Source organism: Bacillus sp. FSL W8-0223, from assembly GCF_038006805.1.
Classification (GTDB): domain Bacteria; phylum Bacillota; class Bacilli; order Bacillales; family DSM-4216; genus Bacillus_O; species Bacillus_O smithii.
Genome location: NZ_JBBOVX010000001.1, coordinates 1,293,130 through 1,350,800 on the forward strand (window position 1 = coordinate 1,293,130; position 57,671 = coordinate 1,350,800).

The following is a 57,671-nucleotide window of genomic DNA, read 5'->3' on the forward strand; positions in this document are numbered from 1 at the left end:
ACTTGCAAAAAGAGAGAAAGCGCTAAGTTAACCCTTTAAATCCAATGTGATTTGCATAACAGAATGAAATAGTCCGAATTCTTTACAGAAATCCAAAAGAAATAAGATTTCTTTCTTTAAGATATAATAGAAATGACACACTTTCTTTATTGTCACTATCCGGTTTTCCATGATATTCTTTCATGGGGGAATTGCATTGAGTTTTCATGTGGTATAGACCAGTATTGACGAATGAAGAAAGATTCGTTAATGTATTGATGACGAAAAAGTAAAGGAGACGATGATAAATGGTGCAAAAACAATTTACCGTTATTGATGAAACAGGAATCCATGCTCGTCCAGCAACTAAATTAGTACAAACTGCAAGCAAATTTTCTAGCGATGTTCAGCTTGAATATAATGGCAAAAAAGTGAACTTGAAATCCATCATGGGTGTTATGGCGCTAGGAATCGGAAAAGGCGCCCAAATAACGATTTCCGCTGAAGGAAGCGATGAAGCGGATGCGTTGAAAACGATTGAAGAAACTATGAAAAAAGAAGGTTTGGCAGAATAATGTCGACGATTTTAAAAGGAATCGCAGCATCAAACGGGATTGCAATTGCGAAAGCATACCGTTTAGTGGAACCCGACTTAAAAGTAGAAAGAAAAGACATTCAGAATTCTGAACAAGAAATCAACCGCTTTGAAGAAGCAATCCGTCAATCTCAAAGCGAGCTTGAAACGATTCGGGATCATGCCAAAAAAGAGTTGGGCGAAGAAAAAGCAGCCATTTTTGAAGCTCATCTTCTTGTATTAAGCGATCCTGAGATGACAGGTTCTATTAAAGATAAAATCAAAAATGAAAAAGTCAATGCTGAATATGCTTTAAAAGAAACAGCTGATATGTTTGTTTCCATGTTTGAAAACATGGATAACGAATATATGAAAGAACGGGCAGCTGACATTAGAGATGTAACGAAGCGTGTTCTCGCTCATTTATTAGGAGTGGAACTTCCGAATCCTAGCTTGATTGCGGAAGAAGTAATCATAGTAGCAGAAGATTTAACTCCTTCTGATACTGCTCAATTGAACCGACAATTTGTTAAAGGTTTTACGACCGACGTAGGGGGAAGAACTTCTCACTCCGCTATCATGTCGCGTTCAATGGAAATTCCTGCTGTTGTGGGGACAAAGGAAGCGACAAAAGAAATTCAAAATGGCGATTTAGTGATCGTTGACGGCATCAATGGAGAGGTTCATGTCAATCCTGTTCCTGAAGTCATTGAATCTTATAAAGACAAAGCGGAACAATTTGCTAAGGAAAAAGCAGAATGGGCCAAATTGAAGAATGAAAAAACATACTCCAGCGATGGCCATCAAGTCGAACTGGTCGCCAATATCGGAATGCCGAAAGATATAGAAGGCGTTATCAATAATGGAGGAGAAGGAGTTGGCTTGTTCCGTACTGAATTTCTGTATATGGGACGAGATCAACTGCCGTCCGAAGACGAACAATTCGAAGCTTATAAAACGGTATTGGAAGGCTTAAACGGAAAGCCAGTCGTTGTCCGCACACTTGATATTGGCGGAGATAAAGAACTTCCATATTTAAATCTTCCAAAAGAAATGAACCCGTTCCTAGGTTTCCGGGCTATTCGCTTATGCTTGGAAGATCAAGATCTGTTCCGCACACAGCTTCGGGCATTGCTGCGCGCCAGCGTTTACGGTAATCTGAAAATTATGTTCCCTATGATTGCAACCATTAATGAGTTTCGTGAAGCAAAAGCTATTTTAGAAGAAGAAAAAGAAAAATTGATTCAGGATGGAACGAAAGTTTCGGATTCAATTGAAGTCGGCATTATGGTGGAAATTCCGTCCACGGCTGTAATGGCAGATCAATTTGCAAAAGAAGTGGACTTTTTCAGCATAGGAACGAACGATTTAATTCAATATACGCTGGCAGCAGACCGTATGAATGAACGCATATCCTATTTGTATCAACCATACAATCCGGCGATTTTACGGCTTGTGAAAATGGTCATCGATGCCGCTCATAAAGAAGGTAAATGGGCAGGAATGTGTGGAGAAATGGCAGGAGATGAGACGGCCATTCCGCTCTTGCTCGGTCTTGGTCTTGATGAATTCTCCATGAGTGCCACATCCATTCTAAAAGCTCGATCTCTTATTAAAAAGTTAAATCGATCCGAAATGGAACAATTGGCTTCTGAAGCATTGAATAAAAGAACTACTGCTGAAGTAGTAGAACTTGTTGAAAAAGCAGTGTCTTCTCAATATAGCCATTAAGATGTATAAATTCTTAATCAGGGGTAAAAATGTTAAATGCCACACGAATACTCAACTTAGATCTTTATTCTCATTTCCCCCTTTATGGAGGCTGGAGTTTTAAAAAGTTCCAGCCTCTTTTTTGGTGGTTGGAGGGAATAAACGTTTGGTGTTGTTCTGCCAATTTCATGGCATTTCGGATCGACTTTGTGATTAGACGGTAATGAAGCGAAAAAAATGCAAGAAAATTTTGCATGTTTTATAATAAAAGTACTTTGGTTAAAGGAGGGATTCTGCTTGAAGTTAGGTTTAGAAGGAAAAAAGGCAATCGTTGCCGCTTCTAGTCAAGGGTTGGGAAAAGCTATTGCGGAGGAACTCGCGGCTAACGGAGCCAATGTCATGATTTCCAGCAGAAGCGAACAAAAGCTGAAAGATCTAAAACAAAAATGGGACAAGACATTGCCCGGCCGGATAGAATGGACAACTTGCGATGTGACAAAACTTGCTGATATTCAACATCTGGTCGAACGAACGGTAGACGTTTATGGCGGAGTCGATATTTTGGTCAACAATGCAGGAGGACCGCCGTCCGGAACGTTTGAAGAAATAACGGATGAAATGTGGCAAAAAGCGTTTGAATTGAATCTGCTTTCCTATATACGAATGATTCGAGCCGCTTTGCCTTATTTAAAACAAAACGGCGGAAAGATCATCAATATTGCTTCTTCTTCTATTAAAGAGCCAATTCCAGGTTTAATCTTATCGAATACATTCCGAACAGGGATAGTAGGGCTTTCTAAAACACTGGCTACGGAACTTGCTCCGTACAATATTTTAGTGAACACAGTGGCTCCAGGGCGCATCGCGACTGATAGAATTATCGAGCTGGATAAAATTGGCGCTGAAAAACAAGGGATCTCCATAGAAGAAATGTCAGAAATCATGAAAAGTAAGATTCCTCTCGGAAGATACGGAAAACCGGAGGAATTTGCGAATGTGGTCGCGTTTTTAGCTTCGGAAGCCAATACATATATGACAGGCAGCACTTTCTTAGTCGACGGCGGCATGGTCCGTTCCATTTAATGCTTTCAAAGACCATTCGACGAATCGAAAAAACATCAAATATATGATATTGAAAACAACAGGCACATGTTTTGTAAAAACATGTTTAAAAAAGAAAATGGGGGGGAATTCTAATGATGAAAGAGGAATTTTAAAGATTCTCACTCACAACCCCCTTTTCTTTTAAAGACCTGTTGAAACAGGTCTTCTTTTTTTCGGTATATAAAGATCGTTCATTTTATTATGGAAAGGTTCAGATCGTTTTACAATAAACGGAGGAGGTGAACAACTGATTGCGAAATCCAATTATATAAACGGGTATTCGAATAGTCGAGGGAATCTTCTGTATTTTTAAACGATTACATCGTTATTGTATATCCTGAAAGACTCGCAGGTTTATCGATGTAAAGGCCCTGGGGAGATGTGAAATCTCTTCTGATGGGAGTTCGCCCGTTTATACGGATTTTGGCAATCAGGAGGAGGATGACGAAACCGGTTGTCGGGTTTATTGGAACAGGAGTAATGGGGAAAAGTATGGCCGGACATATTTTAGCGGACGGTTATCCGCTGGTGGTGTATAATCGGACAAAAGAAAAAGCGAATGAGCTATTAAAGAATGGAGCAAAATGGGCGAACAGTCCGAAAGAATTAGTGAAACAGGCGGACATCGTTTTTACGATAGTCGGTATGCCAAGTGATGTGGAAGAAGTTTATTTATCTGAAAACGGACTGATTGAAAACGGCCGAAGTGGACAGATTTTTATCGATATGACCACTTCCAAGCCGTCATTGGCTGTACACATTTATCAAACAGCCCAATCGAAAGGAATCTATACATTAGATGCCCCTGTTTCAGGAGGAGATATCGGCGCTAGAAACGGGACGCTTGCCATCATGGTCGGAGGAGATAAAGAAATTTTTGATCGGGTTCAAGATCTTTTAAACGTTTTAGGAAATAATATTGTTTACCAAGGGAAAGCCGGCTCCGGACAACATACAAAAATGTGCAATCAGATTGCTATTGCTACTAATATGATCGGTGTGTGCGAATCGCTTATTTATGCGAAAAAAGCGGGATTGGATCCGGAAATGGTGCTAAAAAGCATTTCCACAGGAGCAGCCGGGAGCTGGTCGTTGTCTCATTTAGCTCCACGTATTTTAAAAGAAGACTTTGAACCGGGTTTTTACATTAAACACTTTATAAAAGATATGAAGATTGCTCTTGAAGAAGCCGAAAAAATGAATCTTTCACTTCCGGGACTTTCGCTGGCTAAACAAATGTATGAGGAACTGTCGGCAAAAGGAGAAGAATCAAGTGGGACGCAAGCCCTTATCAAATATTGGGCTGAATAAAAAAAAGAAGCAAAAACTGGTCCACAAAAGGACCAGTTTTTTACCGTTTTTGAATGCCAACATTTTTACGATATTATCGAAGCAAGCAGAATGATTACAGGATATGTTTGCTTTTTAGAAAATTCTCCAGTCTGTTCAGCCCTTCCTCAAGCTCTTTCATCGAGGCAGCATACGACAGCCTAAAGTATCCTTCTCCATAGTGGGAAAAGGCACTCCCGGGAACCAAGGCCACTTTTTGTTCCCGCGCTAATTGAAGGCAAAAATCAAAAGAATCCAGTTTTATCGCATCAGGTATTTTTACAAAGAAATAAAATGCCCCGTCCGGGCGGACCACTTCCAAGCCGAAACTTTCGAGACGCTCATATACATAAGCGCGGCGCTTTTTGTATTCTTCCCTCATAGCCGCGGAGTCTTCTTCTCCATTTGTATAAGCTTCCAATGCAGCCATTTGAGAAATAGAAGAAGCGCAAGACACGTTATATTGATGAACTTTTAGTAAATGTTGGGCGATGTTTTCCGGCGCCATTAAAAAGCCAATCCGCCATCCAGTCATGGAATGCGATTTCGACAAGCCGTTGATGACTATTGTCTGTTCTCTTAAAAAACGGCCGATGGAGACATGAGGACGATCATAAAGAAGTTCGCTGTAGATTTCGTCAGCAATCACGAAAATAGGTTTATCTTTAAGAAATAGAGCGATTTCTTTTAACTCGTCTTCTGTTAAACTTACTCCTGTTGGATTGGACGGATAAGGCAAAATAACGCATTTCGTGTTGGCGGTGACATATTTTTCAAGAACGTCTTTTGTTAATTTAAATTGGTTGTCCCTAGTATCGGCAAAAACAGGGACCCCTTGGCACATCCGAATGATCGGTTCATAGCCGGGATAGACCGGACCTGGAAGGATGACTTCATCTCCAGGGCATAAAATGGTTCTTAAGGCAACGTCAATCGCTTCGCTCGCTCCTATCGTGACAATGATTTCGCTTTCCGGCGAATAGGTTAAATCATATTTTTTATGTACATAATGGCTAATGGCTTGGCGAAGCGGCAAATATCCTGCGTTATGTGTATAAACGGTAAAATTTTCTTGAATGGCATTCATTCCCGCTTTTTTTATATGATCCGGTGTAGGAAAATCCGGTTGGCCAATGGTTAAGGAGATCATCCCTTCTATTCCGCTCACCATATTAAAAAACTTTCTAATTCCAGAGATTTGAATATTTTTGACGTTTTCGTTCAGATATTGTTCCAATGTTTTTCACTAACCTTTCTTTCCTTTTGTTATCATTATAATGTCTATAGAGTCTCTTAAAAAGGAAAGAATCAAAAAACTTCATCATTTAAAGGCGGTTGAATGAGAGATTATGATCAGAACATGCGCTGTTGATAAAGATAACCAAATCGTATATGATGTTCCGCTTCGTGATCTTAACAATGAACATACGGTTTGGTATTGGGTGGATTTTTCGGAGCCAACCGATCAGGAAAATTCCCTTTTACGTGATTTTTTTCATTTCCATCCATTGGCTGTGGAGGACTGTTTAGACGAATTGATTGAAAGGCCCAAAGTGGATTTCTACAAAAATTATTTATTTTTTCTTTTGCATTCCATTCAGCAAACAACTTTGGCTACAGACGAAGTAGAGGTGTTTATGAACAGTCATATGCTTGTCACCTATCATAAACAGCCGAACAGAGCCATTAATAACTCATGGGTGCGTCTAAAAAAAGAAGAAGGTTTGAAAAAGGGGCCGATTTTTGTGGTCCACAGCATTATTGACCAGATCGTAGACGATTATTTTCAGCCTGTCTTCCATATTGAAGATACCCTCAATCAAATCGAAGAAAACAGCGATAGAGAGGCTGTTAATGAGTTGCTGGATAAAATATTTGAAATACGCCATGACATGTCCAAGCTCCGGCGCTCCATTTTGCCGATGAGAGATCTTCTTTACAGGCTTTTAAATTCAGAAAATGTCTCATTTATTGAAGATCAGCGATTTTATTTTCACGATATATATGACCATTTGTTGAAGTTATCAGAAATGCTGGAATCCTACCGGGAGTTTTCTGCCGATATCCGTGATAACTATATGTCTTTTAATTCCAATAAGACCAATAACATTATGATGACGCTGACGATTATTACGACGATTTTTATGCCGTTAACCTTTATCGTAGGAATATATGGAATGAATTTTGATTATATGCCGGAACTTCATATTAAATACGCTTATTATATGGTGTTAATAGGGATGGCATGTATAGCCTTCTTTATGTTTTTGATTTTTGTCAAAATTGGATGGCTGAAAATCGGGAATAAAAAAAATCGACGGAATCGTCATAGTTCAAAATAGATAGTCTTTTTTGCCTATCATTTTCATGGTATAGTTAAGGTAATTGGGAGGGGTTGCCACTATGGACAAAAATACGACAGTTCTGTTAGAAAGTGGGACAAATGAACTGGAAATTGTAGAGTTTGAAGTGAACGGAAACAAATACGGCATTAATGTGATAAAAGTGAGAGAAATTATATTGCCGGTTCCCGTCACGTTTATACCTCATTCACATCCTCATGTTGAAGGAATTATCGAATTGCGCGGGGAAATACTGCCGGTAATCGACATGATGAGTGTGCTGGGGTTTGAAAACTCTCAGCCGAAAGAGAATGATAAATTCATCGTGACGGAATTTAACTGCCAAAAAGCTGTTTTCCGTGTCAACAACGTTTCTAAAATCCACCGGATTTCATGGCAAAGCATTGAAAAGCCTTCCGAAATTTATCAAGGGAAAAGCAGTGAAATCATCGGCGTCATTAAAATGAACGGAGAAATGCTTTTGCTTTTGGATTTTGAAAAAATAATGGTCGATATTAACCCGACTTCCGGTATTCAAGTCGAACAAGTGAAAAAACTTGGTAAACGGGAGAGATCGAACAAGAAAATAATCGTGGCGGAAGATTCGCCGCTGTTGAGAAAATTATTGGAAGAGACGTTGGGAGAAGCGGGATATGTAAATATTGATTTCTTTGAAAATGGACAAGAGGCTCTTTCCTACTTGGAATCTCTCATAGAAGAAGAATCTGATATTGCAGAAAAAGTACAATTGGTGATTACCGATATCGAGATGCCGCAAATGGACGGACATCATTTGACCAAGCGGATAAAAGATAATCCAAGTCTGAAAAAGCTGCCTGTCATTATTTTTTCCTCATTGATCACCAATGAATTACGGCACAAAGGAGAAATGGTGGGAGCTGATGAACAAGTCAGCAAACCAGAAATCAATGAATTGATCAAAAAAATTGACGAGTATATTTTATAGCGATAAGGCACCGAGTGAGGTGCTTTTTTGTTATTCCGGACATAAAAATGTGTAACGGAACGCCGATTCACTTTTACGGTGAAACTTTAGAGAGTGCTTTTCAATAAAAAGGAATCGTCTCAATCGAATGAATTTGAACGGTATGGCAAAAGGGGTGAGAATATCGGTCCATAAAGTGCCGTGATTGGAATGAAAGGGTGGATGGGAGGCTCACAAACAATGCAGTAATTTATGTGAACAATTTGATGGCGTAAAACTCCAGCCGACAATCGTACGTTAAGCGGCTGGAGCGTACGAACCCGCAAAACGGGTCAAAGGTCCAACCTCTTTAGTTGATGTGGCCATTAGGAAAAAAATGACTCTCCTAGAGGTTTAAAAACGGGTTTTCGATATTTTTTTCGTCCGCTTGACGGACGTGTTTCATTTTCTTCAAAACCAGTATAATTCTGAAGCAATTTTTTCGCTTGGAACAGGCTCATATGACATTTTGGATTATGAGTATGCTGGTCAAGATGACCTAAATGCGGCAAAAGTTGAAAGTCATCTTTAGAGGCAGGTATATGAAATGAGTATTCTCCACATGTTACGAGCACATCAGACTGCTGCTGACTGTATTTTGGATTTTGAGAAAAGTGCAGCCCCACTTTTTTTGCTTTTCCTTCTTGAATCATTTTCAGCAACGCTTTCTTTTTCAGTGAATATAAGTATTTTGGATTGGTGGCTGTTTTAGCATGGCGATTCACCGTAAATATTGCTTTTGAGAGGTTCGTAGTTGTAGGAGGAAGCGAGGGCAATTCATTTTGGCTGTTCAACATGATAACTCCTTTCGAAGCATTTTTACCATATTATATCCTTTTTTAGGCTTGATGGAAAGGGGAAGGAAAAAGATAAAGAAAGTTTTTTCATAAAAATGGAATAAAAACTCTCTTATGGGAGTTCAACTTTATATTTTTTAATTTTTCTGAAACGGCTAAACCGATAAAACTAAAAGGGGATATCCATTTTTTCTCTGTATATTCTAAATATTATAAACTCTTTTTTGTTCGATGGGAAGATTGGTTTTTAACTCATCATACATGCTCCAATCTCTGTTCTTTATCAACATAAGGACCAGGCATTGCCGCTTGCCGCGAAAGAAGATCGTTTTTAGATTGTCTAAAATTTTCCGTTGTGATACGATTATCTCAAAAATGTTAACTTTTTATAAAATTAGTTAACAAAAGAGGTGAGATGTTTTTTCATGTACTTATGGGAGAAACAAATGAAAGAGGAACTGCGGCATATAGAGGATAAAAAGCAAAAACGCCATTTGTATTCTATTGATTTTTTGAAGAACTCATACGTTTTGAAAGATGGTCGCAGGCTTCTTAATTTTTCATCGAACAATTATCTTGGATTGGCTGGCGATGATCGGCTCATTCAAGCAAGCGTGCGCGCTGCCCAGCAATACGGTGCCGGATCGACAGCTTCTCGATTAATGGTTGGCAACTATTCACTTTATGAAAAAGTCGAATCGGAATTAGCGAAGTGGAAAGGGACAAAAGCCGCACTTATTTTCAACAGCGGGTATACAGCCAATGTTGGCATTATTTCTGCACTCGTCGGTCGCCATGATATCGTCTTCAGCGATAAATGGAATCACGCCAGCATCATCGATGGAACGATTCTTAGCCGAGCGGAAATGAAACGGTATCAACATCAAGATCTGGATCATTTAGAATCTCTTTTAAAAAAAGCGCCCATTCATAAGAAAAAACTGATCGTTACTGATTCTGTTTTCAGTATGGATGGGGATATTGCTCCATTAAAAGGGCTCGTTGAATTAAAAGAAAAATACGGGGCTATTTTGATGGTCGATGAAGCTCATAGCAGTGGTATTTACGGAGAAAGAGGAGAAGGGCTCCTTCATTTATTAGGTATTGAACAGCAAGTAGATGTTCAAATGGGGACTTTCAGCAAAGCTCTGGGGTCTTTTGGAGCTTACGTAACAGGAAAACAATGGATCATCGACTATTTCATCAATAAAGTGAGAAGCTTTATTTTTACCACCGCATTGCCGCCTGCTGCATTGGGATCGATCCTTGCAGCGATTTCCATTGTCCAACAAGAGACGATACGCCGGAAAAAGTTGCAAGAGAATAGTTATTATTTTCGAAAAAAACTATATGAAATAGGTTTTGATATCGGTACAAGCGAGACACAAATCGTTCCGATCATGATCGGTTCCAATGAGTTAACGGTTCTCTTTAGTAAGAAATTGGAAGAGAAAGGTGTTGCTGCTGTCGCCATTCGGCCTCCTACGGTTCCGGAGGGGACAGCACGAATCCGTTTCTCCCTTATGTCGACATTCACAAAAGAGGAACTAGATTGGACGCTTGAGCAAGTGGCCGCCGTTGGAAAAGAATTGGGGGTGATTTCGTGAAACATCAGCATTCTCTAGTCTTCCTTCCGGGATGGGGAATGAAAGGAACGATTTGGGGTCCTCTTGAAGAAAGGCTAAAATCGACTTTTGCCATCTATAAAGTGGAATGGGATGGGATTGATAAAGCAGCTGATTTTAAACGAAAAGCGCTTCAGTTCATAGAAGAAAAAGGTCTTTCTTCTTTTGTTCCCGTGGGCTGGTCGCTTGGAGCGTTGATCGCTCTTGAACTTGCTTTTTCTGTTCCCGAAAAAATCGAGCGCATAGTTCTCATCAGCGGTACGAGTCGGTTTATTCAAGGAGATCGTTATCACGCTGGATGGAATAGACGGATAGTGGAACGAATGAAAAGGCAATTGATTCGTAATCGCGCACAAACGATTTCTACTTTTATAAACTCGTTGCTTTATGAAGACGAAAAAGGGAAGGAGATCGATTTCATCGATCACTCAGAGTGTAGACAAAAGGCATCCGAATGTGCGCTTTCGGATGCCTTTTGTCACTTTTATGCTTTCAAATGTTTGGAATAGACCCCTCCAGGGGTCTATTTTATGTTATTGCTGGACTTTTCCATGTCCAGCAAGCCATCTTTTTCAAATTCATTGCAGCAAAAGTTAGCATCGCCTGCATGGACAATTTTTTTAGACCTCTTAAGGTTGTCCAACGCATACCATGCTTTTCCTTTGCATCAGCAAAAACACGTTCAATGGTTTCTTTCCGTCTTGCATAAATGCTCTTATTCTCTTGTGTATGCCGAAGATGATCAGCTTCCTCTAAATAAAATTCCCATACATGTCGCTGAATTAGTTTTTTATGCTCCTTACTTTGGGTGCACTTCGAAAGGAATGGACAATCTTTACACTGGACTGGATCAGAAAAATATTGACGATAGCCTTCCTTCGTCGTAGTTGCATATTTTAACACTTGTCCTTGCGGACAAAGATAACAATCGTAGTATTCATCGTAAACATACTCATGTTTTTTGAAATAACCATCCTTTGTACGAGGGCGAGTATAAGGTAAAGCAGGGGTCATATCATTTTCAAATATGTATTGGGCAACGGCGGGAGTTTTATATCCAGCGTCAGCAGCAACTACAACCGGTTTTCCATGTTTTTCTATGACTTTTTCAAGAAGTGGCTCCAATACGGAACTGTCATGAATATTCCCTGGCGTTACAATAGCCCCCAAAACAAAGCCATTTCGATCCGCAGCAGCATGGAATGAGTAAGCAAACTGTTTTGTTCGCTCGTCTTTTACGTAGTAACCACTTTCCGGATCAGTGGTACTTTCTTTTATTTCTTTATATTCTTCTTTCCCAAATTTATCTGGAGGAAATGGCTTTTTTCCATGTGCTTCTCGATCAGCATTTATCTCATCTTGTAGACGTGCTTGATAGGCTTTCGTTTCTTTTCGAACCACTTTCTTCACAAATTTATGCTTATTCGCACTCGCTTTGACATGAGTAGAATCAATAAAGACATGCTCACTGCTTATCAGCTTCTTATCTGCAGCTTCTTTCAAAATGCGATAGAATATCTGTTCAAATAAGTCTGTATCCTTAAAGCGTCGCTCGTAGTTTTTCCCAAACGTTGAAAAGTGAGGTACCTTATCATAAAAACCAAATCCAAGAAACCAACGGTAAGCCAGATTCGTTTCGATTTCCTCTATAGTTTTTCGCATGGAACGAATACCGAAGGTATATTGGATGAAAGCCATTTTAATCAATACAACTGGATCAATACTTGGTCGACCTCTTTCCGATGAATACATGTCTTGAACAAGCGAATAGATAAATGAAAAATCAATAGCAGCGTCGATTTTACGAACCAAATGATCTGCAGGTACAAGTTGGTCTAAAGCTATCATTTCTATTTGATCACGATTCATCTGTGTATTTTTTGTTAGCACTTCATCCACCTCAATTCATTACGGTATCTTAATTATACAAAAAAAGACTGTCGGCAAATCCGGTTTTTTCGGATTTGTCGACAGTCTGGGAGATCGATTTCATCGATCACTTTCATTGTGATAAACCAAATAGTTTAGAAGCAGGCCTTGACTATTTAATTTCAGCAGATGTTCGTTTTGCTGTGAGAGATATCTCGGCTCCATTATTACTCATTCATGGGGAAAAAGATGCAATATGCCCGCTATCCGCTGCAGAAGACATTGTGGAACAGACAAGTGGCAAGGCGCTTCTCTATAAATTGCCGAAAACCGGACATGCTCCTTTTTTAACGAAAACGGACGAATGTGCACAGTTGATTCAATTATTTGCAGGGGGAGAACAATGATCGATAAACCGTTGCTGAAAAAACGATTTAGTGACCATGCCAAAACGTATGATCAATTTGCAAGCGTGCAGAAAAAAATGGGGACTCAGTTATTGAAGCGGATGGATGGGAAAGAAAGTGAATTCGCTCCGATCCATATTCTGGAGATTGGCTGTGGTACAGGATATTTGACGAAGAAACTGTCGCAACAATTTCCCGAAGCAACGATAACCGCAATTGACTTTGCACCGGGAATGATCGAAATCGCGAAACAGCGGATCAATGATGAACGGGTACATTTTCTCTGCGGTGATATTGAGGAAATGGGGCTAAAAGAACGGTATGATCTTATCATCTCCAATGCAACCTTTCAATGGCTGAATGATATGGAGAATACTCTGATTCGTCTTAGCCATTCGTTAAAGAATAATGGAAGGATTCTTTTTTCAACATTTGGAGCCGAAACATTCCATGAACTTCACACTTCTTTTTCTCGAGCGTTGCAAAAATGGCAAATCTATACGAATGCCAGACTCGGGCAGCCGTTTTACTCATTAAAGGATTTATTAGAATTATGCGATCGTACGATTCGATTGGTTCATCCACATTCGAACATCGTCGGAATAGAGACCATTGAAAAAGAACGATTCCTCTCTGTGAGAGACTTTTTCACTTCTTTGAAAAAAATAGGGGCTACGAATAGCAATCAAGGGCCATTTTTCCAACGACCTTCGATATTAAAAGAAATGATAAAAATCTATGAGCGTGATTTTCAAGAAAATGGCTTTATAACAGCTACTTATCATTGCTTATTCATAGAAGCTGTGTTGAAACGATGATTTGATAGAGGGGAAAGAGGTTTAAAATCACATAATCAGATCCTTTATCTCTGTCATTTTGTTCTGTTTTCATTCTATCTGATGGCTTTTTCGGAAACGAACACCTCCTGCCGCTTATACGGACAGGAGGTGACCCTTACTTTGTTATACTTTGATAAATTTCGGCGATATATTATTTCCGATAATTTCACCGTAATGAAAGAATTCATTTTCATTATTTTGTTGTTCCAAAGGCAACAATGGAAATAACAATTCAGCCACCCGATACGCTTCTTCCAAATGGGGGTATCCGGATAATATAAAACGATTAAATCCTGCTTGTTGATATTCCAACATTCTTTTTGCAACTGTTTCGGGATCCCCTACTAAGGCTGTGCCGGCGCCTCCTCTTACTAATCCGATCCCCGCCCAAAGATTAGGGCTTATTTCTAATGATTGTCTGCTTTTGTTTGCCCCGCGATGCAAAACACTCATTCGTTTCTGTCCGACCGAGTCATACCGGGAAAGGACTTGATCTGCTGTTTGAACGGCTTTTTCATCGACATAGTGTATCAGTTTGTCTGCCGCTTCCCATGCTTCTTTATCCGTTTCCCGCACAATTACATGCAATCGGATGCCAAACTCAACTGTTCTGCCTTGTTCTTCTGCCAACTTCTTGACTTCTTCGATTTTCTTGGCCGCTTGCTCTGGTGGTTCCCCCCACGTTAAATACACATCGGCGTGTTTAGCCGCCACTTTTTTTCCGGCATCAGACGATCCACCAAAAAAGACAGGCGGATATGGTTTTTGTACGGGTGGAAAAAGAAGTTCGCCACTATCAATCTTTAGATGTTGTCCGTCAAACGTGACCGTTTCGCCTTTTAATAATTTTTCCCAGATCGTTAAAAATTCATCTGTCGCTTCGTATCTTTGATCATGACTTATGAACAGCCCGTCTCCCGCTAATTCTACCGGATCGCCTCCGGCCACGACGTTTATCAATAATCGACCTTTGGAAATTCGATCAAGCGTAGCCGTCATTCTGGCCGCGAGTGTTGGGGACATTAATCCCGGCCTTACGGCAACAAGAAATTTCAATCGTTCGGTTTCGACGGCCAGCGATGAAGCCAACAACCAAGGATCTTCGCATGATTTACCCGTCGGAATCAGCACTCCTTTATATCCCAGCTGGTCGGCAGCTTGAGCAATTTGTTTGAAATAATGATAAGTTCCTGCACGTCCGCCTTTTGTCGTTCCCAAATACCTTCCATCGCCGTGAGAAGGAATAAACCAGAATATTTCCATGTTTTTCACTCCTTTAAATGAACGATTATGGATGATTCATCTTAAATAAACCCATTTCAACTTATACTTCACCTTTGTAAGTGTCTTGCCATTTTAGAAAATGCTTTTCCATCAGCCTGACCAATGAATCTGTTAATTTTCCGACAATGGCAAAAATGATGATGCCGACAAATACGATATCCGTGTTGCTAAATTGTCTGGCGTCCATCATCATATAGCCAAGGCCCGACGTAGAACCCATCAGTTCCGCTACGACTAGAGAGAGCCAAGCGGCTCCTAGCGATAAACGGATTCCCAACAATATATTGGGAAGAGCGGAAGGCACGATCAGCAGCTTGATTTGCTTCCATTTGCTGAATTCAAGTATGCGCGCTACTTCAAAAAGCTTTGCGTCCACTTTACGAATGCCTAAAAAGGTATTGACGTATAGCGGAAAAAATGCGCCTAATCCGATTAATAAAATTTTCGATTCCTCTCCCAAGCCAAACCACAGAATGAATAGCGGGGTAATCGCCAAATGTGGAATAGTCCGCACCATTTGTAAAGTTGGATCTAATAAACTTTCGGATTTTGCCGATAGTCCTACCAGAGTTCCCAAAGCCAATCCCAATCCGCCGCCAATGACAAATCCACATGCGGCTCGAATAATGCTCACTTTCATATTGGTGAACAAAACCCCGGAGACGGCCAAATTTTTAGCCGCCAAAATAATTTCCCACGGTGTCGGCAATACGGTTTTCGTCACCCATCCGAGAGAACCTATTAATTGCCAAATGATAATGATGATAACAGGGAGTATAAATCCGGAAAGTAATCTATACCTTCTTTTTTTTTCGGAAGATTGCGAAATAGATTTCCATTTCTTCTCAGATTGACGTGGCGTGGAGACCGGTATTTCAGCTGTCATTCCTGCTTTGCTCATTTTTTATTCACCTACTTTTTGTTTGATAGTGCTTGATTGATATATTGATTATCTACTACTTTGCTTGTATCGATTTTTTTCTGGATGATATGTTTCTTGTATTGAAAATCAGCCGTTTCTTGCTGAGCATGAATAATCTTGCGAGAGATCGGCAGGTTGGTGGATGGATTGTTTTTCAATGCGCTGGCGACAACCTTTTTATCTAAATTCTTCGCCTTGGCATAGATCGCAACGGCTTCGTTGAAATGCTGTTTTTCCCAAAGCCGTGCCTGTTCATACACTTTCAAGAACTTCACTGTTAAATCCGGATGTTCTTCTGCAAATTGGGAACGTACGAGCATAAAACTCGGCGAAAAACTGTTTAATTGCTTTTCGGTCGTTAAAATCCTAGCATCATGTTTTAATGTTTCATAAGATATAAAAGGCTCCCAAATCGACCAAGCATCTACCTTTTTTGCATTGAAAGCCGACTGTGCTTCATCCGGTTGAAGCTGGATAATTTGCACATCGGAATCTTTTATTCCTGCTTTCTGTAAAGCCAGGTATAATAAATTAAATCCGCTGCTTCCTTTGGCGACAGCAATTTTTTTGCCTTTTAAATCTTTAAGGGTTTTAATCGAGCTTCCTTTCGGTACAAGTATCGCATCCGATTTTAATCCTAATCGGGTATTGGAAATTTCTTTAAAACCGATATCGGCGGCTTGCGCTGAAATAACAGGAGAATTGCCCACTCCCGCAAAATCAAGATGGTTGGAAGAAATGGCCTCTATTTGCGGCGGGCCGCTTTGAAATTCAGTCCATTTCACTTGAACATGGTCTTTTTGGAAAGCTTTTTCAAACAGCTTTTTTTCTTTTGCTAAAAGGAGAGGGCCGACATCTTGTTGAATACCTATATTGATCGTAGTATTTTTTTGATCTGCACTTTCGCTTGCTTGGCTGTTGCCGCATCCGGCTATTATCCAAATAATTCCGAAAATAAAGAATAGATATGCCTTTTTCATAAACTTCCTCCTTGACTGCTGTGACAGACATTATTTTGATAATGAAAAATGATTGACTGTTTCAAATTCTTGCATGACGGTTTGTCTCATTTTTTGAAATGATGAATCTGTTCTTTGGCGAGGAAATGGCAAGTCAACGGGAATCTCGCGGTGCACCGTTCCCGGTTTTGATTTCATGACGACGACTCTATTCCCAAGATAGACCGATTCATCCAAATCATGCGTCACTAAAATCATAGTCTTTTTTGTTTTTGCCCATATTTGTAAAAGCACATCTTGCAAATGTTGCCTTGTAAATGCATCCAGGGCGCCAAATGGTTCATCTAACAATAAAACGACTGGATCTCTCAATAAAGCTCGTGCGATGGCTACCCGCTGTGACATGCCTCCTGACAATTCCTTTGGATAGGCTTTTTCAAACCCTTTTAATCGAACGATGTCGATTAATTCATGTACTTTTTCGCGAATAGCAGGATCCTTTAATGAAAGATCAGCGGCAATATTTTCTTCGACTGTCAGCCATGGAAACAAGCGATGTTCTTGAAAAACAAAACCTTGGGCAACACTTGGCTTTTTAACAGCCTGTTGGCCGAGGAAAACATCTCCGTTGTAATTCGTATCCAGCCCGGCGATAATCTTCAGCAGTGTGCTTTTGCCACAACCGCTCGGACCGATCACCGTAATAAACTCACCGTTTTTTATATTCAAATAAACATCATGCAGCACTTGCACACTTCCTTGATTCGTTTTAAATGACTTGTCTTTTATATTAATTTTTATATCCATTTTTGTTCCTCCAAGCTTCAGCTTTCCTTTAACTAAAGAACAAACAGACGTAAAAAGCGATGACCTCGCTTTCGAATCGTGATACGTTTTGATCTCGAAACGAACAGGATGAATTCGCAAGGAAAGATTTCGTTTATTCGCTTTTGACATGAACAAAAGATCTATTTTTATCCATCTCCGCAATAAATTGCTCTATTTGTTTATGGATACGTTGTAAAATGTCTATGTTTCGGACATACGGTGCAGAAGTTTTATCCACATGTTTATCCAACAAATAAACCCCTTGCAATAATTCGCCTTTCAAAGCGGATAATAATGGTTTTAAAGCATACTCGATGGCGAGCATATGATGGCTGCTTCCGCCTACCATGACGGGCAGAACCGGTGTCCCTTTGAACGAATCTTCCGGGAATAGATCAATCAATGCTTTTAACACGCCCGTATAGGATCCCTTGTAGACAGGCGATCCAATGACGATTCCGTCGGCGTTTTGAAAATCATTGACAATCGAAGTGATTTGTGGATCGTCAAAACGTGCATTGAATATCGTCTCAGGCTCAACATCTCTTACGGACACCTTTTTTACATTACATCCACGATAAGCTAACAAATCACTGATTTGCTGCAATACAAGCTCTGTGTGTGAATAAGTTGTCGGGCTTCCTGATAAAACGATAATCTGCTTCAATTCTTTTTCACACCCTTTCTATTTGAAAATTGCAAAAACAAATAATAATCAAAATTTATGATTGCTCTCATTCTAATGCCATGTATTCATACCTGTCAACTATGAATTTTATTTTTGTTTATTCTGAATTTTATGTTGATTTTATTGCGCGGACATGTTATTTTGATGAATAAATCCACCATTGTTTTTTATCTTTTTCCAAAAGCGGAAGGAGCTTTCCGATAAAAAGTCTATCCCCCGATGTCTAGCAGGTAGGCAAGAATATACCATTTAGCGTATTCATAAGTCTTTCTTTTTAAAAAACGAAGACTTATTTATTGGGAAAACGAGGGAAGTGATGTGCAAAGCAAAATCCTCTTTTTTTAGTCTTTAATCATAGTAAACATATCGGCATAATTTAATTATGGTGCGTGGAAAGAAAAATTTTGGCGTTTCAAAGACAAACAATGTTTTAAATGAACATCCAATTCAATATAGAAAGGGGTTGTTGATGATGCTGGGGACAAACTTGAATGAAAAAAAGGCATTGCCGACGGTTCAAAGGGGCTGGGCTGAATTGATCCGAAAGGAAGACTGGTGGGCCGTGTGGATCGGACTTTTTCTGGTTGTGATAGCTATATTCTTTTGGTTGGCAGGGTCTTCCATTAAAGTGTTAACAGCCCAAATTCCAAAATGGGGAGACATTCATACTTTAACGACTGCGTTAAGTCAACATTTCGGTTCCATCATTCTGTTGTTGGCCATTTATATTGTTTTATTTTCGATCGCTGCATTCTTTTTGCAAGTAAAAACGAATCACTTTATTTCCGGATTTATCGTTTTATTTATACTCAGCGTTTTAATCAATATTTTTAGTTCTTGGGAATGGGCGCAGCAATATAATTTGGAAGCTCCTCTTGTTGCCCTTGCTTTAGGGCTTATCATCGGCAACTTAATACCTATTCCCGAATGGTTTGGAACGGCGCTCAGGACGGAACTTTACGTGAAAGTGGGGATTGTGCTTCTTGGGGCAACGCTTCCTTTCACACTGATCATAAAGGCTGGTCCTGTTGCCTTTCTCCAGGCAACGATCATTGCTGTGGCAACATTCCTTGTCATTTATTTCGTGGGAACCAGATGGCTGGGATTGGATAAACGATTTGCGGCCACATTAGGTGCAGGGGGCTCCATTTGCGGTGTTTCGGCTTCAATTGCCGTAGGCAGCTCCATAAAAGCAAAGAAGGAACATGTTTCCGTCTCGATTTCACTTGTTGTGATTTGGGCAGTATTTATGATTTTTGCTCTTTCACTTATTATCAAATGGCTAGGATTACCAGCGGGACAAGCGGGAGCGTGGATCGGAACATCAGAATTTGCAGATGCGGCGGGAATAACGGCTGCCAGCTCATTCGGCGATAAAGCGCTCGTAGCCTTTACACTCATGAAGGTCATCGGTCGTGATATCTTTATAGGGGTTTGGTGCTTCATACTTACGTTCATTTCAATCACTTGGTGGGAAAAGAGAAATGAAGGTGCAAAAGCGGATACGTCTGAAATATGGCGCCGATTTCCTAAGTTTGTGATTGGTTTTTTTAGCGCCTCAGCCATCCTGACCATCCTTTTGGCCGGCTCTTCGGCCGTTCAGGCAGATGTGATTAATACAGAGATTATTGCACCAATCAAAGAACTGAGAACATGGGCTTTTACTTTTTGTTTCCTGTCGATTGGATTGACAACTCGTTTTAAAGAATTAACATCGGTTGGTTGGAAACCGCTTGCCGCCTTCAGTGCAGGGGTCGTGGTGAACGTCGTTTTGGGATATATTTTATCTATTCTTGTCTTTGGCTCTTATTGGGCGAATCTATCATCATAAAGAAAAAAGGCCTATGTACAGTTCAACTTTCATAGGCCTTTTTTCTGCTGATCAACACGAATATTAAAGGAGTGCTGTTGAATGAATAAAAATCAACTGACTTGTAATCAAAAAATCTGTTTTATTTTCGAAATTTGGGATCGACAGATTTGGTTTCCGCGCAAAATAAAACCTCTTAAAAGGTCATCCCGTTTTCACCAAGTGAATTCACGACATGTGAGAGAATTGAAGGATCGTTTATCGCTTCGATTGGAGAAGATTGCTTGCATGATGGACATTTTGCAAGAAGCGCATGATCATTGGATGATTTACGAAAAAAAGAACCAAATCATTATGGAAACCGCTACTTTTGGTTTTAGTGAAGCTCTCGACATCTTGTCCAGACATGGTTTCACCAATGGCGATTATATTTTGAAAGTGGAATACGAACGAAAATGGGGAATGCTGTGATTCTTTTCCGTTTTACGAAACTCGGAAGAAATGTATAAACAAAAAAGTCTTTCAACGAACTAAACAGCGAGATTCCAAATTTTCAAGGAACTGATTTCAAAACGATTTTTGTAATCTCGGGAACGGCGAAAAAACGATATGGAAGACGGGTGGTGCCTAATCCGCGATTCACATAAAGTGTGAGTCTGTGGTGTTTTGTCAGTTCATAGCGTCCTTCTGGATATTTTGTTCCAAAGGGTGGGGTAATCAATGCCCCGATGAAAGGCAGTTTGATTTGTCCGCCATGGCTATGACCGCTCAATTGTAGTTGAATAGGAAAAAGAGAAGCCTCATCCGCTAAATCAGGTGCATGAGATAATAAAATCGTAAATTGATTTTCTGGGATTTTTTTGATCGTTTCATAAAGATTCGGTGATCCGAGCATAGCATCGTCAATTCCAGCGATGTAGATGCGTTGTTGGTTAATCATAGAGATTGTTCTGCTTTCATTGCGGAGAATTTGAAAGCTCGATTTTTCCATGATGTTTTTATAAATTTCTGTTCCATAGCCTCCGTGATCGTGATTGCCGTAAACGGCGAACTTTCCAAAAGGGGCTTTGATTTTCCCGAGAATGTCAGGGAGAACATGCTTTTTTGGAAACTGACCAGGGTGGTCTAACAAATCGCCTGTAAAGAATACAATGTCAGGTTGCAAAGAATTGATGATGGCGACATGTTTTTGCAATTGATTCAAAGTATATTGAAATCCAATATGAGTATCGCTGAATAGAACGATCGACATTCCGTCAAATGACGGAGGAATGAGAGGATGGTAAAATTCTTCCACATGGATATCCAGCCGTTTCGGTTCTATATAATGTGCGTAGGCCAGTCCTCCGCCGGACAACCCTAGAAAAGCCAAAAAAGTGCCTGCCATCTTTTGGAGAAACATTCTTCTCGATATTCTCATGTTCACGTTGATCCACACCTATTCTTGCCATGGGGGATACCCACTCATAAAAAGTGGATTGGCGTTTTTTCTTTTCAAGAAACGGGAATTTTCATGTTGCAGCAGCAAGTGCTGTCATTCCTAAACACGAATCATTTGCTTTCTAGTAAACTGATTCAAAAAGTTTCTGTTATTATTCTATGGACTTGCAATCAAATGTATTGCTTATTTTCGATTCAAGTGTTACTTTTTGAATAGATGAAGTTGCACAATAAAAGATGGCAGCTTAAAGGAGGCTGCAGCCGTGCAAAAAGAAAATCGGTTTGAAATGTTTTTCCTTCCTTCTAAAAAAGGAATGATACGGGTGTTTATCTATGGATTTGATGCTCCCGGAAGCTGGGGACAGGTGTTTGCCCAGTATCATGAATATACCATCAATATGAAAGGGTATAATAAAAAGAAGACGATCATTCAAACATTAAATAAATTAAATGAAAGATTAATAAATGAAAACCTCTAAATTCCGCTTCGGCGGAATTTTTCTCTTATCAGCGTTTTTTTATAAATAATGAAAAAGGACGAGGATCATTGGGGGTCATTCTGGCGGGAACCCGCTTTTTTTCATATAATATAATTGAGATTTTAAATTTTTTGTTAAGAGAAAGTTCGTAAGAAGCGGATGATTGGTAGAATTAGCGAACTTTTGAATGATTCGACAACCTCAAGTATTTTGAATCGAGCGATTTTTCCGGCTAATAAAGCAGAATATAGCACATTTTTGAAACGGGACAAGGAATTTTTCCCTATGTTCATACTTTTGCTGAATATGCGCCTAGGAAAAGCCGTTTGGCCTGTTCTAAATAAAAGACGGAAACAAGATTTTTGCTGATGGGGGCTTGTTTATGGACGCATTGGAAATTATGGCGAATTTAGATAGAGTAGTTCCTTACTTTCAACCGATCTTTAGCGCAGATGAACATAGCATCATTGGGTACGAGGTGTTGGGAAGATATTTAGGGGAAAATGGACCGGTAAGTTTAGGAGATTTCTTTGAAGATGAGGAAGTGCCGGATGAATTTCGGTTAGAGGCGGATAATCACATCTTAAGGCAGGCGCTCAATCGTTTTATGGAGGAAGAAGCGGAAGGACATCTGTTTATCAACAGGGATGCTCGTTTACTGATGATGGACAAAGAAGAAGAATTTCTCAATATATTGCTCGGGTACAAAGAAACGGGTCTTGATCTACATAAAATTGTGCTTGAGATTTCGGAAAAAAAATATACGAGTGATCTTGAACATCTATTACAATACTATAAAACATTTGGCATACAAATTGCGATTGATCATATTGGGGAAGAGAATGTCAATATTCATAAGTTTACCGGTTCTTATCCGGATATATTAAAAGTCAGCTTGCAAGCTCTTCGACATGATGCCGGAAACCGGGCATACAAAGACATTCTTCACTCTTTGTCGATATTAGCAAGAAAAATCGGCGCTTCTCTGCTTTTTGAAAAAATAGAAATCGAATTTCAGCTTCAATATGCATGGAAACATGGAGGCCGGTATTATCAAGGCTGCTACTTGCAAGAGCCAATACCCGGTTTTTTGCCTTGCGATGTTCTTAAGGAGAAATTGAGGAGAAAATTCCAAGAATTTATTCTTCATGAAAAGCGCATGCTGGAAAAAGTATATCTTCAGGCGGAATCCATACAAAACGATTTGCAAACACTTTTGCCGAAATTAAGGAAACAAACGGATTCGAGGATTGAACTGCTCAAAGAACTGGCTGCTTATTTTGATCCGATGTGTTTTCGTTTCTACATATGTGATGAAAACGGATTTGAAGTGACGCCGAACTTGTTGAAAAAGGATGGGGAGTGGATTGTACAGCCGGAGTATTTAAATAAAAACTGGAGCTGGCGTCCCTATTTTCTGGAAAACATTCTCCGCATGCGCAAAAACCGTACCGGTCTTTTATCAGATTTGTATTCTGATCTTGAAACGGGGGAAATAATCCGCACGTTCTCCTATCCAGTCAATGATCATGAATATTTATTTATGGACATTACGTACGATTATTTATACGAGCATGATGGTCTTCTTTATTAAAATAGGTTCGAATAGCTCATTCAGCACCTGGACATATTAACTATACACAATATAAGGCTAGAGGTGCTGAATATGAGTTTTTTTATGTGGATTTTAACATTGGCGGGCGTTGTAGTGGTTTCCGGATCTCTTTTGTACACGATTCTGATCATACAAGAGCAAAAACTGAAACGAACATACGATTCTGCGATCCCAAAAGCTGTTCAAGATCATCCCTATATTCGAAACCCTGTTATATGGACCGTAGTGATCGGAACAGGGCTTGTTCTTTTTTATATATTTTATGAGGCGGTCATTTATGGCTATTTATAGAAGGAACAGACCTCGTTCAGAATCGTGAATAAAGAAAAACGGGCCATTGTGACTAGTGATAGAAAATCGTGTAGACAATATCAGAACATGTTATCCTTTACATCTATTTCTTCAATAAGAAAAGAGAGGAAAATTTTCGCTTGGATCGATTCTATCTTTGCTTATCTTGTATTTCTTTTGCAAGATGTGTTTCCATTTTTTGAAACTGTACACAAGAAGATGTTTATGCTTCCTTCCTGTTAGCAAAGGCTCAAAAAATTTGAAAAAAATAAAATAGTTGGCTGCTTAAAAGATGTATGGTATATTTCTCTTGTTTCTTTTTTTAAAACTATTTGTACGGGCGGCAGACAAGTAGACCATTTATTTAGAAAGGGGAATCCTAGCATATGTCACAATTGCTCGGCATTATTCAACGACTCAAGTCATTGCAAGAAGGAAGCGAGACAGGAGAGGTCCAGCAACGGCTGTTTGAACTGAACGGAAAAACCATTTGCCAAGTTAAATATTTCCCAAATAAAGATACGTTTGAGTTAGAAGTGTTCGATCAAGACGGTAAATCCAAAAAGTATCCGTTTGATGACATCGATATGACCGCCATTGAAATTTTTGATTTACTTCAGGAAGAACGGCAGCAATAATCGAGTTCCCTTGTTGAGGATTTGGTCTCAATAGGGGATTTTTCATGTCAAAATACTGTAGATAAGAATCAATTTCTGGTATAATGACAGAAATTCAAAATATAAATAACGAGTGCGGGTGAAACCGGTGACCTTTATCATTGTTTTGTTAATCATCCAACTTTTCTTTTTGCTGCTGATGTCTGCGGAGCTCGCAGGAACAAGAAAGGAATTGACGGAAATCCGTAAAATTTTGTCTGATCAATCTTCTAAAAAGCCGACGGATCGGTCATAGCTGTTTTGCAAGAGCGTCAAGTTCTTTCGGCAGCGGAACTGATAAAGTGCTTTAAGTGCTTTGTTTGCTGAACTTAGAAGGGCTTATTCCTTTTTTATATTTTCCAAGGTGTTTTAGGGGCAAGAAATTCGGGTATATGGTAAAATGTAAAAAGAAATCAAGCGCTTACATAAAGCGGTAATTTTATCTGGAGGAGATGGAATGATTTCTTTCCAAAGCGAAAAATTTTTAGAAACAAAGATTTCGGATTTCTTAATTCCTTCTGAAAAAGTAGCCCATGTACAGTTAGAAAACAGCTTGGAACATGCTCTTCTAGTTCTGACAAAAAGCGGTTATACCGCAATTCCTGTCCTGGATCCTCAATTTCGTTTACATGGGCTTATCAGTTCTCCAATGATAACAGAAGCAATCCTCGGTCTTGAACGGATTGAATTTGAAAGACTTGAACAGCTAAAGGTAAAAGATGTATATAATTCTAAAATCCCTACGTTAAAATCTGATGATCGCTTTAAAAAGGCGCTTGGATTATTGATTGATCATCCTTTTCTTTGTGCGGTGGACGACAGTGGATATTTTGAAGGCATTTTAACGAGGAGAATCATTTTAAAGCAATTAAACCGCCACGTGGATCAATTAAATCATTTTTAAGGGCTGCTCCCGGTATTGGGAGCATCTCTCTTTTTGGCAAATATCCAATCCCCGTTTAATAGGGCTGCATTTTCATTTCAGGAAGATTGAAATAATGAATGGGAATTCGCGATTGAAAAGAGGTGTTGTGGATGATGGATAGCGAAGCATCTGTTTCCGGTTTGAAGCAAACAAAGCGGCCTTATGTTCTTGCGGCTGTTATGCTGGCGATGTTCATGGGTGCTGTTGAATCGACGATCGTCTCAACGGCAATGCCTGACATTGTCTCTGATCTTGGAGGATTTTCCCTCTATGGCTGGGTGTTTTCTGCTTATCTGCTTATGAATTCGGTCACTGTTCTTATTTATGGGAAATTATCCGATCTGTTAGGCCGTAAACCAATCATTTCGATAGGAATCATTTTATTTTTAATTGGATCGACTTTGTGTGGGTTTGCTCAGTCGATGGGACAGCTTATTTTGTATCGCTTTATTCAAGGTATTGGAGCAGGAGCTGTCATGCCAATAGCGAATACGATTATTGGCGATATTTATACGAAAGAAGAAAGAGCAAAAGTACAAGGATATTTATCTAGTGTTTGGGGCATTTCAGCCATTGTCGGTCCCGCTGTCGGCGGAATATTGGTGGAATATGTCAGCTGGCATTTTGTTTTTTGGATGAACATACCTTTGGGAGTGCTATCGCTTCTTGGCATTTGGCTGTTTTTTCATGAACATTTAGAGAAGAAAAATGCCGAAATTGATTACTTAGGGGCGATTTTCTTTACAATCGCTATCTCCTCTTTTATGTTTTTGTTAGTGGAAGGCGGAGTGAATATTGGGTGGCGTTCAAATGCCAGCGTCGGAATATGGTTTGGAATAGTCCTTTTTTTGGGCTTATTTATTTGGCAGGAAAAGCGGGCAAAAGAGCCTCTCGTTCCGTTTGCCATTTGGAAGGTCCCTTCTATTGCTATTGCGAATGTGGTTTCCTTTATAACGGGAGTGATGCTGATCGGCATTAGTTCTTTTCTTCCAACGTATGTACAAGGTGTGATGGGGGAAAATGCCACCATTGCCGGATTTGCCTTGACGGCCATGTCCATTGGTTGGCCGATTGCTTCTACTGTATCCGGAAGATTATTATTGAAAATTGGGTACCGATATACTTCGCTGCTCGGAGGGATCTTTCTTGTTATCGGTGGATTGCTTTTTGTTTTTATGAAATCGTCCTCAGGTCCGTTATGGGCGGCTGTCTCTTCGTTTTTCGTCGGAGTGGGGATGGGATTAACATCCACCGCTTTCATTGTATCCATTCAAAGCACGGTTGAATGGCAGCAAAGAGGGATCGCCACAGCTACCAATATGTTTATGAGAAATCTTGGAAATACAGTCGGTGCTGCTTTGCTTGGGGGAATTTTAAACAGTCGCCTCCAGCGTTATTTGGAACACCGTACAGATTCTCAACATGCTTCTATCAATTCAATTAATTCTTTGCTCGGCAACAGCGGGAATAGAGGGATTCCGTCTAGTTTAGTCTCCGTTCTGAGAAACGGTTTGTCCGCTTCCTTGCATACTGTATTTTTGGTTGTCTTTTTCTGTGGTCTTCTCTCTTTTGTTTTGGTGATGTTTTTGCCTAAAAAAGAATAGCGAGAATTTCTTGCGAAATAGAACGAACAGAAGGGAAATAGGTCATGTCTTTTTCGGAGTTTCAACTATTATCTGTTCTGGCTCAAGAAATGAATATGCGAAAAGCGGCTGAACGGCTGTTTGTATCTCAGCCCGCTCTTTCTCAGCGTTTGCAGAACATTGAAAAAGAATGGGGAACAAGGTTGTTCAACCGTTCCCCAAAAGGATTGACTTTGACACCTGCCGGGGAATTGGTGGTGGATTTTGCAAACGAAATTCTGGAACGAAAAGAAAAAGTGCTGGAAAAAATTCATTCATTTGAATCGGAAGTACATGGTACGCTAAAAATTGCCTGTGCCTCCATTGTAGGGCAAAATTGGCTTCCGAAAGTATTAAAGCAATTTGTCGAAAAGTATCCTCATGCCAAGATTTCGTTGATGACGGGATGGAGCAGCGAAATAGCGAAGGCGCTTTATGAAGGAGAAGTGCATATAGGCATCCTTCGCGGTACACCCGATTGGAAAAGCCGAAAAATTCATTTATTCAAGGACAGGCTTTACCTGGTTGACAAGGAAATTCGCCGAGTCGAAGAAGTATTGGAAACCGACAGGCCGTTTATCCAATTTAAAAGCGACTCCAACTATTATCAAGAAATCCAGAATTGGTGGCATCGTCAGTTTCAAATGGCCCCAAAACGAACGATTATTGTCGACCAAATCGAAACGTGCAAGCAGATGACGTTTAACGGGATCGGCTATGCGATTCTCCCTGCGATCACGCTTCATCAGTGGGAATCAGATTTTTATAAAATTCCTCTTCACGATGAACATGGGCTGCCAATGGCGAGGGATACTTGGCTAATGGGATATGATTCCGCCTTTGAACTAAGACAGGTGGAGGCTTTTGTGGAAGTAGTCAATGATTATTTGGCAGAGCAGTCGACAAGTTTTGAATAAAATCTCTTGTACTAAGGACTTTCCTTTGCTAAAGTAGTATCAAACGTTCATCTGCTTTTACGGCGGTTTGTGTTCAACCGCTGCAAAAAATACATATTGAGTGGTTTGCCAAATATGGACAAGGAGGAAGAGTTTTTTTATGAAAATGTTGGACGCACATGAGATCATTTCATTTATCAGCAACAGCAAAAAATCTACACCAGTAAAAGTTTATATAAAAGGAAATTTAGATGGAATCGACTTTGGTCCTTCTGCCAAAACCTTTATTAACGGCAATACAGGTGTAGTGTTCGGCGAATGGGCGGAAATTTCACAAGCGATTCAAAACAATGAAGATCGCATTGACGATTATGTAATCGAAAATGATCGCCGCAATTCTGCTTTGCCTCTAATTGATTTAAAAGGAATCAATGCACGTATCGAACCTGGTGCCATTATCCGCGATCAAGTGGAAATCGGCGATGGGGCCGTCATCATGATGGGTGCCGTCATTAATATTGGCTCCGTTATCGGCGAAGGAACGATGATTGATATGAATGCGGTTCTTGGAGGACGTGCGACTGTCGGGAAAAACTGCCATATAGGAGCAGGTGCCGTTCTTGCAGGTGTAATTGAACCTCCTTCTGCAAAACCTGTCATTATTGAAGATGATGTGCTTGTTGGCGCTAATGCGGTTATTTTGGAGGGTGTAACTGTCGGAAAAGGTTCGGTCGTAGCAGCCGGTGCGATCGTAACAAAAGATGTTCCGCCTAATACGGTGGTGGCTGGTGCTCCTGCAAGAGTGATCAAAGAAATTGATGAAAAGACAAAATCCAAAACAGAAATTATGCAGGAACTTCGGAATTTATAATGTGAATCAGCGTGGATGCCAACATCCACGCTTGTTTGTAGTTTTTCATTAAAGGAAGCGGATGAACTTTCTACGTTCCGCCGTTTACGGAAAAAAGGAAAGAAAGGGAGAAATCGCATGGCTATCAGCCAGTTTATTCAAATACGCCGTGATTTACACCAAATTCCAGAGCTTGGTTTTCAAGAAGTAAAAACGCAGAAATATTTGCTTGAGTATCTTCAAACATTACCGCAAGAACGAATGGAAATAGAAACATGGAGAACCGGAATTTTTGTAAAAATAAAAGGATTAAAACCTGAAAAAACGATTGGCTATCGAACAGATATGGACGGGCTCCCCATCGAGGAAGAAACGGGTTTGCCTTTTCGATCCACACATCCAGGGCGTATGCATGCTTGCGGTCATGACGTTCATATGAGTATTGCCCTTGGTGTGTTAACGCATTTTGTTCATCATCCTGTCCGTGATGATCTTGTTTTTCTGTTTCAGCCTGCTGAAGAAGGACCGGGCGGGGCTTTGCCGATGATGGAGAGCGAACAAATGAAAAAGTGGAGACCCGACATGATTTTTGCCCTTCATATAGCCCCCGAATATCCGGCCGGTACGATTGCGCTTAAAGAAGGACTGCTATTTGCCAATACGTCGGAATTGTATATTGATTTAAAAGGAAAAGGGGGGCATGCTGCCTATCCTCATAAAACAAAGGATATGGTGATAGCGTCAGCCCATCTTGTCACACAGCTGCAATCGATCGTATCTAGAAATGTAGATCCGCTTGACAGCGCTGTCGTTACCATAGGGAAAATGACTGCCGGCACCGTTCAAAACGCTATTGCTGAAACGGCTCGATTGGAAGGAACCATTCGCACCCTTTCTCCGGAAGCGATGGAAAAAGTAAAAGAACGGATTGAAGCGATTCTGCATGGCATCGAGATTGCGTTTGATTGCGAGGCATCGATAGATTATGGTTGTCGTTATTATCAAGTGAACAATGATCCTGAGCTGACCAGCGATTTTATTCGTTTCTTGGAAAAGCAAGAGGATATCACATTTGTTCCTTGTCGTGAAGCGATGACAGGTGAAGATTTTGGCTATATGCTGAAAGAAATTCCCGGGTTTATGTTTTGGTTGGGAGTTGGTTCGCCTTATGGACTTCACCATTCTAAGTTAAATCCTGATGAAAAGGCGATTGAAACCGGTATTCAAGCTATCACCTCTTACTTGACCAGTTTGTCAAACCGCGAATGAAATTCGACGGATCATAAAAACGAATGGAACGGATTTGCAATAGGGCGTGCGTCTGCTGTTGGCAGCGCCGCCCTTTTCTATGTGCGCCCGGCATGTACATGAACTATAGGGTGTAAGTCCCGAACCCCGAAGACAGAAGTAGAGGTTAGCCAAGAGCAAGGGTGTCCGTGGTGACGCGGAATCTGAAGGAAGCTGGAGGCAAAACACCGGTCCGAGGAACACGAACCTCATATAAGGCTAGGTATGATGGAGTGAGTTTGCATAACAAAACAAAGCTCTTTCTGTCGAAGGTCATATCGAGTAAATGAGGCGGATAGATGGTGTGAAAGTGCATGTACTTACCCGGGGAGGTCTGGCGGATATGTGAAGTACTCTTCATAACCTACTTAGTGATAAGTAGCTGAACCGTCAGAAGTCAGCAGAGGTCATAGTATTAGTTGGTCTAGAACAACTAAGAAGGACCGAACAATTAAGAGAGAATAGCCCTTGGTATTCAGTGAGTCATGATGAACACAGAAAACGTAGTACCTCACTTGAGGGAGGAAGCGGTGAATCCCGTGGGAGACCTCTTGGAGGGTGGAGTGACCACTGGCATAAAGAGAACAGCTATTCACGGAAGTTATAAAGACTTGCGTCAATTATCTTAATTGAACCGCCGTATACCGAACGGTACGTACGGTGGTGTGAGAGGTCGGGGGTTAGTCACCCCCTCCTACTTGATTAAATGAAGGCGTATTTTTAACATTCCATTTTCAAGTTTAAATAGAAGTGCTTCCATATCATAATGGTTAAAAAAGCTTCTTTTGTAATGAAAGGCATAATATTTTGTTCCGCTAAAAAAACATGATAAACTTAAAGTGAAAATAGTAATCAATTCCAATCGTTCATGGAGTAGTTTTCCTTTTAATGGGACACAATAAAAAAGGAGAATTTCTTCCGATTAAAATTATTTCTTTTTTATACTTATTTTAATTGACTAGCAATGTATTATTTATTATAATGACAAGTGTAATCAGGAGAAAGTAATTGAGAATATCCCCGTTACTTTCTCAATAAACAATATATTAAAATCAAATGGAGGGATCTGTATCATGGCAGAACGTTTAGTAGGGAAGCAAGCTCCGCGTTTTGAAATGGAAGCAGTATTGCCAAACAAAGAATTTGGAAAAGTTAGCTTGGAAGAAAACATGAAAAATGGCAAATGGACTGTTTTATTCTTCTACCCAATGGACTTCACATTTGTTTGCCCAACAGAAATTACAGCCATTTCTGACCGCTATGATGAATTTGAAGATCTGGATGCTGTTGTAATCGGTGCTTCTACTGATACCGTTCATACCCACTTAGCTTGGATCAATACTGATCGTTCCGAAAACGGAATTGGAGAAATCAAATACCCACTTGCAGCTGACCATAACCATAAAGTAGCTCGTGATTATGGTGTTCTAATCGAAGAAGAAGGTGTCGCTCTTCGCGGTCTCTTCATCATCAATCCTGAAGGTGAACTTCAATATCAAGTAGTTCATCATAACAATATCGGCCGTGACGTCGATGAAGTACTCCGTGTGCTTCAAGCACTTCAAACGGGTGGATTGTGCCCTGCAAACTGGAAACCAGGTCAAGCTACTTTGGAAGTAAAATAAGCTTAGCTTTCGATTAGCTTATAAGAGAGTATATCCAGCTTTCCCCATTCGTCTGAACATCTCTCTAGCTTGAATTCTTCCGGTAGATTGGAAACGACAGCCGGGGGTTTCTAAGTAAGAGGAATGATTTGCAAATGGGAAGCAGGATCGTGATTGGAAGGAGGCCTAACCGAAGTCGTTAGGCCTTTTTTCAAAATGAATAAGGAGGAATATATCCATGAAATTGCGTGAACCGATGCCGGAATTAACCGGTGCAACGACTTGGCTCAACGGACAGGTGTCAAGAGACCAACTTGTAGGTAAAAAACCTACTTTAATCCATTTTTGGTCTGTAAGCTGTCATATTTGTAAAGAAGCCATGCCCCAAGTAAACGAATTCCGTGACCGTTATAAAGATAAATTAAACGTTGTGGCTGTCCATATGCCTCGTTCCGAGAAAGATTTGGATATCGATCAAATTAAGGAAGTGGCTGAACAACATGGAATTACACAGCCTATTTTTGTTGATAACGAACATAAATTGACAGATGCATTTCAAAACCAATACGTACCGGCTTATTATGTATTTGATAAAGAAGGAAAACTCCGTCATTTCCAAGCTGGCGGAAGTGGGATGAAAATGCTTGAAAAACGCGTGAATCGCGTATTGGAAGAATCCGAAAAAAGCGAATAAAGTGAAGCTATGATCATTAATGTAAAGTTTCATCTTCACTGAGGTCAGTAGAACCAATCGGGCATTTAGCGACATTTGTTCTGTACTTGCATGCTCAAAAATTTTAATCAGGTTGTCGTCGATATAGCCGACAACCTGTTTATTTTTTAGATTGAATATTCCGAATAATAATTCATATATATTGAAAGGAAAAATGCATCGACACATTAACCGATCTTACTAGATCGGTTTTTATAATGAATTTTGAATGTATTTTTGTTTGTTATCGTTGTCAACAGAACAGGGATTTTTTTCTCGTCACAGTATGATTTTATGGTTTGCTTGAGCTTATTTGGGAAAGATATAAAAAGAAAGCGGATTGTATGGAAATGAATTTCCAACAATGATGAAAATCATAGGATGGCAATCTGGCTGGTAAGGTTGCCATACATGTAGTAGGGAGGGGTCAAAGTGGTATTTGATAACGTCATGTTGAGCCGTCTATTAACTGGAATGACGCTTTCCTTTCATATTGTCTTTGCAACGTTAGGCGTGGGCGTGCCTGTGATGATTTCCTTAGCTGAGTTCATTGGGATCAAACGAAAGGATCCTCACTTTTTGCTGCTCGCGCGCCGTTGGGCGAGAGGATTTACGATCTCTGTTGCCGTTGGCGTTGTGACAGGTACGGCTATAGGCTTGCAATTATCCATGCTATGGCCTTCATTTATGGAAGTCGCCGGCCAGGTGATAGCACTTCCGCTGTTTATGGAAACGTTCGCTTTCTTTTTTGAAGCGATCTTTCTAGGCATTTATCTTTACACGTGGGATCGCTTTAAAAACCGTATTTATCATTGGCTGCTTTCCATACCAGTGATGATGGGATCTTCTTCTTCGGCACTTTTTATCACGACTGTAAATTCATTTATGAATACACCGCAAGGATTTGAATTAAAAAACGGAAAAACGGTGAATATTAATCCGATCGAAGCGATGTTTAACCCTGCTACACCTTCCAAAGTACTGCATGTGATATCGTCCGGTTATGTTACATGCGCAGTGATTTTAGCCGCAATCAGCGCTTTTGCTATTTTGCGAGGAAGAAGGGGGGAATATGAAAAGAAGGCGCTGCGGATGACCATGGTATGCACGCTTGTTTTCTCTATTTTTACGGCGTTGGCGGGAGATTTATCGGCTAAATTTTTAGCGCACCGGCAGCCTGAAAAATTGGCGGCGGCAGAATGGCATTTTAATACGAAAACAGGTGCCGATTTAATCATGTTTGGTTCATTGGATCGCCATCATGATGTCCATTATGAAATTCGCGTTCCAAAGATGTTAAGTTTTTTGTCCGGAAATTCTGTTGATACGAAAGTAATTGGGTTGAATGATTTTCCGAAAGATGAAAGACCGCCGCTGATTATCCATTATATGTTCGATTTGATGGTTGCAATTGGTGTTTTTCTTACAGCTGTTTCTGCTCTATATATTCTCTTATGGGCCTTTAAGAAAAAAGAGTGGAACAAATGGCTGTTGTGGGCGATCGTGGCTTCCGGTCCGTTGGCGGTGCTGGCCATCGAACTAGGATGGATGTTAGATGAAGTAGGTCGGCAGCCGTGGATTTTAAGAGGCTATATGAAAGTGGCAGATGCGGCCACAAAAGGAAATGGAGTGGGTCTGGCATTTACATTGTTTGCGATTTTGTATTTCATTTTGACCATTATGTGCTGTTTTGTCCTGAGTAAAATGTTTAAAAATAATCCGGCAGAAGTGGAATTGGAACGGCGATTCCCTTATGTAGATCCGAAATAGTTTCAGCGTTGGAGTTTGATTGTTTCCGAAATGGTCAGCTGATCGACAAAGTCTATTCTAAGAGGCAAATATGAAGGGAGAATGCAGTGTGTTTACTCCTTTTAAAGGACTATCAGAATGAAAGTGTTACATTCAACATTTCATCATCCAGACTTATGTATGCAAGTAGAAGGGAATTTGGAAAGGAGGATGAGCAATGAGCCTAGAAATCGTTGGAATCACTGTTTTATGGACGTTTTTATATGGATATTTAATAGTGGCTTCCGTTGATTTTGGAGCAGGGTTTTTTGATTTCTATGGAAAAATTACAAAGCAGGAACATGTCATGAATACACTCATTAGCCGTTATTTATCGCCGGTTTGGGAAGTGACAAACGTTTTTTTTGTATTTTTCTTTGTCGGCTTAGTCGGATTTTTCCCGGCGGCAGCCTATTATTATGGCACCGCTCTGTTGATTCCGGGCAGCATTGCGATTCTTTTGTTGGCGATTCGAGGTTCTTTTTATGCTTTTGGAAATTATGGATCGCGAAGAAGCCTCGTTTATTCATTTTTATACGGTGCAACCGGCTTGTTGTCTCCAGCCGCTTTATCGACGACGTTGACTATTTCAGAAGGCGGATTTATAGAGGTGAAGGATCATAAAGTGCATTTTTTGGCCAATAAGCTGTTTGCCAGCCCGTATTCATGGAGCGTTGTCTTTTTAGCCATTGTTTCCGTTCTTTTTATCAGTGCTGCATTTTTGACTTACTATGCCGACCGGGCGAATGACCTTAAGGCAAGAACGTTGTTGAGAAAGTTTGCTCTCTTTTGGAGCCCTCCGACTATTTTAGCAAGCTTACTCGTATTTTGGGGTCTTAAAGTCCATAATCCTGTTCATTATGACAGAGCTCTTGATTATTGGTGGATGTTTGCCTTATCGTTAATTTGCTTTCTGACAGCTGTTTATTTTATCTACCGTCAAAAACGATTTGGCACTGCATTTATTTTCGTTATGCTGCAATTTTTCTTTGCCTTTTTTGGATATGGAGTCTCACATTTACCGTATATTTTATATCCTTTTATTACCGTGCATGAAAATGTGACCAATCCGGCAATGGGGACCTCATTAGTGGTTGCTTTTATATTCGGGCTTTTGCTTTTAATCCCGTCTTTAGTTCTGCTTATGAGACTATTTTTGTTCGATGCGGATTATGTAAGAGGGAAAAAATGAATGTGATTGAACGTAAGGATGCTATTCATAAGAATCGTTGTAGTGGCTTTTAATAAGACTCAGAACAATGTCCAGAGCCCTTTAAAACAAGCATAAACCTCCTTTTTTCTAAGGAGGTTTTGCTTGTTTTAAACTTCCATAATAATTGGAAGGATCATTGGGCGCCGTTTCGTTTTTTCATATAAGAACGGTGCCAAGGTGTCGGTAATTTCGTTTTTTATTTCCGACCATTGAGAAGTTTTTCGTTCCAACATTTTGTTGATATGCTTCGTAATCATCGCTTGAGCTTCGTTGATAAGATCACCGGATTCCCGCATATAGACGAATCCGCGTGAGATGATATCAGGTCCTGCAGCGATTTTAAATTCTTTCATATTGATGCTGACAACGACAATGACTAAACCTTCTTCCGATAAAATTCGGCGATCTCTTAATACGATATTTCCGATGTCTCCGATTCCGCTTCCATCAATATAGATGGAACCAGAAGGGATTTTTCCTGCGATCGTTGCCGAATTTTTTCCAAGAGCCAGCACATCGCCGTTATCCATTAAGAAACAATTTTCTTCCGGGATACCACAATCCATTGCCAGTCTTGCATGCATTTTTTGCATCCGATACTCACCATGGATCGGCATGAAAAATTTCGGTTTAATGAGGCGGAGCATTAATTTTTGCTCCTCCTGTCCGCCGTGTCCGGATGTGTGAATATTATTCAAGGATCCGTGAATCACATCGGCACCTGCTCGATAAAGCAAATTGATGGTGCGGTTAATGCTGATCGTATTACCCGGTATTGGCGAAGAGGAGAATACGACCGTATCTCCTGGCTGAATTTGAATTTGCCGATGGGTTCCATTGGCGATTCTTGAAAGAGCAGCCATCGGCTCTCCTTGGCTTCCCGTACAAAGTATGGTGACTTTATGGGCAGGCAGGCGATTAAGCGTTTGAGTGTCAACAAATGTATCTTTCGGACAGCGAATGTAGCCAAGCTCTTGCCCGATTTCAATAGCCGATTCCATGCTTCTTCCAAAAACGGCAATTTTCCTGTCGTTTTGAACCGCTGCTTCAGTTACCTGTTGGAGACGGTGAATATTTGAAGCGAATGTGGCAAAAATAATCCGGCCTTTTACTTTTCGGAAAATAGCCTCAATGCTTTCTCCTACCCGCCGTTCCGACATTGTAAATTCAGGTACTTCACTGTTTGTGCTGTCCGATAGCAGGCATAAAACGCCTTCTTTTCCGATTTCCGCCATTTTGGTTAAGTTGGCAGGTTCACCGACGGGAGTAAAGTCGAATTTGAAATCTCCCGTATGAACGATATTCCCGGGAGGCGTTTTAACAACAATTCCGTATGAATCCGGAATGCTGTGTGTTGTCCGGAAAAAGGTGACAGACGTTTTGCGAAATTTAATCACGTCATCTTCGCGAATTTCATGCAGTTTCGCTTGTCTTAATAGACCATGTTCTTCCAGTTTATTTCGAATTAAACCAAGAGCCAATTTTCCTCCGTAAATCGGAACATTGACCTGCCGCAGAAGATAGGGGATGCCACCGATGTGATCTTCATGGCCGTGGGTAATAAATAAACCTTTAATCTTATCTTCATTTTTGACTAAATAGCTGTAATCCGGAATGACGTAGTCAATTCCCAGCAGTTCGTCTTCCGGGAATTTGATTCCGGCATCGATAAGGATGATTTCATCTTGAAACTGTACGCCATAAGTGTTTTTTCCGATTTCGCCCAATCCTCCTAAGGCAAAAACGGCTGCTTGATCATTTTTTACAAATTTCATATATGTCTATTTCTCCACCTTGAAGTCTTCTCTTTGTTTTTCATATTCCAAATAGGCCCCTTCCAGCGGCTGAATATATTCGATACTGATGGGGCGATCTTTTAATTTTTGGCGTACATCCCTTTCAGAGTCTGCTTCTATAAACAAAGCGACTGTATTTTCGCGAGTTGGAACCTCCGTGTTTGATTCTTGATAGTAAACTTTGTAAATCAATGTACTCACTCCTTTGCCGTTTTTAGTAACTTTTTCTATTATATAAAAAGTTATTAACTTTTTCATGCATTTTCATAGCGCCAAAACATTTCCAATAAGTTCCATGAAAAAACTGTTCATAAAGATAGCCCTCCCAAAAGAGAAGGGCGGTGCCAAAAACTAAGCGATAGACTTTTTGCGTAATAGGTCTTTCCACTGTTTTAGGAGCTTTTTTTTAAGCTTCTTTAACATAGTGGATCACTCCCTTGCCTTTATTGTACTACAAACTTGTCCAAAGGAAAAGCCGCCCTTAAGATGGCCAGCATTGTCATTTACGTCTCTCCCACATTGGTTTATATACTGTTGATAGTATATGGAATTGACCGAAAAATTTGCATTGCCCGTGTTGGAACATTTAACCTATTTGACAAAATGGTGCTTGTAGTTTACCTTAACCATCAAGTAATGATTCTATGTGAGGAGTTTGAGTGATGAGTAAAATAGTCTTTTTTGACATAGACGGCACATTGTTGGACCATGAAAAAAAACTACCCGAAAATACGAAAAAAGCGATTCAGTTGTTAAAGCAAAGCGGGGTGTACACTGCGATAGCAACCGGGCGGGCTCCGTTTATGTTTGCCAATTTAAGGGAAGAATTAGAAATCGAATCTTTTGTCAGTTTTAATGGCCAGTATGTTGTGTTTGAAAACGAAGTGATCTATCATCGGCCTTTTTCTGTTGACCAGATGGAACGGTTGGAAAAAGAGGCAAATGGCAGAAATCATCCGCTCGTATTTATGACTGACAAAACGATGAAGTCGAATATACACCATCATCGCTATATAGAAGAAAGCTTGGGCACATTGAAATTTTCACATCCGGAATACAGTCCTCATTATTATCGAAATCATGATATCTACCAGGCGCTATTGTTTTGCGAACCTGGTGAGGAGGCTTATTACGAAGAACGTTTTCCCGACTTTCGTTTTATCCGCTGGCATGAGTATTCAGTGGATGTACTACCTGCAGGCGGTTCTAAAGCGGAAGGGATTAAAAAGTTGATCGCAAAGCTTGGCTTTCGTATTGAAGACGTTTATGCGTTCGGTGATGGATTGAATGATATCGAAATGCTTCAAACAGTAGGCACGGGCGTTGCCATGGGAAATGCATTGCCTCCTGTAAAAAAACAAGCGGATATCGTTACGAAAGATGTGGCTGAGGATGGAATTTATGAAGGATTAAAAAAGCTGCAGCTTATTTAAATCATCTTTCCCAAACGGCGACTGACGTCGACCTCTAAAAAAGGTTATACCCTTTCCATTTTGGCTATGGATGAAAAATGATCCGCAGTCTTCATGGAAAGGGTTGGCCTTTTGACCATTTCACTGCTTTTTTAAAGGGAAACTTTTTTTGATTTGAAAAGTGACGATTAATCTTATTTTTTCAGCGCGTAATCGCCACTGCATTGTCAATAGGTGCAAATGGATTTTCTTTATTAATATGATCGTAAAACATGATACCGTTAAGATGATCAATTTCATGCTGAAAAACAATTGCCGGTAGACCTTTTAACCGCAATTTGATTTCGTTTCCTTCCGAGTCATACCCTTTTACAGTCACTCTTGCATATCGAGGTACATAGCCCGGAATCGGTTTATCTACTGATAAACAGCCTTCTCCTGAAGCTAAATACGCTCTTTCCACTGAATGGCTTATAATTTTCGGATTAAAAAGCGCATAGCTGTAAAGTTTTTCATTTTCGTCTTCCACATGGACAGCAATCATTCTTTTGGAAACGTTGATTTGCGGCGCTGCTAGTCCAATGCCTGGCCTTAATCCGTATCGTTCGGCGATTTCCGGATCTTGGCTATTTTTTAAATACTCGATTAAACTCTCTAGTATTTTTTTATCTTCATCGGACGGCGGCAGTGAAACTTCCTCAGCGACTTTTCGCAAAGTTGGGTGTCCATCACGAATGATATCTTTCATGGTTATCATGAAAATTCCTCCTTTCGACAGAAATTTACAACTGCCGTAATTAAGTCTAACAAATGATCATTCATTTGTTAATGGTTTTGTCCCGCGCGAAAAGCGATTTCTATCCATACTTCTAAATTCTCAATGGTCGAATCAACCAATTATAATTTAATAAACGCTCATTGTCGATAAATGACCTCTAAAACCAGTATACGCTTCTAGTGAAACCAGATTTCTTCCTTGGCTCCATATATGGGCAGAAATGAGGAAGAAGTGTACAACAGCTGATTTTGAACCGGAAACAACGCCGTATTACTTCTATATAACAGAAAGATTTAAACGAACCGTGTTTATAAAACAGATTATTATATTTGAATAATACAGAAAGAAATAATGAAAGAAAAACTGCTATTTTGTTTGACTTTTTAAAGAAAAATGGTTTAAACTAGGTTCGTAAAATGAAAATTGTACTAATGAAAATACGGAAAATGAATGGTACAGTTTGCGGTGCTTTTTCATACTTAGGCAGATTCACTCATAACCATCGTCATCGTCGGGGTTAGGAACTGTTATTTGGGGGTATTCTGTTACTAAATATGAACATTGTTATGGAAGAAAGGAAGAGGTGACACGAATGAGTGCTAAAGCAAACAAGGCACCACTTGATGTGAAGAAGAAGATAAAAGCGATAGAAGATCAATTTGAAATGTTTCAAATTTTAAATGAAGAAGGAAAGGTCGTTAACGAAGCAGCGCTTCCTGAATTAACGGATGAACAGCTTCAAGAGCTGATGCGGCGGATGGTATTTACACGCATTTTGGACCAACGTTCCATTTCTTTAAACCGTCAAGGCCGGCTGGGCTTTTATGCTCCTACGGCAGGTCAGGAAGCTTCTCAAATTGCTTCCCATTTTGCTCTCGAAAAAGAAGACTGGATTGCCCCTGGATATCGTGATGTACCGCAGATTGTATGGCATGGTGTTCCGTTATCACAAGCGTTCCTATGGTCTCGCGGACATTATATGGGAGGACAAATGCCTGAAGGAGTTCGTGCACTTCCTCCACAAATTATTATCGGTGCTCAATATGTACAAACGGCAGGAATTGCACTTGGATTGAAAAAAAGAGGAGAAAAAGCTGTAGCTGTTACATATACAGGTGACGGAGGTTCCTCACAAGGGGATTTCTATGAAGGAATCAACTTTGCGGGCGCGTTCAAAGCACCAGCTATCTTTATTGTTCAAAACAACCAATTTGCGATTTCTACGCCAAGAGAAAAACAAACAGCAGCTAAAACCATAGCTCAAAAAGGGGTTGCGGCAGGAATCCCAAGCATTCAAGTGGACGGAATGGATCCATTGGCTGTTTATGCGGCTGTGCGTGATGCAAGAGAACGTGCCGTTAACGGAGAAGGACCGACACTGATTGAGACGATTTGTTATCGTTTCGGACCTCATACAATGTCAGGTGACGACCCAACTCGTTATCGTTCATCTGAACTAGATACAGAATGGGAAAGAAAAGATCCGATTGTACGTTTCCGCAAGTTCCTTGAAGGCAAGGGATTATGGAACGAAGAAATGGAAAATGAAACAATCGAAAAAGCAAAAGAAGAAATTAAAGCTGCCATTAAAAAAGCTGACGAAGCTCCAAAACAAAAAGTGACCGATTTGATTTCTATTATGTACGAAGAGCTTCCTTATAACTTAAAAGAACAATATGAATTATATAAAGAAAAGGAGTCGAAGTAAGCCATGCCGCAAATGACAATGATCCAAGCCATCAATGATGCGTTACGTACGGAATTAAAGAATGATGAGAACGTTCTAGTTTTTGGTGAAGATGTCGGCGTAAATGGCGGGGTTTTCCGTGCGACAGAAGGCCTTCAAAAAGAATTTGGAGAGGAACGGGTATTTGATACACCGTTAGCGGAATCCGGAATAGGCGGTTTATCCATTGGGCTTGCTCTTCAAGGATTTCGTCCTGTTCCTGAAATCCAATTCTTTGGATTCGTCTATGAAGTAATGGATTCCCTGAGCGGACAAATGGCTCGTTATCGTTACCGTTCCGGCGGAAAATTTTCTATGCCTATCACCGTTCGCACTCCTTTCGGCGGAGGCGTTCATACACCAGAATTGCATGCAGACAGTTTAGAAGGGCTGGTAGCCCAACAACCTGGTCTGAAAGTGGTGATCCCTTCCACACCTTATGAAGCGAAAGGGCTCTTAATCTCAGCCATTCGTGATAATGATCCAGTCATATTCTTGGAACATATGAAATTGTATCGCTCTTTCCGTCAAGAAGTTCCTGAGGGTGAATATACGATTCCGCTTGGGAAAGCAGATGTGAAGCGTGAAGGAAAAGACATTTCCATCATCGCTTATGGAGCAATGGTACATGAAGCATTAAAAGCTGCTGAAGAACTAGAAAAAGAAGGATACTCTGCAGAAGTAGTTGATTTAAGAACGGTCAGCCCTCTTGATGTGGAAACGATAGTGGCTTCCGTTGAAAAAACAAATCGGGCGATTGTTGTTCAAGAGGCACAAAAACAAGCAGGTATAGCTGCAAATGTTGTAGCAGAAATTAATGAAAGAGCTATTCTCAGCTTGGAAGCTCCTGTTCTTCGTGTAACTGCTCCGGATACTGTATATCCTTTTTCACAAGCCGAATCGGTATGGTTGCCGAACTTTAAAGACATTGTCGAAACTGCTAAAAAAGTGCTCAAATTTTAATGGATGACCGTTATGAGGATGGGTTATGCTCCCCTCTTTTACGGAACTAGACAATTTTTAGGAGGGTGAATACATTGGCATTTCAATTTAAATTACCGGATATTGGTGAAGGGATTCACGAAGGTGAAATCGTTAAATGGTATGTGAAACCTGGAGATAAAGTAAGTGAAGACGACGTACTTTGTGAAGTGCAAAACGACAAAGCAGTGGTTGAAATTCCTTCTCCGGTGGATGGAACGGTAAAAGAAATCCTTGTTGAAGAAGGAAATGTTGCGGTTGTTGGAGATGTATTAATCACATTTGATGCGGAAGGTTACAGCGATGACAATGCCGCAGAAGAAAATCAAGGATCAAAAGAAGAAACTCCTGCTGAAAAATCTCAAAACGTACAAGAAGCAGCAGCAAAACAAGAGGCTCCTCAGCCTGCTGGCCAACCTGAAAAAGTGGATTCCGATCGTCGTGTAATCGCGATGCCATCCGTTCGTAAATATGCTCGTGAAAAAGGCGTGGATATTCGTCAAGTAACTGGTTCCGGTAAAAATGGACGCGTATTGAAAGAAGATATCGATCAATTCTTAAGCGGAGGAGCACAACCTGCAGTTTCAGAACAAACGACAACAGAAGAAAAAGCTGTCGAAGCAGCCACTCCTGCCCAAACCGTCGTTTTGGAAGGAGAATTCCCTGAAACTCGCGAAAAAATGAGTGGAATTCGCAAGGCGATTGCAAAAGCGATGGTTAATTCCAAACATACTGCTCCACATGTGACTTTAATGGATGAGGTAGATGTAACCAAACTTGTTGCTCACCGCAAAAAATTCAAGGAAGTGGCAGCTGAAAAGAATATCAAGCTTACATTCCTTCCATATGTAGTTAAAGCACTCGTGAGCACATTGCGTGAATTTCCAGCTTTAAATACATCTCTTGACGATGAAGCAGGGGAAATCATCCATAAACATTATTACAATATCGGTATTGCAGCTGATACAGAACGCGGCTTGCTTGTCCCGGTTGTAAAACATGCGGATCGTAAATCGATATTTGCTATTTCTGCTGAAATACAAGAACTTGCTACAAAAGCCCGTGAAGGAAAACTTTCTCCAGATGAAATGAGAGGAGCCTCTTGCACAATCACGAATATCGGTTCTGCTGGAGGACAATGGTTTACGCCTGTTATCAATCATCCAGAAGTAGCTATTTTAGGAATTGGAAGAATTTCTGAAAAACCTGTAGTTAAAAATGGTGAAATTGTAGCCGCACCTGTGTTAGCATTATCATTGAGCTTCGATCATCGTATGATTGATGGAGCTACCGCTCAATATGCGCTGAATCATTTGAAGCGTCTATTGAACGATCCAGAATTATTACTAATGGAGGCGTAATCAAAATGGTAGTAGGAGATTTCCCAATCGAAACAGACACTATTGTCATCGGCGCAGGTCCTGGGGGGTACGTCGCTGCAATCCGCGCTGCTCAATTAGGGCAAAAAGTAACCATCGTTGAGAAAGAGTATGTCGGGGGCGTATGTTTAAACGTCGGCTGTATTCCTTCAAAAGCGCTGATTTCAGCCAGCCACCGTTATCATGATGCGCTGCATTCCGATTCTCTTGGAATTAAAGCGGAAAATGTGACAGTTGACTTTTCCAAAGTACAATCTTGGAAGGGAAGCGTTGTCAAAAAATTAACGGGCGGCGTTTCAACCCTTTTAAAAGCAAATAAGGTTGAGATTGTAAAAGGTGAAGTGTATTTTGTCGATGCGCACACTGTTCGGGTGATGGACGAGAAATCAGCCCAAACATATACATTTAAAAATGCGATTATCGCAACAGGTTCTCGTCCGATCGAAATTCCGGCTTTCAAATTTTCAAAACGCGTGTTAAATTCTACTGGAGCCCTTGCACTTGAAGAAGTTCCTGAAAAATTGGTTGTCATCGGCGGAGGATACATCGGAACGGAACTTGGAAACGCATTTGCCAACTTTGGAACAAAAGTGACGATTCTTGAAGGCGGCGACGAAATTCTTCCTAATTTCGAAAAACAAATGTCTTCCATTGTCAAACGCAATTTGAAGAAAAAAGGTGTTGAAATTTTTACAAATGCGTTGGCAAAAGGTGTCGAAGAAAAAGAAGATGGCGTCGTAGTTACGTATGAAGTAAAGGGAGAAGAAAAAACGATAGAAGCTGATTACGTACTTGTAACAGTGGGCCGCAGACCTAATACGGATGAATTAGGAATTGAGCAAGTCGGCATTGAATTAACAGAAAAAGGTCTTATCAAAATTGACAAACAATGTCGTACTAATGTTCCAAACATTTATGCTATCGGAGATATCGTTCCGGGGCCACAGCTTGCACATAAAGCTTCTTATGAAGGAAAAATAGCAGCTGCAGCTATTGCTGGACAGCCGGATGAAATTGACTACTTAGCTATTCCTGCAGTTGTATTCTCGGATCCCGAACTAGCAACAGTAGGATATACTGAACAACAAGCGAAAGACGAAGGAATCGAAATTGTGGCCGCTAAATTCCCGTTTGCAGCAAATGGACGGGCTCTGTCGCTTGACAGCACGGATGGATTCTTGAAATTAATTACCCGCAAAGAAGACGGTCTTGTCATCGGTGCTCAAATTGCGGGACCTGGAGCTTCGGATATGATTGCTGAATTAGGATTGGCGATTGAAGCTGGTGTAACAGCAGAAGATATTGCCATGACTATTCACGCTCACCCGACATTAGGGGAAATTACGATGGAAGCTGCAGAAGTGGCTTTAGGCACACCAATTCATATTGTCAGATAACCTGTTCGGATAAACCCTTAGCACGGTTCAATGTGCTGAGGGTTTTCTCTTTTTTCTAGAGGTTTTAATGAAATATCGTTTTTCCGTTCATATAATAAAGTAATACAGTCGAGAGGGCGTAAGTATCAGTATGTAACAGAAAAGAGTGGACGAACATGGCATTTTATTTCGTTTTTTTGCTGCAATTAATCATTTGGAGCGGTTACATGTTAGCGGCATGGTTGTCTGAAGGTGACCGTGCTCGCTTTCAATGGTTGATGTTTTTGGTTTTTCTCTATTTGGGGATTTTAGTGGCGAAAAAATTTATTCCTTCCAATAAGAATGTGATATTAGTTACAATCTCTAGTCTAACGGCATTTGTGCTTATCCAATATGCTCTGGATATAGTGTTTCAAACTCCTTTTACACTATGAAACACATAAAGGGTCTACACATTTATTTTTAATGTGACATACAAAATAGGCTTGAAAAAATAAATGTGTTATATTATTATAGATACATAGAGATGAACCGATTACAAACTTACACGAAAGGAAGTTGGAAGATGGGGACCATTGTTTGCAAGTCCTGCCTCTCAACCATTGATCATTTTGAAGATGAAAAAGTAACCGTTTTATATTCTGATTGTGGCTGCAACGAAGAAGAAGAATTGGACGACTAAGTCATATTCCCTTCTAATTTCAGTTTTTCATTCATTTATCATCATCACCTTTACTTTCACATAGAATGCCCGGCATATTTTATGCTGGCTTTTTTTTTGCCCATTTTTCTGCTATGTGTGGAAATTGCTTTGGCTGAAATGCTTTAACACAGTCTGCCGACCTAATTTTAAAAAGAAAACGTTTATGACTATGGTACGACCTAACGCTATTTACAAATTTCACTATACATTTTTCCCAGTCAAGCTAAGAGGTTAAGCTGATGGTGCCGGCGAATTTTAAATCAACGATACAATAGATGAGAGAAATGTAGACAGGAACGTCATTTTTCATCTGTTCAAACAGAAACGAACTGAAGTGAAAACGATCGATTGGAAAAATAGATTTCTTTAAGTATGGGAGTTTTTAAAGGGGGGTGTTTTTCAAAAAAACGGAAGGCATTTCACCTTCCGTTTTTGAACGCTGATCATTCAGAAAGGAAATGAATGGACTTTCATAATAGTCGTCATCCAATACCGAAATTTATCTTTTTCGGGGTCCATTGTCGCATAAAGCAGCTATCGTTTTGACGTTATTTACGAATTATTATGCTGCTGTCTAATTGGCGGCTGTGTAATAAATAGCCGTTTTTCGGTAAAGTGAAGGTCCGTTTGAAACTGAGAAATTGAATCTAGCGTATAGCTTCGAATTCTTTGATGACTCTTAATGTTTTTAATTCCGGGTCTTCCGGGCCTTGGACAGGCAACCCCGCTTCCATGTTTTTTCGAATATAGGCTAAATTTTCTTCTGTAATAATTTCTCCGGGTATGAAAATAGGAATACCTGGAGGATAGACCATCACAAATTCAGCTATGATTCTACCGGCTGATTTTTCAAAAGGAACGATTTCTGTCTCCGCGTAAAAAGCATCCCTAGGGGTTAGGGCAAGATGGGGAATATCCGGCAGTAATACTTCTATATGCTTTTCTTCCGCATCATGTTGAAACGTTTCGGATAAATGTTTGAGCGCATTGACTAATATGGTTCCTTCTTTTTCTGTATCGCCGGGTGTAATGATGCAAAGGATGTTATATAAATCGGATAGCTCCACTTCAATTTGATAAACTTCACGGAGCCATTTTTCGGCATCATGTCCGGTAATTCCTAAATCTTTTACGGAAATAGTCAGTTTTGTCGGGTCGTAATCAAAAACAGCTTCTGAGTCGAGAATTTCTTCGCCTACACAATACAAATATGGAATTTCATTTATTTGTTTACGAATGTTTTCTGCTAATGCGATCGTTTGGTCTAAAAGTTCTTTTCCTTCGGTCGCAAGACGTTTCCGTGCGACATCCAATGAAGCGAGCAGCAAATAAGAAGTTGACGTTGTCGTCAACATGCTCATGATCGATTGGACTTTATTAACGGAGACTAATCCTTCCCGAATGTTTAAGATCGAGCTTTGTGTCAAAGAACCGCCTAATTTGTGGACGCTCGTAGCCGCAAGATCTGCCCCGGCTTGCATGGCCGAAATAGGCAAATCGTCATGAAAATGAATGTGGGCGCCATGGGCTTCATCCACTAAAACGGGAATGTTGTAAGAATGGGCAATCTCTACAATTTTCTTTAAGTCTCCGGAAACGCCGAAATAAGTAGGATTTATGACTAAAACCCCTTTAGCGTCTGGGTGTTGTTTTAACGCTTTTTCCACTGCATCGGCAGTAATACCGTGTGAAATACCGAGACGGCCATCAATTTCCGGGTGGATAAAGATCGGAACAGCACCGGAAAAAATGATAGCGGACATGATAGATTTATGAACGTTTCTAGGAATGATGATTTTATCGCCAGGTCCACAAACGCTCATGACCATTGCCATAATGGCGCCGCTTGTTCCTTGAACGGAAAAAAAGGAATAGTCTGCTCCGAATGCTTCGGCTGCCAACTTTTGCGCCTGATGAATCACGCCTTTTGGATTATGGAGGTCATCAAGTGGGGCAATATTAATCAAATCAATGGATAACGCATTTTCGCCGATAAATTCTCTGAATTTCGGATCCATTCCCGCTCCTTTTTTATGGCCGGGAATATGGAACTGTACAGGATTTTTTTTGGCATGCTGGACTAATGATGTAAACAATGGTGTATCAAACTGGGACAATTCAACAATCACCTCTTCATGTAAGCTAAAACAAATGAATTATAGCATGGGAGTTGGGATTTTCCTAGTTTTATTTGTAACCAATTGTGAAAAGAAAAAGGACTTTGAAAGGTAAAAGTAGAATAAATAAGTGTCGGGAGGGATTAACTTGAATTGGGAAACTCGTGTAACCAAATTGTTAGGGATTCAATACCCGATTATACAAGGCGGATTAGCCCATCTTGCCTATTCTGAACTGGCAGCCGCCGTTTCTAATGCTGGTGGATTAGGTCAAATTACGGCCATGTCGTTAGAAAAACCGGAAGATTTACGGGAGGAAATTCGGAAGGTAAGAGGATTAACTGATAAACCATTTGGAGTCAATTTTGCAATTGGGCAGCACAATCGTTCTTTTTCACATTTTTTGGAGATTGCTGTAGAGGAAAAAGTGCCGGTCATCACCATGACAGGCGGCAATCCTGCCCCTATTTTCGATCAGCTTAAGGGAGTAGATGTGATTAAGCTGGTCTTAGTGGCGGCTGTAAGACAGGCGCAAAAAGCGGAAGAACTTGGCGCCGATGCAGTCATGGTCGTCGGCCAAGAAGGTGGAGGGCATTTAGGAAAGAATGACATCGGAACATTCGTATTGACGCCAAAAGTGGTTGACAGCGTCAGCATCCCGGTCATTGCGTCAGGTGGAATTGGCGATGGCAGAGGGCTTATGGCTGCTCTCAGTCTTGGAGCTGAAGGAATTGAAATGGGTACAAGGTTTATCGCGACAAAAGAATGCGTCCATGCCTCCGAATTATATAAAAACTACCTTATTCAAGGGACTGAAAATGACACAGTAGTGATTAAACGAACTTTAGGTGCGCCTGGAAGAGCCATTAAAAACAGCTGGACAGAAAAAATTTTGGAAATAGAAAAACAAAATGGGGGCTATGAACAGCTGAAAGATTACATAAGCGGTGAAGCCAATAAGCGTTTTATATATGAAGGAAAAGCAGATTCCGGCTTTGCATGGGCCGGGCAAGTGATGGGATTGATCAAGGACGTTCCGTCTGTCAAAGAGTTAATAGAAAGAATGATTAGAGAGGCGGAGGACATTCGCCGAAAATGGGCATACTAAAGTTAGCAAAACAGAATAAGCAGGTGGAATAATATGAAGGAATATTCTTATCCGTTTTCATTTGATTGGTCCACTCAGGAAGTCATCGATGTGATCAAATTTTTTCGAGCTATTGAAGAAGCTTATGAGAAGGGAATTGAACGAGAAGAGCTGATGGCTGCTTATCGCCGCTTTAAAGAAATCGTTCCGAGCAAATCGGAAGAAAAAAAGCTTTGCAACGAATTTGAAGAATCGAGCGGCTATTCTTCTTATCACGTCGTCAAAAAAATGAAAGCTTTAAAACCGGGCGATAAGGTGTACATGGACCAAAAGTAGTCATAACAATAGGGCTAGGCGTCCATTCTACCGTTTTAGATCCTGCAACTTTGGTAGAAGGGGCTTAGCCCTTTGTAGTGATGTTAAACCTATCGATCATGAGGTGTTTGTCCATCTTAGGGGATTTGAAAGGAATCATTGAAAACTTTTGCGTGATGGGGTCTCCTTTTTTCTCGTCTGAAATAAACAGATTTACCGCAACATCATTATGTAAACCACGTTTTCTTATATCAGAATAAGCAATTTTTTTATTTTAGCTAAAGCCGAACAATCCTGTTTTCTACGGATGCGGCACACTATTTGTCGGTTGAAATCGCCGTTTGTCTGTATGCCAGTTTGTATAGAGGGATTAATTGTACAAAGACATCCTCAATCGTATTCAAAAGGTCTGTGCTGTTTAAACGTACGGCTTCATCTTTGGGAATATGCAAACCGCAAAGAGCTTCCGCTTTTTTGACGAATTGGAGTCTTTCAAACAATTGAACCAGTTGTTGGTCGGACAATTCGTTCGATTGGATGACATTTGGTTTCGTGTGATCATCGGACCATACAAAATGCGAAGGGATCCGTTTTCGAATCGCAGATACTTCATTTTGAAAAGAAGCGCCGATCTGATCTTTATTGGGAGCTTCATTTATGACAGCGAACCAGATAAATAAATGCGTTTCCCAAAGGCCGATTTGAAAATGAGGGAGTTTTTTGTATCCACGTTTACTTGAAGAAAAAGCAACCCATGTATCATTGGGCGGGTTGATGGTACGGCGGGCATGCTTTGCCACATGATAATGCATTTCATCTCCCGTTAAGGTGCTAAGCGTCGGTGCAAAGTATTTCCCTAAAAATTCGAGTTTTGGACGAACGAGTCTTTTGATCGCCTCCATTCGGGCATCCAAGCCAGGAATTTGAAATACTTGAAAATCTTCATTCGAAAAACCGGTAAAGTTCATCTTTGTCCCTCCTTAAAGATTGAACATATTTTATCATAAAGGGCTTTGAAAATTAAATTTTCTTTTAGGCAGCGAGACATTTTTGTTACAAGTTATCATACCATTTCATATGATGTACTAACCATAAGTTGATTTCGAGGGAGTGTTTCTTCAATGAAACATTTGGTGAATGACTCGAAGAAAAAGAAAACACAAGAAAAGTTGGCCGTCATTCGTATGGAATTGGATTATGAATTAGCCGTTTTGTTTGAAGCTATGGAGCAAAACGATAAAGAAAAGATGGACAATGTGAAAACAAAATTACACGCTTTGCGTGAAGAATTGGTGCGGTTAGAATCGTTGTTGTGAAAAAACAGGGAAGATAAAAAGAAAAGAAGGCGGACCCGAAACGAGAGTTTAAAGGTTTTTTTTTGTGAATTTCACAACCGACATTTTTCCTTTTAAAGGAGTGATAATTAAAAGAAATGAATGCTATGGAGTTCTGATTGAAAAAATAATTTTAAAGAAATGAAGATTGAAAGAGTGAGAGCAGCCGTCTAATATTTGGTAAGATAGAAATAACAAATGCATTTCCCAAGTGAAGATCAACGAAAGAGGAGATTGAAGAGGTGATTTGCATAGCAGGGATCTTTTGATATTCTAATCGCTTGCCATGAAGAAAAGATCGTTTTTCATAAATATCCATGATTAATGACAATGATGACAGATGTATCAGTTAGGAGGGATTAAGTTGGTATTTTACTCGAAAAAAGGACCCGTTAGTTCCATCCTGACATGGCTGTTAATCATTGGAAGTATCGCATTGCCGATAGCTGTCCACTTAGAGTTAGGTACTATAGCGGAGAATCTAACTGTTGCGGACAAAATTTTATTAACAGTCATCTGTAGCTTATTTACATTCTTTTTGCTTTCAGGATGGTTCCATACATTTTACATTTTAACTGACAAAGTCTTAAAAGTTAGAGGAGGAATTTTTAGTTGGACAATTCCTCTTGAAGAGATTGAAGTGATTACTGAGTCTAAAAATCCTCTAGCGGCACCAGCTCTATCACTTGATCGTTTACAAGTAGTGTACGGGAAATCGAAGTTCATCTTAATTTCTCCTAAAGACAAATCGTTATTTTTAAAACAAATAAAAAAAATGAGACCAGACATAATCATTGAAGTTAAACGGTTTTAGGTTATGTACAAATTTGCGTAAAGAAACCGTTTTACAGTTACATATTGATTGAAGAAGCCATAGAGAAGTATTAAAATGAGTGGAAGAAATAAGTATTAGAACCAATGACGAGCAAATGAAAAGAAACTACCCTGCAGAAAACAAGGTGGTTTTCGGTTTATACTTTACATAAGATTCTGTAGGCTTACAAGGCTTTTACAAAAGCTTCAACGGATTTTGTCACAGCAGCGGGACGGAATGACCTTTCTAAATGTTTGAAGATCTCATACGCCACATATACTCCAATAGGAACTCTTGGAGTTGTAACTATAAATTCTTTTGTTGATGGTAATTCCAGAACAACCTTCTTTGTCATCAATAAAACAAGCCTGCTGCTGTGGCCGGAGAACCGAATTTCCATGAGCTAATTTTGGATCCGTTTCGACAGTCTCGGAATCATCACAGTACTGTGCTGTGAAATTGGCCGGAGAGGCTTTTTAATTAAGTACATAATCGAACGTTGGCAATGAGAAGGATTATGAATTGCCTTCATTGACGCAATCGTATTTTTATCCGGTTTGGAGGAAATCGAGATGACGAATTGGAATGAAATAGATGCAAAGGTGAAACAATGGCTGCGGGAGGCAGGGGACAATATACGAAAATCGTTCACTGAAACATTGGATATTCAAACAAAATCAAATCCAAATGATTTAGTAACCAACATGGATAAAGCGACTGAACAATTTTTTATCGAAAAAATTAAACAAAACTATCCGGATCATTCGATATTGGGCGAGGAAGGGTTTGGCGATAAGCTTGAGTCATTGGATGGGGTCGTGTGGATTATTGATCCGATTGACGGGACCATGAATTTTATTTATCAGCAGCGTCATTTCGCTATATCCATCGGGATTTTCGAAAACGGAATCGGTCGATTGGGATACATTTATGATGTGGCACATGATGAGCTTTATTTTGCCGAAAAAGGGAAAGGAGCCTTTTTAAACGGCAAGCCGTTAAAAAAACTGGCTCCTGTTAAAGTGGAAGAAGCGATTATTGCTTTAAATTCTACTTGGCTGGTTCAAAATCGAAGAATGGATCCAAAGCCGCTCATTTCATTGGCCCAAACGGTGCGAGGAACGCGGTCTTACGGAACGGCAGCGTTGGAATTTGCTTATGTGGCAGCCGGTATATTAGATGGATATATCACGATGAGGCTTTCACCATGGGATTTTGCCGCCGGAAAAATTCTGGTGGAAGAAACAGGTGGAATTGTGACAAACTTAAAAGGGGAGCCGCTTAATTTGCTAGAGAATAACACGATATTTGTAGCAAAACCTGGTTTGCATACGGAAATTATGGAGCGATTCCTTCAAAATATTTAACGTAAACAAAAATTCGCTAAAAGTGCTTGCCATCCAGCACTTTTAGCGGTCACGTTTACAGTCTGCCTTCTTCTCTTCTTTTTCGTTTTAATTTAAAGCCCGTTCCCATGATGGCGAATAATAAAATAATACAAATGATGATGCCGGCCAAGCTTTGTTCTGCGATGAATATGCCAATGCCAATGATGCTGGCGGCTGCTGCTACTGCAAAAAATAAGAAAATCCATTGAATGTTTTTCATCACCAGTTAAGCCTCCTTCTCTCTCATATTTTACATAACTCTTTTTCAATTTTCTACATTCTGTGATATAATTGATGGGTTAATGGAAAAACTTTTATTTCAACGTGCAAACAGACAATGCAAATTGCTGTGGTAATAGAAAGGAAGTATTACTTTGAATAGAAGGGAAAATATACGCAACATTGCTATCATTGCCCACGTAGACCACGGGAAAACAACATTGGTGGACCAATTGCTTCGCCAATCGGGAATTTTCCGATCCAATGAGCATGTGGAAGAGCGGGCGATGGACTCGAATGATTTGGAAAGAGAACGCGGTATTACCATTTTGGCAAAAAATACGGCTGTTCAATACAAAGATGTAAAGATCAATATTTTGGATACTCCTGGCCATGCTGACTTTGGAGGAGAAGTAGAACGTATTATGAAAATGGTCGATGGGGTACTGCTTGTGGTCGATGCCTATGAAGGTTGTATGCCGCAAACCCGATTTGTCTTGAAAAAAGCATTGGAACAAAATTTAACTCCTATCGTTGTAGTGAATAAAATCGACAGAGAATTCGCTCGTCCCGAAGAAGTAGTGGATGAAGTGCTTGAACTGTTTATCGAGTTGGATGCCAATGACGATCAACTTGAATTTCCTGTCATTTATGCTTCTGCCATTAACGGGACGGCAAGCACAACTCCAGACAAACAAGGAGAAAACATGCAGCCGCTGTTTGACGCGATCGTCGAGCATATCCCGGCTCCTGTAGATAATCGTAATGAACCGCTGCAATTTCAAGTGGCTCTGCTTGACTATAATGAATATGTGGGCCGGATTGGGATTGGACGTATTTTTAGAGGTTCCATGAAAGTAGGGCAACAAGTCGCTTTAATGAAACTGGACGGTACGGTGAAATCATTCCGTGTTACTAAAATGTTCGGCTTTTTCGGATTGAAAAGAGTGGAAATTGAAGAAGCGTATGCAGGCGATTTGGTGGCGGTATCGGGAATGGAAGATATCAACGTTGGAGAGACGGTATGTCCTATCGATCATCAGGAAGCATTGCCGCCATTACGAATTGATGAACCGACGCTGCAAATGACGTTTCTTGTCAACAACAGTCCGTTTGCCGGTCGAGAAGGCAAGTATGTGACTGCCAGAAAAATCGAAGAGCGCTTAATGGAACAATTGCAGACCGATGTCAGCTTGCGGGTGGAAAGCACGGATTCTCCCGATGCGTGGATAGTGTCTGGACGCGGGGAACTTCATTTGTCTATTTTAATTGAAAATATGCGTCGTGAAGGTTATGAGCTGCAAGTTTCAAAACCGGAAGTCATTATCAAAGAAATTGATGGCGTCAAATGTGAACCGGTGGAAAGAGTGCAAATCGACATTCCTGAAGAGCATACTGGCGCTGTGATTGAATCTCTCGGATCCCGAAAAGGCGAAATGCTCGATATGATCAATAACGGAAATGGTCAAGTACGATTGATTTTTATGGTTCCTGCCAGAGGATTAATTGGGTATACAACCGAATTTATGACATTGACGAAAGGTTACGGAATTTTAAATCATACCTTTGACAGCTACCAGCCAATGCAGCCTGGAAGAGTAGGAGGTCGCCGACAAGGAGTTCTTGTTTCAATGGAAACGGGGACGGCCACACCGTATGGAATCGGCCAGGTGGAAGACCGAGGCACTATTTTTGTGGAACCGGGAACAGAAATTTATGAAGGAATGATCGTCGGAGAGCATACTAGAGAAAATGATCTTGCTGTTAATATCACAAAAGTGAAGCATGCAACCAATGTCCGTTCAGCCACGAAAGATCAAACGACCGTTTTGAAAAAGCCAAGAATTCTTTCTTTGGAAGAGGCTTTGGAATATTTGAATGAAGATGAGTATTGTGAAGTAACGCCTGAATCGATTCGATTACGTAAAAAAATCTTGAATAAAAATGAACGGGAAAAATTGGAGAGAAAGAAAAAGTATTCAGATACACGCTCTTAAGGGGGAAAACACGTGGCAGGAATGGAACATGTCAGCCCGCTTTTGGCCCTCTTGATCCAGCTTGTGGGGGTGAAGGGGGCTGTCTGGTTGTACTTCGTGATCATCATTGTGTTATCCATCCTTGTGTATAATCTCGGGTTCGCCAGAAAGCTTTCTTTTGGGAAAAATATCGTGATTTATGTTCTCATGATCATGGGCTCTTTTATTTTGTTGATATTATCCTATCAGTTGCCTGTTGTGGAAAGTCTTTTTGTCGCAGCCATTGTATTAGGCATTTACCGAATCCGTCGAAACAAGAAAGAAGCAGAAAGTGAATGATGCGATTTTCCGTTGGTTATCGAAAATAATAGATTGTGTGTCATTGCAATTGGGCGTCAGGCAGACATTGTCAAATCAAAATAAAAAAGAAGTTCCTGTATTCGGAACTTCTCAGAGTGTAGACAAAAGGCATCCGAATGTGTGTATACGGATGCCTTTTGTCACTTTTATGCTTTCAAATGTTTGGAATAGACCCCTAGAGGGGTCTATTTTATGTTATTGCTGGACTTTTCCATGTCCAGCAAGCCATCTTTTTCAAATTCATTGCAGCAAAAGTTAGCATCGCCTGCATGGACAATTTTTTTAGACCTCTTAAGGTTGTCCAACGCATACCATGCTTTTCCTTTGCATCAGCAAAAACACGTTCAATGGTTTCTTTCCGTCTTGCATAAATGCTCTTATTCTCTTGTGTATGCCGAAGATGATCAGCTTCCTCTAAATAAAATTCCCATACATGTCGCTGAATCAGTTTTTTATGCTCCTTACTTTGGGTGCACTTCGAGAGGAATGGACAATCTTTACACTGGACTGGATCAGAAAAATATTGACGATAGCCTTCCTTCGTCGTAGTTGCATATTTTAACACTTGTCCTTGCGGACAAAGATAACAATCGTAGTATTCATCGTAAACATACTCATGTTTTTTGAAATAACCATCCTTTGTACGAGGGCGAGTATAAGGTAAAGCAGGGGTCATATCATTTTCAAATATGTATTGGGCAACGGCGGGAGTTTTATATCCAGCGTCAGCAGCAACCACAGCCGGTTTTCCATGTTTTTCGATGACTTTTTCAAGAAGTGGCTCCAATACGGAACTGTCATGAATATTCCCTGGCGTTACAATAGCCCCCAAAACAAAGCCATTTCGATCCGCAGCAGCATGGAATGAGTAAGCAAACTGTTTTGTTCGCTCGTCTTTTACGTAGTAACCACTTTCCGGATCAGTGGTACTTTCTTTTATTTCTTTATATTCTTCTTTCCCAAATTTATCTGGAGGAAATGGCTTTTTTCCATGTGCTTCTCGATCAGCATTTATCTCATCTTGTAGACGTGCTTGATAGGCTTTCGTTTCTTTTCGAACCACTTTCTTCACAAATTTATGCTTATTCGCACTCGCTTTGACATGAGTAGAATCAATAAAGACATGCTCACTGCTTATCAGCTTCTTATCTGCAGCTTCTTTCAAAATGCGATAGAATATCTGTTCAAATAAGTCTGTATCCTTAAAGCGTCGCTCGTAGTTTTTCCCAAACGTTGAAAAGTGAGGTACCTTATCATAAAAACCAAATCCAAGAAACCAACGGTAAGCCAGATTCGTTTCGATTTCCTCTATAGTTTTTCGCATGGAACGAATACCGAAGGTATATTGGATGAAAGCCATTTTAATCAATACAACTGGATCAATACTTGGTCGACCTCTTTCCGATGAATACATGTCTTGAACAAGCGAATAGATAAATGAAAAATCAATAGCAGCGTCGATTTTACGAACCAAATGATCTGCAGGTACAAGTTGGTCTAAAGCTATCATTTCTATTTGATCACGATTCATCTGTGTATTTTTTGTTAGCACTTCATCCACCTCAATTCATTACGGTATCTTAATTATACAAAAAAAGACTGTCGGCAAATCCGGTTTTTTCGGATTTGTCGACAGTCTGAGGCGGCAAACCATTTCGTTTGCCGCCTTTTTGTCATGGATGAATCATTCAAAAAAGAAGCACACCCATTTTCCTTAAGATTTAAAATGTTTCGCTGTTTTTTTTATTTCTTATTTTTGCAGCTCAATCAGTAAATCACCTGTTGAAATGGCATCGCCGCTTTTTACATAAATATCTTTCACAACGCCGGAAAAAGGAGCTTGAACCGTCGTTTCCATTTTCATTGCTTCCGTTATCATTAAATGGTCGCCTTTTTTAACTTTTTCCCCTTTCGAAACAATAACTTTCATCACCGTACCCGGCATCGTTGCAGCGATATGGTTTTTATTTTTCAAGTCTGCTTTTACTCTTGTAGCGACTGTTGATTTAATGCTTTCATCTTTGATGACCACTTCACGAGGCTGGCCATTCAATTCAAAATAGACAATTCTGGTGCCGTCTGCTTGGGCTTGGCCGATGGATACCAGCTTGACAATCAACGTTTTACCTCTTTCAATTTCTACTTCAATTTCTTCTCCTAATCTCATACCGTAAAGGAAAGTCGGTGTATCGAGAACAGATAGGTCGCCATATTTTTCCACAGCTTGAATATAATCCAAAAATACTTTTGGATATAATGCGTAGGCTATCACTTCATGAGCGGTTACTTGGCGTCCAAGTTCATGGAATAGTTCATCCCTTAAAGCTTTGAAATCGACGCTTTCGAGCAATTCACCAGGTCTGACGGTAATGGGTTCTTTCTCTTTTAAGATGACTTTTTGCAGTTTTTCAGGAAATCCTCCATATGGCTGTCCGAGATATCCTTGGAAAAATTCAACAACAGAATCAGGGAAATCGATCG

Annotated in this window: 57 protein-coding genes (1 of these 57 running past the window's edge); 40 read left to right on the forward strand and 17 right to left on the reverse strand. The window is 40.3% G+C overall.

Features of this window, described 5'->3' with window-relative positions:
- Window positions 1-287: 287 nt before the first annotated feature.
- The 4 genes from NST81_RS06405 to NST81_RS06420 all read left to right on the forward strand — a co-directional run bounded on the left by NST81_RS06405 (window position 288) and on the right by NST81_RS06420 (window position 4,678).
- Window positions 288-554, forward strand: coding sequence for a phosphocarrier protein HPr (locus NST81_RS06405; RefSeq protein ID WP_003354366.1), 267 nt, complete (start codon window positions 288-290; stop codon window positions 552-554).
- Complete coding sequence (gene ptsP / locus NST81_RS06410; protein WP_328201892.1) at window positions 554-2,284, forward strand: phosphoenolpyruvate--protein phosphotransferase; 1,731 nt, start codon at window positions 554-556, stop codon at window positions 2,282-2,284. The genes NST81_RS06405 and ptsP overlap by 1 nt, the downstream gene beginning before the upstream one ends.
- Window positions 2,285-2,560: 276 nt before the next feature.
- Window positions 2,561-3,346 carry an SDR family oxidoreductase gene (locus tag NST81_RS06415; RefSeq protein WP_048623041.1) on the forward strand — a complete coding sequence of 262 codons (786 nt, stop codon included), beginning with the start codon at window positions 2,561-2,563 and terminating at the stop codon, window positions 3,344-3,346.
- Between the two features lie 462 nt (window positions 3,347-3,808).
- A complete protein-coding gene (locus NST81_RS06420) occupies window positions 3,809-4,678 on the forward strand; it encodes an NAD(P)-dependent oxidoreductase (protein ID WP_048623042.1) in 870 nt (289 codons plus the stop codon).
- A 94-nt stretch (window positions 4,679-4,772) separates the two neighbouring features.
- Here the strand turns inward: NST81_RS06420 and NST81_RS06425 are convergent, their stop codons facing one another.
- On the reverse strand, window positions 4,773-5,933 hold the full coding sequence (locus tag NST81_RS06425) for an aminotransferase A (RefSeq protein ID WP_327798109.1): 1,161 nt from the start codon (window positions 5,931-5,933) through the stop codon (window positions 4,773-4,775).
- Window positions 5,934-6,045: 112 nt separating this feature from the next.
- Between NST81_RS06425 and corA the strand changes: the two genes are divergently transcribed.
- A complete protein-coding gene (gene corA, locus NST81_RS06430; RefSeq protein WP_048623044.1) occupies window positions 6,046-7,038 on the forward strand; it encodes a magnesium/cobalt transporter CorA in 993 nt (330 codons plus the stop codon).
- A gap of 61 nt (window positions 7,039-7,099) precedes the next feature.
- Complete coding sequence (locus tag NST81_RS06435; RefSeq protein WP_048623045.1) at window positions 7,100-8,005, forward strand: chemotaxis protein; 906 nt, start codon at window positions 7,100-7,102, stop codon at window positions 8,003-8,005.
- 344 nt (window positions 8,006-8,349) lie between these two features.
- On the opposite strand, the gene NST81_RS06440 is transcribed toward NST81_RS06435, so the two are convergent.
- Window positions 8,350-8,820 (reverse strand): YkyB family protein, encoded by a 471-nt coding sequence (locus tag NST81_RS06440; RefSeq protein WP_048623046.1) that lies wholly within the window; start codon window positions 8,818-8,820, stop codon window positions 8,350-8,352.
- 425 nt (window positions 8,821-9,245) lie between these two features.
- Between NST81_RS06440 and bioF the strand changes: the two genes are divergently transcribed.
- Both bioF and NST81_RS06450 read left to right on the forward strand, forming a co-directional pair.
- Window positions 9,246-10,427, forward strand: coding sequence for an 8-amino-7-oxononanoate synthase (bioF, locus tag NST81_RS06445; protein WP_328201897.1), 1,182 nt, complete (start codon window positions 9,246-9,248; stop codon window positions 10,425-10,427).
- Entirely contained in the window at window positions 10,424-10,954 is a 531-nt protein-coding gene (locus tag NST81_RS06450; protein ID WP_341028969.1) for an alpha/beta fold hydrolase, read from the forward strand. Before bioF ends, NST81_RS06450 begins: the two co-directional genes overlap by 4 nt.
- Before the next feature lie 19 nt (window positions 10,955-10,973).
- On the opposite strand, the gene NST81_RS06455 is transcribed toward NST81_RS06450, so the two are convergent.
- A complete protein-coding gene (locus tag NST81_RS06455; RefSeq protein ID WP_003354354.1) occupies window positions 10,974-12,335 on the reverse strand; it encodes an IS1182 family transposase in 1,362 nt (453 codons plus the stop codon).
- 74 nt (window positions 12,336-12,409) lie between these two features.
- Here NST81_RS06455 and NST81_RS06460 point away from each other — a divergent pair, with 74 nt between their 5' ends.
- Together NST81_RS06460 and bioC are read left to right on the forward strand one after the other, a co-directional pair.
- Complete coding sequence (locus tag NST81_RS06460; RefSeq protein WP_341028970.1) at window positions 12,410-12,721, forward strand: hypothetical protein; 312 nt, start codon at window positions 12,410-12,412, stop codon at window positions 12,719-12,721.
- Window positions 12,718-13,539 carry a malonyl-ACP O-methyltransferase BioC gene (gene bioC / locus NST81_RS06465; protein ID WP_341028972.1) on the forward strand — a complete coding sequence of 274 codons (822 nt, stop codon included), beginning with the start codon at window positions 12,718-12,720 and terminating at the stop codon, window positions 13,537-13,539. The genes NST81_RS06460 and bioC overlap by 4 nt, the downstream gene beginning before the upstream one ends.
- A 144-nt stretch (window positions 13,540-13,683) precedes the next feature.
- On the opposite strand, the gene ssuD is transcribed toward bioC, so the two are convergent.
- The 5 genes from ssuD to ssuE all read right to left on the reverse strand — a co-directional run bounded on the left by ssuD (window position 13,684) and on the right by ssuE (window position 18,220).
- Entirely contained in the window at window positions 13,684-14,823 is a 1,140-nt protein-coding gene (gene ssuD, locus NST81_RS06470; RefSeq protein WP_003354380.1) for an FMNH2-dependent alkanesulfonate monooxygenase, read from the reverse strand.
- 61 nt (window positions 14,824-14,884) lie between these two features.
- Window positions 14,885-15,730: an ABC transporter permease gene (locus NST81_RS06475; RefSeq protein WP_429771227.1), complete on the reverse strand. Its 846-nt coding sequence runs from the start codon at window positions 15,728-15,730 to the stop codon at window positions 14,885-14,887.
- A gap of 26 nt (window positions 15,731-15,756) precedes the next feature.
- Window positions 15,757-16,746: an aliphatic sulfonate ABC transporter substrate-binding protein gene (locus tag NST81_RS06480; RefSeq protein WP_341028974.1), complete on the reverse strand. Its 990-nt coding sequence runs from the start codon at window positions 16,744-16,746 to the stop codon at window positions 15,757-15,759.
- Between the two features lie 30 nt (window positions 16,747-16,776).
- Complete coding sequence (locus tag NST81_RS06485) at window positions 16,777-17,532, reverse strand: ABC transporter ATP-binding protein (protein WP_048623053.1); 756 nt, start codon at window positions 17,530-17,532, stop codon at window positions 16,777-16,779.
- A 133-nt stretch (window positions 17,533-17,665) separates the two neighbouring features.
- Window positions 17,666-18,220, reverse strand: a complete 555-nt coding sequence (ssuE, locus tag NST81_RS06490) for an NADPH-dependent FMN reductase (RefSeq protein WP_341028977.1) — start codon at window positions 18,218-18,220, stop codon at window positions 17,666-17,668.
- Between the two features lie 493 nt (window positions 18,221-18,713).
- On the opposite strand from ssuE, the gene NST81_RS06495 reads away from it, so the two are divergent.
- Window positions 18,714-20,072, forward strand: coding sequence for a YeiH family protein (locus NST81_RS06495; protein ID WP_341028978.1), 1,359 nt, complete (start codon window positions 18,714-18,716; stop codon window positions 20,070-20,072).
- Window positions 20,073-20,153: 81 nt separating this feature from the next.
- Window positions 20,154-20,522, forward strand: coding sequence for a hypothetical protein (locus NST81_RS06500; RefSeq protein WP_048623056.1), 369 nt, complete (start codon window positions 20,154-20,156; stop codon window positions 20,520-20,522).
- 82 nt (window positions 20,523-20,604) lie between these two features.
- Here NST81_RS06500 and NST81_RS06505 read toward each other — a convergent pair whose 3' ends face one another.
- Window positions 20,605-21,471 (reverse strand): metallophosphoesterase, encoded by an 867-nt coding sequence (locus tag NST81_RS06505; RefSeq protein ID WP_003354386.1) that lies wholly within the window; start codon window positions 21,469-21,471, stop codon window positions 20,605-20,607.
- A gap of 283 nt (window positions 21,472-21,754) precedes the next feature.
- Between NST81_RS06505 and NST81_RS06510 the strand changes: the two genes are divergently transcribed.
- From NST81_RS06510 to NST81_RS06575, 14 genes are all read left to right on the forward strand, one after another.
- On the forward strand, window positions 21,755-21,970 hold the full coding sequence (locus NST81_RS06510; RefSeq protein ID WP_003354387.1) for a hypothetical protein: 216 nt from the start codon (window positions 21,755-21,757) through the stop codon (window positions 21,968-21,970).
- A gap of 382 nt (window positions 21,971-22,352) precedes the next feature.
- Window positions 22,353-23,564 (forward strand): EAL domain-containing protein, encoded by a 1,212-nt coding sequence (locus NST81_RS06515; protein WP_048623057.1) that lies wholly within the window; start codon window positions 22,353-22,355, stop codon window positions 23,562-23,564.
- Between the two features lie 72 nt (window positions 23,565-23,636).
- Window positions 23,637-23,876 (forward strand): hypothetical protein, encoded by a 240-nt coding sequence (locus NST81_RS06520; RefSeq protein ID WP_003354389.1) that lies wholly within the window; start codon window positions 23,637-23,639, stop codon window positions 23,874-23,876.
- 386 nt (window positions 23,877-24,262) lie between these two features.
- Entirely contained in the window at window positions 24,263-24,514 is a 252-nt protein-coding gene (locus NST81_RS06525; RefSeq protein ID WP_003354390.1) for a YkuJ family protein, read from the forward strand.
- A 127-nt stretch (window positions 24,515-24,641) separates the two neighbouring features.
- The gene (locus NST81_RS06530) at window positions 24,642-24,788 is read left to right on the forward strand and encodes a hypothetical protein (RefSeq protein WP_155814574.1); all 147 of its coding nucleotides are present in this window, start codon (window positions 24,642-24,644) and stop codon (window positions 24,786-24,788) included.
- 201 nt (window positions 24,789-24,989) lie between these two features.
- Window positions 24,990-25,436, forward strand: coding sequence for a cyclic-di-AMP-binding protein CbpB (cbpB, locus tag NST81_RS06535; protein WP_327803223.1), 447 nt, complete (start codon window positions 24,990-24,992; stop codon window positions 25,434-25,436).
- Window positions 25,437-25,570: 134 nt separating this feature from the next.
- On the forward strand, window positions 25,571-27,061 hold the full coding sequence (locus tag NST81_RS06540) for an MDR family MFS transporter (protein ID WP_340396187.1): 1,491 nt from the start codon (window positions 25,571-25,573) through the stop codon (window positions 27,059-27,061).
- Window positions 27,062-27,105: 44 nt separating this feature from the next.
- Window positions 27,106-27,996, forward strand: a complete 891-nt coding sequence (locus NST81_RS06545) for a LysR family transcriptional regulator (RefSeq protein ID WP_003354395.1) — start codon at window positions 27,106-27,108, stop codon at window positions 27,994-27,996.
- 139 nt (window positions 27,997-28,135) lie between these two features.
- Complete coding sequence (gene dapD, locus NST81_RS06550) at window positions 28,136-28,846, forward strand: 2,3,4,5-tetrahydropyridine-2,6-dicarboxylate N-acetyltransferase (protein WP_048623059.1); 711 nt, start codon at window positions 28,136-28,138, stop codon at window positions 28,844-28,846.
- Between the two features lie 117 nt (window positions 28,847-28,963).
- Complete coding sequence (locus NST81_RS06555) at window positions 28,964-30,094, forward strand: N-acetyldiaminopimelate deacetylase (protein ID WP_048624415.1); 1,131 nt, start codon at window positions 28,964-28,966, stop codon at window positions 30,092-30,094.
- 1,091 nt (window positions 30,095-31,185) lie between these two features.
- Window positions 31,186-31,737, forward strand: a complete 552-nt coding sequence (locus tag NST81_RS06560) for a peroxiredoxin (protein ID WP_048623060.1) — start codon at window positions 31,186-31,188, stop codon at window positions 31,735-31,737.
- A 217-nt stretch (window positions 31,738-31,954) separates the two neighbouring features.
- Complete coding sequence (locus tag NST81_RS06565; protein ID WP_328202288.1) at window positions 31,955-32,410, forward strand: TlpA family protein disulfide reductase; 456 nt, start codon at window positions 31,955-31,957, stop codon at window positions 32,408-32,410.
- Between the two features lie 450 nt (window positions 32,411-32,860).
- The gene (locus NST81_RS06570; protein ID WP_341028987.1) at window positions 32,861-34,198 is read left to right on the forward strand and encodes a cytochrome ubiquinol oxidase subunit I; all 1,338 of its coding nucleotides are present in this window, start codon (window positions 32,861-32,863) and stop codon (window positions 34,196-34,198) included.
- 196 nt (window positions 34,199-34,394) lie between these two features.
- Window positions 34,395-35,408, forward strand: coding sequence for a cytochrome d ubiquinol oxidase subunit II (locus tag NST81_RS06575; protein WP_048623062.1), 1,014 nt, complete (start codon window positions 34,395-34,397; stop codon window positions 35,406-35,408).
- 128 nt (window positions 35,409-35,536) lie between these two features.
- Here the strand turns inward: NST81_RS06575 and rnjA are convergent, their stop codons facing one another.
- Window positions 35,537-37,204 carry a ribonuclease J1 gene (gene rnjA / locus NST81_RS06580; RefSeq protein WP_003354402.1) on the reverse strand — a complete coding sequence of 556 codons (1,668 nt, stop codon included), beginning with the start codon at window positions 37,202-37,204 and terminating at the stop codon, window positions 35,537-35,539.
- A 6-nt stretch (window positions 37,205-37,210) separates the two neighbouring features.
- On the reverse strand, window positions 37,211-37,417 hold the full coding sequence (locus NST81_RS06585; protein ID WP_003354403.1) for a DNA-dependent RNA polymerase subunit epsilon: 207 nt from the start codon (window positions 37,415-37,417) through the stop codon (window positions 37,211-37,213).
- Between the two features lie 470 nt (window positions 37,418-37,887).
- On the opposite strand from NST81_RS06585, the gene NST81_RS06590 reads away from it, so the two are divergent.
- Window positions 37,888-38,658 (forward strand): Cof-type HAD-IIB family hydrolase, encoded by a 771-nt coding sequence (locus NST81_RS06590; RefSeq protein ID WP_327803216.1) that lies wholly within the window; start codon window positions 37,888-37,890, stop codon window positions 38,656-38,658.
- Window positions 38,659-38,839: 181 nt separating this feature from the next.
- Here NST81_RS06590 and def read toward each other — a convergent pair whose 3' ends face one another.
- Window positions 38,840-39,394 (reverse strand): peptide deformylase, encoded by a 555-nt coding sequence (def, locus tag NST81_RS06595; RefSeq protein ID WP_003354407.1) that lies wholly within the window; start codon window positions 39,392-39,394, stop codon window positions 38,840-38,842.
- Window positions 39,395-40,007: 613 nt separating this feature from the next.
- Here def and pdhA point away from each other — a divergent pair.
- From pdhA to NST81_RS06625, 6 genes are all read left to right on the forward strand, one after another.
- Entirely contained in the window at window positions 40,008-41,123 is a 1,116-nt protein-coding gene (gene pdhA, locus NST81_RS06600; protein ID WP_040341479.1) for a pyruvate dehydrogenase (acetyl-transferring) E1 component subunit alpha, read from the forward strand.
- 3 nt (window positions 41,124-41,126) lie between these two features.
- Window positions 41,127-42,104 (forward strand): alpha-ketoacid dehydrogenase subunit beta, encoded by a 978-nt coding sequence (locus NST81_RS06605; RefSeq protein WP_341028990.1) that lies wholly within the window; start codon window positions 41,127-41,129, stop codon window positions 42,102-42,104.
- Between the two features lie 74 nt (window positions 42,105-42,178).
- Window positions 42,179-43,483: a dihydrolipoamide acetyltransferase family protein gene (locus NST81_RS06610; RefSeq protein ID WP_341028993.1), complete on the forward strand. Its 1,305-nt coding sequence runs from the start codon at window positions 42,179-42,181 to the stop codon at window positions 43,481-43,483.
- Between the two features lie 5 nt (window positions 43,484-43,488).
- Window positions 43,489-44,898, forward strand: coding sequence for a dihydrolipoyl dehydrogenase (gene lpdA / locus NST81_RS06615; RefSeq protein ID WP_341028995.1), 1,410 nt, complete (start codon window positions 43,489-43,491; stop codon window positions 44,896-44,898).
- Window positions 44,899-45,053: 155 nt separating this feature from the next.
- Window positions 45,054-45,311 carry a hypothetical protein gene (locus NST81_RS06620; protein ID WP_048623065.1) on the forward strand — a complete coding sequence of 86 codons (258 nt, stop codon included), beginning with the start codon at window positions 45,054-45,056 and terminating at the stop codon, window positions 45,309-45,311.
- A 131-nt stretch (window positions 45,312-45,442) separates the two neighbouring features.
- Window positions 45,443-45,559 (forward strand): GapA-binding peptide SR1P, encoded by a 117-nt coding sequence (locus NST81_RS06625; RefSeq protein ID WP_048623066.1) that lies wholly within the window; start codon window positions 45,443-45,445, stop codon window positions 45,557-45,559.
- A 668-nt stretch (window positions 45,560-46,227) separates the two neighbouring features.
- On the opposite strand, the gene NST81_RS06630 is transcribed toward NST81_RS06625, so the two are convergent.
- On the reverse strand, window positions 46,228-47,697 hold the full coding sequence (locus NST81_RS06630) for an aminotransferase class I/II-fold pyridoxal phosphate-dependent enzyme (protein ID WP_341028997.1): 1,470 nt from the start codon (window positions 47,695-47,697) through the stop codon (window positions 46,228-46,230).
- Window positions 47,698-47,845: 148 nt separating this feature from the next.
- Here NST81_RS06630 and NST81_RS06635 point away from each other — a divergent pair, with 148 nt between their 5' ends.
- Together NST81_RS06635 and NST81_RS06640 are read left to right on the forward strand one after the other, a co-directional pair.
- Entirely contained in the window at window positions 47,846-48,805 is a 960-nt protein-coding gene (locus NST81_RS06635) for an NAD(P)H-dependent flavin oxidoreductase (RefSeq protein WP_341029000.1), read from the forward strand.
- 33 nt (window positions 48,806-48,838) lie between these two features.
- Window positions 48,839-49,120 carry a UPF0223 family protein gene (locus NST81_RS06640; RefSeq protein WP_003354417.1) on the forward strand — a complete coding sequence of 94 codons (282 nt, stop codon included), beginning with the start codon at window positions 48,839-48,841 and terminating at the stop codon, window positions 49,118-49,120.
- 296 nt (window positions 49,121-49,416) lie between these two features.
- On the opposite strand, the gene NST81_RS06645 is transcribed toward NST81_RS06640, so the two are convergent.
- Window positions 49,417-50,067: a YktB family protein gene (locus NST81_RS06645; RefSeq protein WP_048623069.1), complete on the reverse strand. Its 651-nt coding sequence runs from the start codon at window positions 50,065-50,067 to the stop codon at window positions 49,417-49,419.
- A 153-nt stretch (window positions 50,068-50,220) separates the two neighbouring features.
- Here NST81_RS06645 and NST81_RS06650 point away from each other — a divergent pair, with 153 nt between their 5' ends.
- The 3 genes from NST81_RS06650 to NST81_RS06660 all read left to right on the forward strand — a co-directional run bounded on the left by NST81_RS06650 (window position 50,221) and on the right by NST81_RS06660 (window position 52,614).
- Window positions 50,221-50,415 carry a hypothetical protein gene (locus tag NST81_RS06650; RefSeq protein WP_003354419.1) on the forward strand — a complete coding sequence of 65 codons (195 nt, stop codon included), beginning with the start codon at window positions 50,221-50,223 and terminating at the stop codon, window positions 50,413-50,415.
- 382 nt (window positions 50,416-50,797) lie between these two features.
- The gene (locus NST81_RS06655) at window positions 50,798-51,247 is read left to right on the forward strand and encodes a PH domain-containing protein (RefSeq protein ID WP_048623070.1); all 450 of its coding nucleotides are present in this window, start codon (window positions 50,798-50,800) and stop codon (window positions 51,245-51,247) included.
- Between the two features lie 572 nt (window positions 51,248-51,819).
- Complete coding sequence (locus tag NST81_RS06660) at window positions 51,820-52,614, forward strand: inositol monophosphatase family protein (RefSeq protein ID WP_003354422.1); 795 nt, start codon at window positions 51,820-51,822, stop codon at window positions 52,612-52,614.
- A 55-nt stretch (window positions 52,615-52,669) separates the two neighbouring features.
- On the opposite strand, the gene NST81_RS06665 is transcribed toward NST81_RS06660, so the two are convergent.
- Window positions 52,670-52,855 (reverse strand): YlaF family protein, encoded by a 186-nt coding sequence (locus NST81_RS06665; protein ID WP_003354423.1) that lies wholly within the window; start codon window positions 52,853-52,855, stop codon window positions 52,670-52,672.
- Window positions 52,856-53,009: 154 nt separating this feature from the next.
- Here NST81_RS06665 and typA point away from each other — a divergent pair, with 154 nt between their 5' ends.
- Both typA and NST81_RS06675 read left to right on the forward strand, forming a co-directional pair.
- Window positions 53,010-54,851, forward strand: coding sequence for a translational GTPase TypA (typA, locus tag NST81_RS06670; RefSeq protein WP_003354424.1), 1,842 nt, complete (start codon window positions 53,010-53,012; stop codon window positions 54,849-54,851).
- Between the two features lie 21 nt (window positions 54,852-54,872).
- Window positions 54,873-55,169 (forward strand): YlaH-like family protein, encoded by a 297-nt coding sequence (locus NST81_RS06675; RefSeq protein ID WP_040341542.1) that lies wholly within the window; start codon window positions 54,873-54,875, stop codon window positions 55,167-55,169.
- A 211-nt stretch (window positions 55,170-55,380) separates the two neighbouring features.
- On the opposite strand, the gene NST81_RS06680 is transcribed toward NST81_RS06675, so the two are convergent.
- Window positions 55,381-56,742, reverse strand: coding sequence for an IS1182 family transposase (locus tag NST81_RS06680; RefSeq protein ID WP_341027798.1), 1,362 nt, complete (start codon window positions 56,740-56,742; stop codon window positions 55,381-55,383).
- Window positions 56,743-56,940: 198 nt separating this feature from the next.
- A protein-coding gene (gene pyc / locus NST81_RS06685) for a pyruvate carboxylase (RefSeq protein WP_174521025.1) crosses the window boundary here: on the reverse strand, window positions 56,941-57,671 show its 3' end. Its footprint extends 2,707 nt past the window's final position; the window shows 731 of its 3,438 coding nt (coding positions 2,708-3,438); its start codon lies off the right edge, out of view — the gene reads right to left on this strand; it ends in the stop codon at window positions 56,941-56,943.

Excerpts from the sequence above, each read along its gene's own strand:
- NST81_RS06405 (WP_003354366.1), top strand. The coding sequence starts at position 288 with ATGGTGCAAAAACAATTTACCGTTATTGATGAAACAGGAATCCATGCT.
- ptsP (WP_328201892.1), top strand. The coding sequence starts at position 554 with ATGTCGACGATTTTAAAAGGAATCGCAGCATCAAACGGGATTGCAATT.
- NST81_RS06420 (WP_048623042.1), top strand. The coding sequence starts at position 3,809 with ATGACGAAACCGGTTGTCGGGTTTATTGGAACAGGAGTAATGGGGAAA.
- corA (WP_048623044.1), top strand. The coding sequence starts at position 6,046 with ATGATCAGAACATGCGCTGTTGATAAAGATAACCAAATCGTATATGAT.
- NST81_RS06435 (WP_048623045.1), top strand. The coding sequence starts at position 7,100 with ATGGACAAAAATACGACAGTTCTGTTAGAAAGTGGGACAAATGAACTG.
- NST81_RS06440 (WP_048623046.1), bottom strand. The coding sequence starts at position 8,820 with ATGTTGAACAGCCAAAATGAATTGCCCTCGCTTCCTCCTACAACTACG.
- bioF (WP_328201897.1), top strand. The coding sequence starts at position 9,246 with ATGTACTTATGGGAGAAACAAATGAAAGAGGAACTGCGGCATATAGAG.
- bioC (WP_341028972.1), top strand. The coding sequence starts at position 12,718 with ATGATCGATAAACCGTTGCTGAAAAAACGATTTAGTGACCATGCCAAA.
- ssuD (WP_003354380.1), bottom strand. The coding sequence starts at position 14,823 with ATGGAAATATTCTGGTTTATTCCTTCTCACGGCGATGGAAGGTATTTG.
- NST81_RS06475 (WP_429771227.1), bottom strand. The coding sequence starts at position 15,730 with ATGACAGCTGAAATACCGGTCTCCACGCCACGTCAATCTGAGAAGAAA.
- NST81_RS06480 (WP_341028974.1), bottom strand. The coding sequence starts at position 16,746 with ATGAAAAAGGCATATCTATTCTTTATTTTCGGAATTATTTGGATAATA.
- NST81_RS06485 (WP_048623053.1), bottom strand. The coding sequence starts at position 17,532 with ATGGATATAAAAATTAATATAAAAGACAAGTCATTTAAAACGAATCAA.
- NST81_RS06495 (WP_341028978.1), top strand. The coding sequence starts at position 18,714 with ATGCTGGGGACAAACTTGAATGAAAAAAAGGCATTGCCGACGGTTCAA.
- NST81_RS06500 (WP_048623056.1), top strand. The coding sequence starts at position 20,154 with ATGAATAAAAATCAACTGACTTGTAATCAAAAAATCTGTTTTATTTTC.
- NST81_RS06505 (WP_003354386.1), bottom strand. The coding sequence starts at position 21,471 with ATGAGAATATCGAGAAGAATGTTTCTCCAAAAGATGGCAGGCACTTTT.
- NST81_RS06515 (WP_048623057.1), top strand. The coding sequence starts at position 22,353 with ATGGACGCATTGGAAATTATGGCGAATTTAGATAGAGTAGTTCCTTAC.
- NST81_RS06520 (WP_003354389.1), top strand. The coding sequence starts at position 23,637 with ATGAGTTTTTTTATGTGGATTTTAACATTGGCGGGCGTTGTAGTGGTT.
- NST81_RS06525 (WP_003354390.1), top strand. The coding sequence starts at position 24,263 with ATGTCACAATTGCTCGGCATTATTCAACGACTCAAGTCATTGCAAGAA.
- cbpB (WP_327803223.1), top strand. The coding sequence starts at position 24,990 with ATGATTTCTTTCCAAAGCGAAAAATTTTTAGAAACAAAGATTTCGGAT.
- NST81_RS06540 (WP_340396187.1), top strand. The coding sequence starts at position 25,571 with ATGGATAGCGAAGCATCTGTTTCCGGTTTGAAGCAAACAAAGCGGCCT.
- NST81_RS06545 (WP_003354395.1), top strand. The coding sequence starts at position 27,106 with ATGTCTTTTTCGGAGTTTCAACTATTATCTGTTCTGGCTCAAGAAATG.
- dapD (WP_048623059.1), top strand. The coding sequence starts at position 28,136 with ATGAAAATGTTGGACGCACATGAGATCATTTCATTTATCAGCAACAGC.
- NST81_RS06555 (WP_048624415.1), top strand. The coding sequence starts at position 28,964 with ATGGCTATCAGCCAGTTTATTCAAATACGCCGTGATTTACACCAAATT.
- NST81_RS06560 (WP_048623060.1), top strand. The coding sequence starts at position 31,186 with ATGGCAGAACGTTTAGTAGGGAAGCAAGCTCCGCGTTTTGAAATGGAA.
- NST81_RS06565 (WP_328202288.1), top strand. The coding sequence starts at position 31,955 with ATGAAATTGCGTGAACCGATGCCGGAATTAACCGGTGCAACGACTTGG.
- NST81_RS06575 (WP_048623062.1), top strand. The coding sequence starts at position 34,395 with ATGAGCCTAGAAATCGTTGGAATCACTGTTTTATGGACGTTTTTATAT.
- rnjA (WP_003354402.1), bottom strand. The coding sequence starts at position 37,204 with ATGAAATTTGTAAAAAATGATCAAGCAGCCGTTTTTGCCTTAGGAGGA.
- NST81_RS06590 (WP_327803216.1), top strand. The coding sequence starts at position 37,888 with ATGAGTAAAATAGTCTTTTTTGACATAGACGGCACATTGTTGGACCAT.
- def (WP_003354407.1), bottom strand. The coding sequence starts at position 39,394 with ATGATAACCATGAAAGATATCATTCGTGATGGACACCCAACTTTGCGA.
- pdhA (WP_040341479.1), top strand. The coding sequence starts at position 40,008 with ATGAGTGCTAAAGCAAACAAGGCACCACTTGATGTGAAGAAGAAGATA.
- NST81_RS06605 (WP_341028990.1), top strand. The coding sequence starts at position 41,127 with ATGCCGCAAATGACAATGATCCAAGCCATCAATGATGCGTTACGTACG.
- lpdA (WP_341028995.1), top strand. The coding sequence starts at position 43,489 with ATGGTAGTAGGAGATTTCCCAATCGAAACAGACACTATTGTCATCGGC.
- NST81_RS06620 (WP_048623065.1), top strand. The coding sequence starts at position 45,054 with ATGGCATTTTATTTCGTTTTTTTGCTGCAATTAATCATTTGGAGCGGT.
- NST81_RS06625 (WP_048623066.1), top strand. The coding sequence starts at position 45,443 with ATGGGGACCATTGTTTGCAAGTCCTGCCTCTCAACCATTGATCATTTT.
- NST81_RS06640 (WP_003354417.1), top strand. The coding sequence starts at position 48,839 with ATGAAGGAATATTCTTATCCGTTTTCATTTGATTGGTCCACTCAGGAA.
- NST81_RS06645 (WP_048623069.1), bottom strand. The coding sequence starts at position 50,067 with ATGAACTTTACCGGTTTTTCGAATGAAGATTTTCAAGTATTTCAAATT.
- NST81_RS06650 (WP_003354419.1), top strand. The coding sequence starts at position 50,221 with ATGAAACATTTGGTGAATGACTCGAAGAAAAAGAAAACACAAGAAAAG.
- NST81_RS06660 (WP_003354422.1), top strand. The coding sequence starts at position 51,820 with ATGACGAATTGGAATGAAATAGATGCAAAGGTGAAACAATGGCTGCGG.
- NST81_RS06665 (WP_003354423.1), bottom strand. The coding sequence starts at position 52,855 with ATGAAAAACATTCAATGGATTTTCTTATTTTTTGCAGTAGCAGCAGCC.
- NST81_RS06675 (WP_040341542.1), top strand. The coding sequence starts at position 54,873 with ATGGAACATGTCAGCCCGCTTTTGGCCCTCTTGATCCAGCTTGTGGGG.